The following is a 55,882-nucleotide window of genomic DNA, read 5'->3' on the forward strand; positions in this document are numbered from 1 at the left end:
CGTGGAAGCCATCATTCCAGGCGCCCGGCAGGTCAGCCACCGCCAAGTCTCCCGAGAGCAGGGCTTGTTCGAGGCGAAAGCGCAGCAACACATGCGCGGGGTAGGTCAGCTCGTCGGCCTCGACCCGGATGAAACTGCGCGACACATGGCGCAGGCGGCGCTTCAACGCGGCTGCGGTGATCGGCTTGTTGAAGGCTTTTGCTAAAACGGTTGCGAGATGCGCGAGAAATTCATCGGCGCGCACGGCCTGCATCTCGATGATGAGCGACTGGCTCTCATGCGTGGCCATGCCCGCCGCCTGCCCCACCGGCTGGCGGCGCCAGGCGGTGGGGAGATGCTGTTCATACAGCGCGTGCCCCGTTTCATGCAGCACGCCGGTTATGGCGGAGAGCGGGTCGGCTTCGTCATAGCGGGTGGTGATGCGAATATCAGTTTGGGTGCCGCCGCAGAAGGGGTGGGCGGAACGATCCAGCCGGGCGGAGGCGAAATTCAGCCCGGCGGCGGCGCTGAGCTGTTTGCACAGCGCCTCCTGGATTTCGGTGGCGTAGGGGCCGGGGGGCAGTGTTTCATGAGACTGGCGGTTCTGGATTTCCTCAGCCTGTGGCAGGGCTTTTTGCAGGAAAATTTCATAGCCGGCGAAAATCGGCGCGGCATCGGCGGCGTGGATGCCGCGTTGATACTGCGTCATCAGCGCATCATAGGGCGAGAGGCCGAGCGCCGCGCCGAGGATTTGCGCCGATTGGCGGGTGAGGTTGAACACCTCCGCCAGCGCGGGGCGGACGGCGGCGAAATCCGACGCCTTGCGGGCGGTGCGCCAGATGGTCTCGCAGGCGCTGCTGGCGCGCGAGCTGGCCTCCACCAGGTCTCGCGGGAGGGCGGTGGCGCGGGTGTGGGCTTCGCGCATCAGGGTGAGGTTCTGGGCCGCCCAGGGGTCAGCAGGCGGGGTGGCGGCGGCGAGGTCTTCGGCCAGCGCCGGGGCGGTGAGCAGCTCGTGCGAGAGCCCGGCCAAAACAGCCATCTGCTCGCCGCGCGCCTGGGCGCCGCCGGGGGGCATCATGGCCGCGGCGTCCCACCCCAGCATGGCGGCGGCTTCGTTCAGCGTGGCGATGCGGGCGAAATTCTGTTGCAGGCGCTTCAAAGAGGTCATGGGTCCAGCAGCCTTTTCCGGGCGAAGAAGAAGAACTCGAACAGCAGCACGCCTGCGAAGCCGAACCAGGTGAGCGCGTATTCGTAATGGTTGTTGGGCGGCGTGGGCAAATGCTGGGCGGGTTGCGGCGCGGCGCTGCCGGGGGGCGGCAGCGGGCCCATGGCGATAAGGATATAGGGCGCGACGTTTTGCAGGCCCATTCCGGCGGCGATTTTCACGGGGTTGAGCGTGTAATAAAGCCCCTGCCCCGGGCTGTCAGGTGCCGCGAACCAGCCAGGCTCGATGGCGCCGTGCAGATAGCCCGCGACCTGTGTTGGCCCGGCGGGCTCGGGGTATGGCGCGGGGGTTTGCTGCGGCACCCAGCCTAGGTCAACCAGCACGATCTGCCCGTTCGGCCGCGCGAAGGGCATGAGGATTTCACCGCCCGCGATGGGGCCGGTTGGGCTGTCATGCACCTCGTCGCCATAGAGCGCGGCCTTGCCGGGAACCCAGGTGCCGGTGATGGAGACTTTCTCAAACGGCGTGGGGTGTTCAGGCAGCGGGATCGGCGCGGAGATTTCGGCGGTGTGGATGGCTTTGAGAATCCCCTCCTTCCACTTGAGCCGGTGCAGCTGCCACACGCCCAGCGCGATGAGCAGCCAGAACGTGATGAAAGCGGCGATGCCGGGGGCAATCAGCCGCTTCCATTTATTGGGTGTCATGCGATGCCGGCTTTCACCGGCATGGCGCTGAAGGGCGGGTTAGCCGGCGACAATCGCGCTGCGGCCCAGGAAGTAGATGCAGACGAAGAGGAAGAGCCACACCACGTCAACGAAGTGCCAGTACCAGGCGGCGGCCTCGAAGCCGAAATGGCGCTGCGGGGTGAACTGGCCCTTCATCGCGCGGAACAGGCAGACGGTGAGGAACACGGTGCCGATGATGACATGCACACCATGGAAGCCGGTGGCGATGAAGAAGGAGGAGGAGAAGATGCCGCCGTGGTAGAAGGGGAACGGCGAATGGGTATATTCCCACGCCTGGCCGCAGAGGAACATCACGCCGAGCAGCACGGTGACGGCGAGGCCGCGCACGGTGTTTTTATTGTCGCCTTCCAAAAGGCTGTGGTGCGCCCAGGTGATGGTGGTGCCCGAGAGCAGCAGCACCATGGTGTTGAACAGCGGGATGGCGAAAGGGTCAATCGTGGTGACGCCCTGGGGCGGCCACACCGGCGCGAAGGCGGTGCCCATTTTTTCCGGGTAGAAGAAATAGTTGAAATAGTTCCAGAAGAAGGAGACGAAGAACATCACCTCCGAGGTGATGAACAGCGCCATGCCATAGCGCAGGCCGACCTGGGTGATGACCTTGTGCAGGCCGGGGGTGCGGGCCTCGGCCACCACATCGCGCCACCAGAGAAACATGGTGCTGACCACGAAGAGCAGGCCAATGGCCAGCACGATGAAGCTGTGGAAATGCGCGGCGAGGATGATACCGGCAAACGTGGTCATGGCGGCGATGCCGCCGCAGAGCGGCAGGATGCTCGGATTGACCAGATGGTAAGGATGCGGGACGGTGCCTTTGATCTGGTCTGTCGCCGAATGCGCTGGGCTGCTCATGTGTCTACACTCTCTTCGCCAAAAAATTGATCCTGGAAACTGCTTTCCAACCTATGCCGGTTTTCACCACATTTGCCCGTATTCGTGAAGTTTCACGATGGCGATGGCGTAAACCAGCACACTGAAACCCGCCAGCGCGGCCAGCAGCAACAGGTTGCGGCCACGGCGGCGGCGGTTGAATTCGGCCCGCTCCTCTGGGGTCCAGCTGGACTCCCGCAACTCGGTCCGGGGCATTTTTTCGGGCATGTTAAATAAACCGGTCAACGGCGCAGGCGCCGAACAGAATGAAAAGATAGAGGATGGAGTATTTGAAGGCGGCGCGCGCCGGGGCGTTGTTGGTCAGGCTGTGGCCCTGGGGGTCCTGCTGGTCGGTGAGGACGCGCCAGCAATAATAGCAGAACACCACGCTGAGCACGAGCGCCGTGGCGCCGTAGAAGAGACCGCACAGGCCAAACAGATAGGGCGAAAGCGCGATGGGCAGCAGCAGCACCGAATAGACCATGACGTTGAGGCGCGTATGGCGCGGGCCTTTGATCACGGGGAGCATCGGCACGCCGGCGCGCTCGTAATCGCCCGAGGCGAAGAGGGAAAGCGACCAGAAATGCGGCGGGGTCCAGAAAAACACGATGGTGAACAGCAGCACCGGCAGCAGCGAAACATGCCCGGTGGCGGCCGCCCAGCCGATGACCGGGGGGAACGCGCCAGCGGCGCCGCCGATGACGATGTTTTGCGGCGTGCTGCGCTTGAGCCACATGGTATAGATGAAGACGTAATAAAAAATGGAGAGCGCCAGCAACGCCGCGGCGAGCAGGTTGGTGGCCATGGCCATCAGCAGCACCGAGATGGCGGAGAGCACGATGCCGTAGCCCAGCGCGTCGTTGGCGGTGATGCGCCCGGCGGGGATGGGGCGCGAGGCGGTGCGGTGCATCACCGCGTCGATATCGGCGTCATACCACATGTTGATGGCGCCCGAGGCGCCGGCGGCGAGCGCGATGCAGAGGATGGCGGTGAAGGCGAGCACCGGGTTGATATGCGTGGGCGCGACGATGAGGCCGATCGCCCCGGTGAAGACGACCAGCGACATCACACGGGGCTTGAGCAGGGAGAACCAGTCAGCGGCGGTGCTGACGCCAAGGCCGCCGGAGAGGGTGGAGTCACTCATGCGTCATGGACCGGGATGCCGGCTTGCGCCGGCATGACGATGAGGGACGATCGGACATTAACGAATGACCGGAACGTCTTCAAAGGTGTGATGCGGCGCCGGGGAGGGCACGGCCCATTCCAGCGTGGTGGCACCCTCGCCCCAGTAGTTATCGGCCAGTTGCTCTTTGGAGGTGAACACCGCGTAGAGCACGTAGAAGAACACCAGGGTGGAGACGCCGGAGATAATCGAGCCGATGGAGGAGACGTAGTTCCAGCCCGCGAAGGCGTCGGCATAATCCGGGTAGCGGCGCGGCATGCCGGCCAGGCCCAGGAAGTGCATCGGGAAGAAGGTGAGGTTCACGCCGATGAAGAAGGTCCAGAAATGCACCTTGCCCCAGAATTCAGGGTAGGGGTGGCCGGTCATCTTGCCGATCCAGTAGTAGAACCCGGCGAACACCGCGAAGGCGGCGCCCATCGAGAGCACATAATGGAAATGCGCGATGAGGAAGTAGTCGTTATGGAGTTCCTGGTCGAGACCGGCATTGGCCAGCACAACGCCGGTGGCGCCGCCGATGACGAAGAGGAAGATGAAGCCGATGGCCCAGAGCATCGGGGTTTTGAACTCGATGGAGCCGCCCCACATGGTGGCGATCCAGGAGAAGATTTTAATGCCGGTGGGCACCGCGATGACCAGCGTGGCGACCTCGAAATAGACCTTGCTGTCAGTGCTGATGGCCGAGACGAACATGTGGTGCGCCCAGACGATGAAGCCGACGAAGCCGATGACGACCATCGCGTAGGCCATGCCGAGGTAGCCGAAGATCGGCTTGCGCGAGAAGGTGGAGACCACATGGCTGATGATGCCGAAGGCCGGCAGGATCATGATGTAGACTTCCGGATGGCCGAAGAACCAGAACAGATGCTGGAACAGCACCGGATCGCCGCCGCCGGAGGGCTCGAAGAAGGAGGTGCCGAAGTTACGGTCCATGATGAGCATGGTGACAGCGCCCGCCAGCACGGGGATGGCAAGCAGCAGCAGGAAGGCGGTGACCAGGATGGCCCAGCAGAACAGCGGCATCTTGTGCATGGTCATGCCCGGCGCGCGCATGTTCAGGATGGTGGCGATGAAGTTGATGGCGCCCAGCAGCGAGGAGACACCGGCCAGATGCAGCGAGAAGAGCGAGAAATCAGTCGCGACGCCGGGGGAGTACTGCGCGTTGTCCAGCGGGGGGTAGATGGTCCAGCCGGCGCCGGTGCCGTTGCCGAGCAACAGGCCGATCATGACGAAAATAAAGCCCGCGGCGAGGAACCAGAAGCTCATATTGTTCAGACGGGGGAAGGCCATGTCGGGCGCGCCGATCATCATCGGCACGAACCAGTTGCCAAAGCCGCCGATCAGGGCGGGCATGACGAACCAGAAAATCATGATCAGCCCGTGCGCGGTGATGATGGCGTTCCACGCCGCGCCGGAGGTGATGATGTCGTTATGCGGATACATGAGCTGCTGGCGCATGATGACCGAGAGAACGCCGCCGACGCAGGCGCCGATCACCGCCATGGTGATGTAGAGGGTGCCGATGTCCTTGTGGTTGGTGCTCATCAGCCAGCGCTCGATGAAGCCCTTCTGGTGGTGGGCCTCATGGGCGTCATGCGGATGGGCATCATGCGAATGGTCGTGGGTGGTGGCGGTCATGTCTGGCTCCTGTCCGGGGCTTAATTCGAGGAAGCGTCGGCCAGCTCATTGACTGGCAGGGGGGATGATAGCGGAGAACGCGGCACGGTGTTCATCGAATAATTCGTCTGCGCGTATTTCACCCAGTTGAGGTAATCGGCGAGCGGAATGGCCTTGATCTCGATGGGCATGGCGTCATGGTTGACGCCGCAGATCTGGTTGCACTGGCCGTAATAGGTGCCGACCTTGGGAATGATGGTCCATTGCGTGAGGTTGGTGCCCGGGATGGCGTAGCGCTGCATGCCGAGCGAGGGCAGGTAGAAGGCGTGCAGCACATCGGCGCTGGTGATGACGAATTTGATCTTCTCGCCGGCGGGCACGACCATCGGGTGGTCAACCGAGAGGCGGCGGATTTCGCCGGGCTGGATCTGGTTGTCGGGGATCATGTAGCTGGTGTAGTCCAGCCCGCCCTGCACGCCGGCGTAGTTATATTCCCAGTACCACTGGTGGCCGGTGACATTGATGGTCAGGTAGGGGTTGGAGTCATCGGCCTCGTAATAGATCAGGTTGATCGAGGGGATGACGATGACCGCCAGCAGCAGGGTGGGCACGACGATCCAGATCACCTCGATGAGGGTGTTGTGGGTGACGGTGCTGGGCACCTTGTTGCGCCCGGCGCGGAAGCGGATGAAGACATAGACCATCAGCACGCCGACGAAGCCGACCACCCCGGTCATGATCCAGAGCACGAATTTCATCAGCCAGTCGATCTGCGCCTGCATCGGGCTGCCGGGGGTGGGGAACCACATCTGCCAGTTATGCGGCGCGTTCACATAGGCGTTCGCCGCCGCCGTGGGGTCGGTGGCGGTGGCTTGCGCCAGCGCCGCGTGGCCGAACAGGGCCAGCAAACCAGCCACGCCCAATGCCGAAGTGATACACCGCTTCATTCTCGTTATCCCGCTTAAGTGCGCAGACCGTAGAGCCGGTCCGCCCTGAATTCCATCCTGATATAAGCCAGCCCCCATAAGATCAAGTTTCCAGGGCGGAGGAATTTGGCCCGGCGCCGCCCTCGCGCGGCGGCGGCGCGGAGCTGGCGGGGCCGCGCCCTGGCGGGATGGCGGCCAGCCGGGCGGGGCAGCCGCGAAAGCTTCAGGTTTTATCTGGGTTCGTTGGTCAGCTCAACCAGGCTGAACAGGCTGATGGGCGGCATTTTGGTGATGCGGGCGGCGGCCAGATCGGCGGCATCAAAAATATGGCCGAGTTTGAAATCAGGGTGCCAGCCGATCAGCGAGGAGGCGGGGGCGAGGGCGCGCTCCACCCACCAGATGGGGCCGCGCGCGCGGGCGAAATGGTTGACCAGCAAAATAGTGCCGCCGGGTTTGACCACGCGTTTCAGCTCGGCGAGCAGAAGGCGCGGCTTGGGCACCACGGAGGCGACGAACATGGCGACCGCGATATCGAACGAGGCGTCGGCGAAGGTGGTCGCCTGGGCGTCCATCTCCTGCAGGGCCTCGATGTTGCGCAGGCCGAGCGCCGCCGCGCGGGCGCGGGCCTTGACCAGCATTTCGGCGGAAAGGTCGATGCCGGTGACGCGCTTGGCCGGGCTGTAGAGCGGCAGGGCGAGGCCGGTGCCGACGCCGACTTCCAGCACCTGCTCGCCCGGCGCCTGATTGACGGCCGTGACAGCTGCCTGGCGGCTGTGCTTCGAGATGAGGCCAAACCAGGTGTCATAGCTGTTCGCCTGGCGCTTATAGGCCGCGCGTACCGCGTCGGTATCCATGGGCGCGCGGGGGCCTTTGAGTGCCGTGCCGAAAGCATCAGCCATGTGGTGTCCTTAACCTGTCATCCGATTGCCATGGACCTTGGCGCATAACTGGTGGTCAAGGCAATGGTTGAAATTTGCGCCGGGGGTTAGAAGCCGAATTTAACCCGCCGGTCGTTGGCGGCGAGCAGGCTCCGGTAGCGGCTGAGCGCCAGCAGCGGGAAGAAGCGCGGGTAGCCGTGGTATTTGAGGTAGAACACCCGCGGGAAGCCGACGGCGTTGTAGGCGCGCTCGGTCCAGCTGCCTTGCGCGTCCTGCGCACCCTGGAGGTAGGCGGCCCCTTTTTTCACCGCGTCATGGTCCGCGAGGCCCGCAGCCATGAGGCCGAGCATCGCCCAGGCGGTCTGGCTGGGCAGGCTTTGTTCGGCTTCGCCGTGGAATTCGCCGGGGGGCGCGCCCGCATAAGTCTCGCAATCCTCGCCCCAGCCGCCGTCGGCGCGCTGCTTGGCGATGAGCCAGGTGGCGGCGCGGGTGATGGCCGGGTCGTCATGCGCCACACCGGCGGCGTTGAGGGCGCAGAGCACCGACCAGGTGCCGTAGATGTAATTGGTGCCCCAGCGGCCGAACCAGGAGCCATCAGGGCATTGGGTCTCGCGCAGATATTGCACGCCGCGCGCGATGGCGGGCTGGTCCTCGGGGTGGCCAAGCTGGGCGAGGAAGGAGATGCAGCGCGCGGTGACATCCTCGGTCGGCGGGTCGAGCAGCGCGCCGTGGTCCGCGAAGGGGATGTGATTGAGGTATTGGCGGTCGTTGTTGATGTCGAAGGCGCCCCAGGCGCCGTTGGTGGACTGCATGCCGATGATCCATTCGCGCGCGCGGGCGATGGCCCCGGCGTATTGCGGCGCGCCGGTGCGGTGCATCAGCATGGCGACCACGGCGGTGTCGTCAACATCAGGGTAGTGGGCGTTGTTGTATTGAAAGGCCCAGCCGCCGGGGCGGGTGCCGGGGGTGTTGTCGGCCCAGTCGCCAACGACATCGAGGATTTGCCGCGGCGCCAGCCAGTCACACGCGGCGGCGGCGGGGCCGGGGGCGCCGGCTTCCAGCAGGGCGTGGCCGGCCAGCCCCGTGTCCCACACCGGGGAGAGGCAGGGCTGGCAATAGGCTTCGTCATCCTTGATGACGAGGAGCTTTTGCACCGAGCCGAAGGCGATATCGAAATGTTCCCGGTCGCCGTAATAGTCGAACATCATCGCGGCGTTGGCCATGGCGGGGTAGATGGCGCCCAGCCCGTCCTCGCCGTTGAGGCGCTCAATGGTCCAGGCGATGGCCTTGGCAATGGCGCGCTCGCGGTATTTTTTAGGGAACCAGGGTTCGGCGGCGCGCAACACGGTGTCGAGATGTTTGAAGAAGGGGCCCCAGGCGGATTTATAGGGGCCGCGGATCCAGTCGCGCACCTGCGCCGGGGGCGTGTGGAACAGCTCGTCGATGCGGATGTTGCGCGGGTTGCGGGCGAGGGGTTTTTTGGCGGCGAGGACCATCAGCGGCGTCATCACCGTGCGCGACCAGTAGGAGACCTTGCGCATGTTGATGGGGAACCAGCCGGGCATCAGCATCAGCTCGATGGGCACGACGGGGCTGGCATCCCACGGGACGGCGCCGAAGAGGGCCATCTGGATGCGGGTGAACACGTTGGTGCGCGCGGCGCCGCCATGCGCGAGGATGGCGTTTCTGGCGCGGATCATGTGCGGGGCCTCGGGGGAGTCACCGATGGCCTTCAGCGCGAAATAGGCTTTCACGCTGGCTGAAAGGTCAAGCTTGCCGCCGTGAAACAGGGGCCAGCCGCCGGGGTTGGTGGTGTGATCGCCCTGGATGCGGCGCAGGTAGACGCCGATTTTATCCTGCAGATCAGGGGTGATGCGGTCGAGGTAATGCTCCAGCAGCACATATTCGGCCGGGATGGTGGCATCGGCCTCCAGCTCGTAGAGAAAATGCCCGTCCGGGCGCTGCTCGCCGCGCAGGGAGGCGCTGGCAAGCTCAATGGCGGTGTCGAGTTTGGCGTTCATGTTACGCCGTTTGGCAAAATTCGGCGCGGTTTGCCAGGGGTGGGCTCAAGGCCCGGCGAGCAGCACGCCAGGCGCGGCGGCGGTGACGTAGCAGACATGGTAGCGCGCGATGATGTGGCGGCCGAGCTGGCGGGTGAGGGTGGCGGGCGGGGTTATGCAGTCAGGCGGCTGGTAGCGGGTGATGAACAGGCCGGTTTTGTTTTGCAGATTGGCCGGGGGGAAGGCGAAATAGGCCCAGCGGTAATCGTCAAACCCGGCGACGGGGATGTTTTTGGGGCCGTAATAGGCCAGGGCGGCGGCGGTGGCGTAGTCGTCGGAGGCGAGGAAGGCCGGGGGCGGGTTGAGCGCGGCGGCGGCGCGGCCGAGGCCCGGCCAGCCGGACATTTGCAGGGCCGAGGGGTCGGCGCGCGGCGGCAGCGGCAGGAAATGCGTGAGCGCCTGGGCGTAGATGACGGCGGTGAGGAAAAACCCCAGCGCCAAAGCGGGGTTGAGCCAGCGGCGCAGGGTGGGTGCGGGCAGCGCGGCGGCGGCGAGGCAGGCGGAGGGGTAGAGGATGGCGAGCCAGTTGGCCTGCACGCGGTCTTTGAGGACATGTTCGAGAAACACCGCGCCGGGCAGCAGGGTGAGCCAGAGCAGCAGCCGCGCGGGCGGCGTGGGGGAGCGGCGCAGAGCCCACAGGCCGCTGAGCGCCAGCACAAAGATGACCGGCGTGAACAGGCCGAACTGGCCGCCCCAGAACTCGCCAAAAAACTGCACCGGGCGAGGCAGGCTGAAGCCATGCGGCCCGGCGGGCGGGGCGAAATTGAGCGCGGGCTGGGGGTGGGGCGGGGTGAGGAAGCCGGTGGTGTCGGCATGGAGCAGCGGTTGGAAATATTCACGGCCGCCCTGTTTGAGGAAGCTCACCCAGTCATGCGCGGCGTTCCAGGCGATATCGGGTGCGAAGACCAGGAAGGCCAGCGCCACCGCCGCCCAGGGCCAGGGGGTGCGCAGCGCGGCGCGGCCCGGCGGCGCGGTGAGCAGCCAGAGGAACACCGGGGCGATGAAGAGCAGGGCGGTGTATTTGGAGAGCAGGGCCAGCCCGGCGGCGAGGCCCACGGCCAGCCACCAGCGCGGGTTGCCGCTCGCGAGCAGCCGCGCCAGGGCGGCGATGCCGGCGGTCCAGAAAAACAGCAGCGGGGTGTCGGGCGTCATCAATATGGCGCCGGTGCCAAACATCAGCGTGGCGTTGAGCAGCGCCGCCGCCGCGAGCCCGGCCTGGCGGCGGGGAAAGAGCCGCTCCCCGGCATCCCAGAGCAGGAGGGAGCCGAGTGCCGCGGAAAGCGGGCCGAGCAGGCGGATGCCCAAGGGCGAAGGGCCAAGCAGGGTTGTGCCGGCGCGGATCCACAGCGCGACCATGGGCGGGTGGTCAAAATAGCCGGGCTGGAGATGGCGCGACCAGAGGAAGTAATAGGCTTCATCAGGCGCCAGCGGCACATTGGCCGCCACCACCAGCCGCAGCAGCGTGAGCGCGGCCAGCGCCAGGAGGGCGGCCGGGAGGGCGCGGCGCACGGCTAGCGCACGCGCCAGACCAGCGTGGCGGAGACCGCGTAGTTCCAGACCACGCCGATGGCCGCGCCGGCGGCGCCGGAGAACAGGCTGGAGCCGTTCTCGGCATACAGGGCGCGCGCGATGCCGACATTGGCGATGGCGCCCAGGCTGCACACGGCCAAAAACAGCACCAGGCCGCGCCAGGCGCGCGGACCCTTGAGCCGCTGGGCGCGGTAGGTGAGCTGGTTGTTGAGCTGGAAATTGGCGATCATCGCGACGATGGTGCCGATGGTCTGGGAGGTTGCGAAATCCAGCCCCGTGGAGCGCGCGAGCTGGAGCACCAGCAGGTTGACCAGCACGCCGAAGCCGCCGACCAGCGCGAAGGAGATGAAGCGCAGCGGCACCGCGCCGCCGAGCAGTTTGTCAATCAGCAATCCGGCGAACTGGGCCAGAACCAGCACGTCCAGCTTGCTCTCGCCCGCGGTGCGGGGGCGGAATTTATAGGGGATTTCGGCAATGTTGAGGCGCGATGGCGCGGCGAGGATGAGATCCAGCAAAATTTTGAAGCCCTGGCCGGTGAGCCGCGAGGCCAGTTGCTCGAACAAAGCGCGCCGCAGCAGGAAAAAACCGCTCATCGGATCGGTGATGCTGGTTCTGGTGACCAGCTGCGCCACGCGGATGCCGGTCTCGGAGAGTTTGACCCGCAGGGGGGATGAGAGGCCCGCGGAATCCCCGCCCTCGACATGGCGCGAGCCGACCGCCATGTCCGCCCCGTTCGCGACGGCCTGGAGCATCAGGGGCAGGCGGGTTTCATCATGCTGCAAATCACCGTCGATCACCGCGATATAGTCCGCCGAGGAGGACAGCGCCCCCTCGATCACCGCCGAGGACAACCCGCGCCGCCCGATCCGGCGGATGCAGCGCACCCGCGGGTCATGCCGCGCGATCTCGCGCGCCGCCGCCGCTGTGCCGTCGGGGCTGTCATCATCGACAAACACGACCTCCCACGCGAGACCCGCCAACGCCGCATCCAACGCCGCAACCATCGGCGCCACATTGGCCCGTTCATTGAAACACGGCACGACAACGGTGAGGGTGATGCTCAAGCGTTTGGTCCTTGGTTAAGGAAGGCCAAGGGGGCTTCGCCCCCCTGGACCCCCCAGCAAAGGCTCGCCTTTGCAATCCATTAATAAGGGTTTTGGGTGGGAGGGGTAATTCGCCCGGTTGGGCCTGTGGTTATTTGCATCGGTCTGGGCAGGCGAGTTACCCCTCCCACCCAAAACCCTTAACTAGAGGGTTCCAAGGGCTAGCCCTTAGCGGGATTCCAAGGGGCGGAGCCCCCTTGGCCTCACTTACACCAGGTTCAGAGCGCCTCGAGCACGGCCTCGGCGCGGCTGATGTCGAAGCCGCCGGGTTCTTCGATGGCGAGGTGGGTTACGATGCCGTCCTGCGCGATGAGGGCGAAGCGCTGGCTGCGGATGCCGAGGCCGCGGGCCGAGAGGTCAAGCTCGAGGCCGAGGGCCTTGGTGAAGGCTCCCGAGCCGTCGGCCAGGAAGGTGATGGCATCGCAGGCTTTATGTTCCTTGGCCCAGGCGCCGAGAACGAAGGCGTCGTTGACGGCCATGCAGATGATGCGCTCGACACCCTTGGCTTTGAATTCGGCGGCGTGTTCGACGAAGCCGGGGAGGTGTTTGGCCGAGCAGGTGGGGGTGAAGGCGCCGGGGACGGCGAACATCACGACCTTTCCGGGGCCGAAGAGGGTCGCGGTGTCGGCCTCGCGCGGGCCTTCGGGTGTGGCGGCCATGAGTTTCATGGCTGGAATTTTGTCACCGGTTTTGATCATGCACTTGGCCCTTGTTTCCAAATAGATGTGCCTACCTATACGAAGTGTTACGGGCCGTGAAGGTGGGGCTGGCGGGGGCGGGGCTGCGATTATATGGTTGGGGTTATGACGAAGCGAGAAACTGAAGGTTTGGGCGAGCCGGACTGGCTGACGGGGCAATTGCTGATCGCGATGCCCTCGATGCAGGATCCGCGTTTTGTGCAGAGCGTGATTTTTGTTTGCGCGCACACGGCCGAGGGGGCGATGGGCGTGATGTTGAACCGGCCGGTGAAGGCGCCGGGGTTTGCCGCGTTGCTGGCGCAGCTGGGCGTGGAGCCGGTGCCGCCGAAACGCGAGATCCGGGTGGGCTCGGGCGGGCCGGTGGAGGATTCACGCGGGTTTGTGCTGCATTCGCCCGATTGGGTGACCGAGGGGAGCATGGCGGTGGATGGGGATTATGTGCTGACGGCGAATCTGGAGGTGTTGCAGGCGCTGGCGGAGGGCGGCGGGCCGAGCCAGGCGCGGTTGCTGCTGGGGTATGCGGGCTGGGACGAGGGGCAGCTTGACGAGGAGATCAGGCAGAATTCATGGCTGAGCGTGCCGGCTGATGAGGCGCTGGTGTATGACACGGCGTATCTGACCAAATGGCAGCGGGCGCTGGCGAAGCTGCGGATTGATCCGGGGATGCTCTCGCATGAGGCGGGGCGGGCGTGAGCGCGCGCGGGCCGGAACAGGTTTTGATCGCCACGCATAACGCGGGGAAGCTGAAGGAGTTTGCAGCACTGCTGGCGCCGCTGGGGATTGCGGCGGTGGGCGCCGGGGCGATGGGCCTGGCCGAGCCGGACGAGACGGCGGATGATTTTGCCGGGAATGCGCAATTGAAGGCACGGGCGGCAGCGCGCGCGGCGGGGATTGCGGCGCTGGCCGATGATTCCGGGCTGTGCGTGGCGGCGCTGGGGGGCGAGCCGGGGGTGTTCTCGGCACGGTATGCGGCGGGGGATTACGGGGCGGCGTTCGCGCGGATCATCGCGGCATGCGCGGCGGCGGGGGAGTGGCGGGCGCGGTTTGTGTGCGCGCTGTGCCTGGCGCAGCCTGATGGCACGACCGCGACGTTCATCGGCGAGGCGGACGGGGTGATTGCGCCCTCGCCGCGCGGCGAGGGCGGGTTTGGCTATGATGCGGTGTTTGTGCCCGATGGGTATGAGCAGACTTATGCCGAGCTGGGAGGCGCGGCGAAGGATGCGATCAGCCACCGGGCGCAGGCGTTCGCGCAGGTGGCGGCGCGGTTATTGCCCCCGGGGCGTTGATTTAGAGTATCGTTTGAGGTTCGCTCATCTGAGCGAGCCGAAAGCGTGAATCGCGCTCATCAATGGCTAGCCATTTATAAGCGGCACCACCAGGTCGGCGATTTTATTCGAGGTCGTCTGCACCACGGCGCTGGCGAATTGTTTAATCGATGAAGGCGACACCCGGTCGTTCTGGGCAAGCGCGAAAAACGGCGACAATATGACTATGGCCCAAAGAATTCGACGCATTAGAAAGACCCTCCTTCTATCCACCCTGTTCTTATAGTCCCGCACTGTTGCATGCTTGTTTCCGTAAGGTAAATACTCCTTAACGGCAGGCTGGCTGGCGGGGGCGCCTATGCGGGCTCGGGGTGCGGCGCGGCGGAGGAGGATTGCAGGACCACGGTGCGCGGCGTGCGGATAAACAGCAGCAGCGGCAGGGCGGCGATCGAGAAGATCAGCATCAGTTTGAAGTCGTTGTTGTAGGCGATGATGGTGGCCTGCTGGTCGATGGCGGCGTTGAGCAGGGCGGCGCCCTGGCTGGTGGCGGGGTTGAGGAACTGATGCGCGGCGCCGGTTTGCAGCGTGCGGTCAAACGGGGTGATGCGGGCGGCGAGGATGGCGTGGTTGATCTGCGCGTTGGTGACCAGCAGCGCGCCGGTGACCGAGATGCCGATGGAGCTGCCGAGGTTGCGCATGAGGGCGAAGATGCCTGCGGCCTCGGTGCGCAGCTCGGCCGGCAGGGTGGCGAAGGTGGTGGTGGCGAGCGGCACATAGATGAAGCCGAAGCTGAAGCCCTGGATGATGCCGGCGATGACGAGGCTGCGCGGGGCGGTGCTTGGGGTCCAGTGCATCATCATATCCAGCGCGTAGGCGCCGCAGATCAGGCCGGTGGCGATGAGCAGGCGCACGCTGACATTGCGCGCCAGCAGCCGGCCGCAGAGGATGAGGCCCACGATGGTGCCGATGCCGCGCGGGGCGAGGTAGATGCCGGCCGTGATGACGGGGTAGTTCATCATATCCTGCAGGTAGGGCGCCAGCAGGGCCAGGGTGGCGAACATGATGCTGCCCATGGTGAAGATGAAGACCAGGCCGATGAGGAAATTACGGTCGGTGAACAGCGCCAGGGTGAGGAAGGGTTTGGGCGAGAGCGCTGACTGCACCGAGAAGATGTAGAGGCCAAGCCCGGCGAGGCAGGCTTCGGTCATGATCTCGTAGGAGTTGAACCAGTTGAGCATTTCGCCGCGGTCAAGCAGGGCCTGGAAGGCGCCGATGGCGAGGCTGAGGGCGGCGAAGCCGGTCCAGTCGAGCTTGGTCTGTTTGTCGAATTTGGTTTCGCGCAAAAAAAGCAACAGACCGAGGCCGGCGAAGAGGCCGACCGGGACGTTGATATAGAACACCCAGCGCCAGGAGAAATTTTGCGTCAGCCAGCCGCCGAGCATGGGGCCGATGACGGGGCCGAGCGTGCTGCCCATGCTCCAGAGCGCCATGGCGGGGCCGCGGCGCTCGATGGGGTAGATATCAAACAGCACAGCCTGCGAGAGCGGCACCAGGGCGGCGCCGAACATGCCCTGCAGGAGCCGGAAGATGACGATTTCGGCCAGGCTCTGCGACATGCCGCACAGCGCGGAGGCCACGGTAAATCCGGCGATGGCGACGACGAAAAAACGGGTGCGCCCGAAGCGGGCGGCGAGGAAGCCGGTGGGGGCGGTCATGATCGCGGCGGCGACGATATAGCTGGTGAGAACCCAGTTGATCTCCTCCTGGCTCGCTGACATCGCGCCCTGCATGTAGGGCAGGGCGACATTGGCGATGGTGGCGTCCAGCGCCTGCAGCGATGTGGCCAGGACCACGCAAACCGTGATGAGGGTGCGGCGGGTCTCGGTCATGGCGGGCGGGGTGGGATGCGTCTCCGTGATTGCCGTGAACCTTGCTGATGATTTCTGGTTGGTACGCTAGTAACCTAATTTCCCGGAAAGCCCAAGCGCGGATTGCACGGCGTCCGGCCGGAGGATTTGCGGGAGGATGAGCGGGGTGGCCGCGCCGGGAGCGTAATAAAGGTAGAGGGGCACGCCGTCGCGGTGGTTGGCGGCGAGCAGGGCTGTGACGGCGGGGTTTTTATTGGTCCAGTCGCCGATGAGCAGGGCGGTGCGGGTGGCGGCGAAGGCGGCTTTCACGCTGGGGTTTTTGAGGGTTGTGGCCTCGTTGACCAGGCAGGTGACGCACCAGGCGGCGGTGAGGTCTATGAAGACCGGGGTTTTTGCGGCGCGCAGCTGGGCGAGGCGGGCGGCGGTGTAGGGCATTGCGCCGGGCAGGGTGAGCGCCGGGGCGGCGGCCTGGGTGCGCAGCAGGGGCAGCAGCAGGAGCAGCGCCAGGGCCAGCGGGCGCAGCGGCTTGCGGATGAGCGCCAGGGCGAGGATGGCGGCGCCAAGCAGCAGCAGGAGAAAGCCTTGCATGCCGGTCTGGTGGAACAGCACCCAGGCGAGCCAGGCGAAGGTGGCGGCCATGGGGATGGCGAGGGCGCGTTGCAGGTAGAGCATCCAGGGGCCGGGGCGCGGGATGAGGCGCGCCAGGCGGGGGATGCTGGCGAGCATCAGGAAGGGTGCGGCGAGGCCGAGGCCGAGGCTGAGGAAGATGCCGAGCGCGGTTAACGGCGGTGCGGCGAGGGCGGCGGCGACGGCGGTGCCCATGAACGGCGCGCTGCACGGCGTGGCGACGATGACGGCCAGCGCCCCGGTGGAGATGCTGTGCTGGACCGGGAGCCGGCCCAAAGCGGCGGGGGCGGAGAGCACGAACAGCCCGGCGAGGTTGAGGGTGAGCGCGAAGATGACCCAGGCGATGAGGGCGACGAAGATGGGCGACTGGAACTGGAAGCCCCAGCCGGCGGCGGCGCCTAGCGCGCGCAGGGCGAGCAGGGTGGCGCCCATGGCGAGCATGGTGGCGAGGACGCCGAATGTGTAGCCGAATGCCTCGTGGCGGATTTTGGTGTCCACGCCGCCCAGGCGCGACATGAGCACGGCCTTCATCGCCAGGATGGGAAAGACGCAGGGCATGAAATTAAGGATCAGCCCGCCGAGGAAGGCCAGCAGCAGATAGGGCGGGTGTATGGGCGCAGGGCCGGGGGCGGGCGCCAGGGTGAGGGACTGGGTGGCGCCCGAGGGGTCGGTGAGTTCGAGCAGGCCGGTGATTGGCGGATGGCCGGGCAGCAGGGTGAGGCCGAGGGTGAGGCCGGTGGCGGTGAAGGCGAGCGGCTGCGGCGCGCCGTTTTCCAGCATGCCCGGCGCGGCGGGGAAGAAATGGGCAGCGGCGACCTGGGCGGCGGTGGGGCCGGTGAGGGTGAGGGTGCCATCCGGCGCGATAGTGGCCGGGAAGGGCGAGGCGATGGTTTTGGGGCCGGTGAAGAGCGCGGCCTCGGGCGCGGGGCCGCCGGTGAGCGGCAGGGTGAAGGTGGCGTGCTCGGGGATGCAGATATTGGCGCAGACCAGCCAGGCGGCGCTGGCGGTGATGGCTGGCCCCGCGTTATGGGCCATGAACGGCAGCAGCACATTGCCCGGGAGCACATAGGCGGTGACCGGGCCTTGGTGGAATAATTCCGGCGGCGGGAAGCCGAGCGGGCCGAAGCTGGCGGGGGCGGCGGCGGTGATGCCGGGGGGGAAACCGGCGTCACCCGGGTTGGACCAGTAGATATGCCAGCCGGGGGCGAGCTGGAATTGCAGCGCGAGCTGCACATCAGGGCCGGTGTTGCTGGCGGAGATGAGGCGGACGGAGTCTCGCGGGGTGGTGAAAACATTGCTGGCGGCCCCGAAGGCAAGGCCGGGGAGGAGCAGGAACAACAGGAGCAGGGCGCGCATGGGGAGAATATCGCACGGTTGGGCTTGTGGTGGTATCCGGGGGCGATGACCGAAGATTTACCCGTGAATGATGTGCTCCCGGCGCTGCTGGATTGTCTGCTGACGCAAGGGCGCAATGCCGTGCTGGTGGCGCCGCCGGGCGCGGGCAAGACCACGCTGGTGCCGCTGGCGCTGATGCAAGCGGGGGTGGAGGGCAAAATTCTGCTGCTGGAGCCGCGCAGGCTGGCGGCGCGGGCAGCGGCGCAGCGCATGGCGGGGATTTTGGGCGAGGCCGTGGGGCAGCGGGTGGGGTTTCGCACCCGGCTGGAGAGCGCGGTTTCAGGCGAGACGGTGGTGGAGGTGATCACCGAGGGGCTGCTGACGAGCCGCCTGCTGGCCGACCCGGGGTTGAGCGGGGTGGCGCTGGTGATATTCGACGAGGTGCATGAGCGCAGCCTGGATGCGGACCTCGGCCTGGCGCTGGTGCTGGATTTGCAGCGCACATTGCGCCCGGAGCTGCGGATATTGGCGATGTCGGCCACGGCGGAGGCGGAGAAGATCGCAGGGCTGCTGGAGGCCACGGTGATCGAGAGCGACGGGCGGATGCATGAGGTGGCGGTGAGCCACAGCAAACGCGATATTCCCACCGCGCGCGAGCTGCCGGAGGCCGCGGCGAAGGCGGTGCGCGAGGCGCTGGTGGCGCATAAGGGCGATGTGCTGGTGTTTCTGCCGGGCATGGCGGAGATAAGGCGCACGCAGGCGGCGTTGCAGGGTGCCCCGGCGCTGGTGTTGCCGCTGCATGGGGATTTATCGCCGGCGGCGCAGGATCTGGCGTTGCGCGAGCATGAGCAGCGCCGGGTGGTGCTGGCGACCTCGATTGCTGAGACATCGCTGACGGTTCCGGGCGTGCGGATTGTGATCGACGGCGGGTTCCGCCGCGCGCCCAAACTGGATGTGGCGAGCGGGCTGACGCGGCTGGCGACCTTGCGGATAAGCCGCGCGGCGGCGGTGCAGCGGGCGGGGCGCGCGGGGCGGCAAGGGCCGGGGGTGGCGATACGGCTATGGTCCGAGGCGCTGCACCGGGGGTTGCCGGGGTTTGAGACGCCGGAGATTTTGGAGGCGGAGCTCTCGGCGCTGGAGCTGGCCTGCGCGGCCTGGGGCGAGAAGAGCGAGAGCCTGCCGTTTGTGGACGCGCCGCCGCCGGGGGCGGCGAAGGTGGCGCGCGCGCTGCTGGAGGAGCTGGGGGCGCTGGAGGCAGGCGGGCGGATTACGCCGCTGGGGCGCGAGATGGCGCGGCTGCGTGCCGCCCCGCGGCTGGCGGCGATGATGCTGGCGGGGGAGAGCAAGGCCGAGCGCGCGCTGGCGGCGGATATTGCGGCGATATTGGAGGAGCGGGATGTGTTGGGGCGTGATGCCTCGGCGGATATCGCGCTCCGGCTGGAGGCGCTGGCGGGGAAAATCGAGGGCGACAGGGCGGGGCTGGCACGGGTGCGCCAGGGAGCAAAAATTTATCGCAACCGGCTGGGCGTGGGGGCGATGCCGGGGGTTGGCGATGCCGGGGCGCTGTTGGCGGCGGCGTTTCCAGACCGCATCGGCCAGGCGCGGGGGGAGCCGGGGTCTTATAGGTTATCAGGCGGGGGCAGCGGCGCGCTGGGGGCGACCGACCCGTTGCGGCGGGCGCGGCTGCTGGTGGTGGCCTCGCTGGAGGCCAAGGGGGCCAAAATACGCCTGGCGGCGGGGCTGGATGCGGAGGATCTGCCGCCGGTGCTGCGGGCGCGGTGCAGGCGGGTGCGGGAGTCAGGGTTTGATCCGGCCAGCGGCGGTATTCTGGTCCGCGAGCGGGTGCGGTTGGGCGCGCTGATACTCACGGATAAATATCTGCCGCCGGAGCCCGACGAGGTGCAGGCGGCGCTGGCGAAGGCGGTGTCCTCCCGGCTGGAGGCGCTGGATTGGAGCGAGGCGGCGGAAAACCTGTGCGCCCGGGTGGCGGTGATGCGCGGGGTGGACCCGAACTATCCTGATTTGTCGCGCGCGGCGCTGGCGCAGGGCGTTGAGGCGTGGCTGGCGCCTTATCTGGCGGGGATGAGCCATCTGCGCGAGGTGAAAACCGTCGATTTGGCCGCGGTGCTGCGCGGCATGATGACGCGCGAGCAGGCGCAGCGGCTGGATAAGGAGCTGCCCGTGGCGCTCAAACTGCCGCATGGCGAGGTGCGGGTGGATTACACCGGGCCGGTGCCGGTCGCCGCCGCGCGGGCAAAGGCGTTCTACGGGCTGGATGCGACGCCAAAGCTGGCGGGGGGCAAGGTGGCGCTGCAGATCGCGCTGCTCTCGCCGGCCGGGCGGCCGATTGCGATCACGGCGGATCTGGCTGGGTTCTGGCGCGGCGGCTGGGCGGATGCGCGGCGGGATATGCGCGGGCGGTATCCGCGGCATGACTGGCCGGAGGAGCCTTGGCGGTAGGGGATGGGGGTGGAGATGCCAGCTTTCGCTGGCATGACGATGGGGGGTGACGAGAGAGGGGTGACGCGAGGGTGTGGCTGTGGGGCGCGCAAGATGCTTGATCCGGGCGGGGGCAAAGATTAGCGTGCAAACCATGCCCAGTCTCTCCATGCACTCGCCGGTCGGCGATCTCACCCTGTTCGCGGAGGACGAAAAAATCGTCGCCCTGGAATGGGGGTGGGGAAGCGTGCAGGAGCCTTCCCCGGTGCTGGTGCGCGCCAAGGCGGCGCTGGAGGCGTATTTTGATGGTGAGGGCCTGCCCGATAATCTGCCGCTGAACCCGGCGGGCAGCGCGTATCGCCAGAAGGTGTGGGCGGCGCTGCGGCGGATTCCGGCGGGGGAGACGCGCAGCTACGGCGATATCGCCGCCGCGGCCGGGGGCTCGGCGCGCTCCGCCGGGGGGGCGAACGCGGCCAACCCGATCCCGATATTGATCCCCTGCCACCGCGTGGTTGGCACATCTGGCCTGGGGGGCTACTCCGGCGGCGAAGGGCTGGTCACCAAGCGCGCATTGCTGGAACTGGAAAAACTGGCCGGAGCCAAAAGCCGATGAGCAAAGCGATTAGAATTCATGCCGTCGGCGGCCCGGAGGTGATGAAGTGGGAGCAGGTGCCCACGCCGCAGCCGGGGCCGGCCGAGGCGTTGATCCGCCATGAGGCGGTGGGGCTGAACTATATCGACGTGTATTTCCGCACCGGTCTTTATAAGACGCAGCTGCCGGCGACCCTGGGAATGGAGGGCGCGGGCGTTGTGCTCGCGGTGGGCGAGGAGGTGCAGGATTTGCGCCCAGGCGAGCGCGTGGCCTATGCCGGCGGGCCGCTCGGCGCGTATGCCACCGAGCGCGTGATCGGCGCCGACCGGCTGGTGAAGCTGCCCGAAAGTATCGACTGCAAAACCGCCGCCGCGATGATGCTCGCGGGGATGACCGCGCAATATCTGCTGCACCGCACTTTTAAGGTGCAGGCGGGGCAGAATATTCTGGTGCATGCCGCGGCCGGTGGGGTCGGGCTGATCATCTGCCAATGGGCCAGCCATATCGGCGCGAATGTCATCGGGGTGGTCTCGACCCCCGAGAAGGCCGCGCTGGCCGCCGCGAACGGGGCGAAGCACACGATTGTCGGCTATAGCGGGCTGGCGGCCGAGGTGAAACGGATTACCGGCGGGGCGATGGTGGCCGCGGTGTATGACAGCGTGGGCCGCGATACCTTCAACGCCAGCCTGGACTGCCTGGCGCCGCTGGGCATGATGGTGAGTTACGGCAATGCCTCCGGCCCCGTGCCGCCGTTCGATATTGGCCTGCTCGCGGCCAAGGGCAGCCTGTTCCTCACCCGGCCGAACTTCGCCACCTATACCGCGACCGCCGCCGACCTGCGCGCCGCCAGCGCCAGCCTGTTCAACGCCGTGACCTCGGGGATCGTGAAGATACAGGTGAACCAGACCTTCCCGCTGGAACATGCCGCCGCCGCGCATGAGGCGCTGGAAGCCCGCAAAACCACCGGCAGCACGGTGTTGTTGCCCTGAAAACAGACGTGCTGGGCCGGGAGGGGCTGTTTGCCCTGTTCCTGGCCGCCGCCACTGTGCTTGCCGTGGTTTTTCTGGACCGCCCGGTGGCGTTGTATTGCGCGGGGTTGGCGCGGTGGCGGTGGGTGTTTCAGGGGTTGGCGATGCCTTCGCTGCTGGCCTTGCCGGGGGCTGGGGTGGTTTTGCTGGTTGCGGCGTTGCGCCGGTGGGGCGGGCTGGGGCCGGTGGGGCGGGTTTGGTTGTTGATGAGTCTGGCGGCTGTGGTGGCTTGCGCGGCGAAGGATGAGTTGAAGTGGGTTTTTGGCCGGTCCTGGCCCTGGGCGTGGCTGAAGGCGGGGGTTTACGGGTTCCGGCCGTTTACGGATGCGATTTATTATGGCGGGTTTCCCTCCGGGCATACGGCTTATGTTTCAGCGCCTTTATGTGTGTTGTGGGTGTTGGCGCCGCGCGGGCGGGTGGTTTGGGCCGGGGTGATATTGCTGGTGATGATCGGGCTGGTGGGGGCCAATTATCATTATGTGGGCGATGTGCTGGCGGGGTTGCTGGTGGGCATGCTCTCCGCCTGGGGCACGCTGGTGCTGATGCGGCGCGATGCTTAGGGAGCTGATGCGCGCGCGGCGGTTCGCGCCGTTGTTCTGGACGCAGGCGCTGGGCGCGATGAACGACAATATGTTCAAGAACGCGCTGGTGGTGCTGGCGCTGTTCCGCCTGACGCATCTGGGGCCGGTGGTGGTGGCGCTCTCGGGCGGGGTGTTTTTGTTGCCCTATGCGGTGTTTTCGGCCACCGCCGGGCAGATCGCCGATGCCAATGAGAAATCCCGGGTGATCCGCTGGGTGAAATTTTGGGAGCTGGGGCTGATGGCGCTGGCGAGCTGGGGGTTTTTGAGCGGGAATTTTGGGGTGCTGCTGGCGGTGCTGTTCGGGCTCGGGGTGCAGGCGGCGTTTTTCTCGCCGCTGAAATACGGGATTTTGCCGGATCATCTGGCCGGCGAGGAGCTGGTGGCGGGCAACGGGCTGGTGGAGGCGGGGACGTTTACGGGGATATTGCTCGGCACCGTGCTGGGGGGCGTGCTCTTGTTGCTGCCCGATGGCGCGCTGGCGGCCTCGGGCGCGTGCCTGGGCGTGGCGGCGCTGGGGATTTTGGCGGCGTACCGGATTCCGCTGGCGCCGAGCGCGCAGCCGCAACTGCGGCCGGGGTGGAATTTTGCCGCCGAGACCTGGGCGCTGGTGCGCCTGGCGCGGGAGAATGCGCCGGTGTGGTTCGCGATTTATGGGATAAGCTGGTTCTGGGCGGTGGGGGCGACGCTGCTGGCGGCGTTTCCCACGCTGGCGCGCCAGGTTCTGCATGCCGATGGGCATGTGGTGACGCTGATGCTGGGCGTGTTCGCGGTGGGGGTGGGGATCGGCTCGCTCGCGGTGGCGCGGTTCGTGGAGGATGCGTCGCTGGTGGATTATGTGGCGGCGGCGGGGGTGGGGGTTTCAGTCTTCACGGCTGACTTTGCACTCACGGCGCTGCGGGCGGGGGAGCTGGGCACGGTGGCGGCGGTGCTGGGCGGTTTTGCGGGGTGGCATATGCTGGTGGATTTGCTGCTGCTGGCGGTGTGCGGGGGGGCGTTCTCGGTGCCGCTGTATGTGCTGTTGCAGGAGCGCTCGGCGGCTTCGCACCGGGCGCGGATGGTGGGGGCGAATAACGTGATGAACGCGCTGGCGAGCGTGCTGGCGGCGGGGATTACGGCGCTGCTCTACGCCAGGGGGGTTGGCGCGCCGGCTGTGTTGCTGGGGGTGGCGGCGGGGAATGCGCTGGTGGCGTGGTGGATTTTCAGGGTCGTGCGTAGCGGGGTTCACCAGGGCAGTTCGGCGCCGTTATAGGCCAGGAATTTGCCTGAATCGGCGGGGGTGAGGCGGGAGATGACACTGAGCATTCCGGCCGCGGCCTCCTCGGGCGGGCGCACGTTCAGCCCGGTTTTGGCGAAGGGAGCGGAAAGCGGCGTGCTGACCGTGCCGGGGTGCATGGCGAGGCAGATCGCATCAGGGCGCTTGTGGCGCAGCTCGATGGCGGCGGTGTGGATGATCTGGTTAAGGGCGGCCTTGGCGGCGCGGTAGCTGTACCAGCCGCCGGACTGGTTATCACCGATGCTGCCGACCTTGGCCGAGAGGCTGACAAACACAGCACGCTCGCCGCGCGGCAGCAGGGGCAGGAAATGTTTGAGCAGCAGCGCCGGGCCGATGGCGTTGATGGCGAAGGAGCGCGCCATGTGTTCCGGGCTGAGGGCGGCGAAGGTTTTCTCCGGCATGAAGCCGCCGCCATGCAGAAAGCCGGTGGCATCGATGATGAGGGTGGGCGGGCGGCCGAGGCTGGCGGCGGCGGCGGCGGCGATGGAGGCTTCGTCCTCAAGGTTCAGCGGCGGGGTGCTGGTGCGCGAGAAACCAATCGCCGTGGGGCCGAGCGCCTGGAGAAAAGCCGCGCCGAGACCGCCGGAGGCGCCGATGACGATCTGGCTCATGCAGTCGCGGGTATAAGCGGCGGATGGGGCATATGGGTCCTTGGCCTGGGGGGTGGAGCCCATGCTATTTCATTTCCAGGGTGGCGCAAGGCCGCTGAATTGATTTGACAGGTCACACGCCGCGGGGGGCAGATTGGGGCATGCGGTTTTTGCTCCTGCTCGTGGTTTTTTGCGGCCTCGCCGGGCCGGGGCGGGCACGGGATTATTATTTCAACGCCTCGGACGGCACGCGGCTGCATTATAGCGAGGTGGGGCCGAAGGGGGCGCCGGTTATCGTGTTTGTGCCGGGGTGGACCATGCCGGGGTGGATTTTCGCGCCGCAGGCCAGGTATTTCAGCAAACAATATCAGGTGGTGACGTTTGACCCGCGCGGGCAGGGGCGCTCGCAGGTGAGCGATGGCGGGTATGATCCGGTGCGGCGCGGGGAGGATATCGGCGAGTTGCTGGACCGGCTGCCGGGGCGGGTGGTGGTGGCGGGCTGGTCGCTCGGGGTGCTGGATACGCTGGCCTATATCCACCAGGACGGCGATGCGAAGCTGGCCGGGCTGGTGCTGATCGATAATTCAGTGGGCGAGAACCCGCCGCCGGTATGGGGGCCGTATCATCCGGGGCCGGTGCTGAGCCGTGATGCGAAGATGTATCAGTTTGTGTGCGGGATGTTCGAGACCAGGCAGTCCCCCGCGTATCTGGACCGGCTGACGCAGACCTGTTTGCGGCTGCCGGAGGCCGATGCGCAGGCGCTGCTGCGCTATCCGGTGCCGCGTGAGCAATGGAAGGCGGATTTGCTCTCGAGCGATGTGCCGGTGTTGTATGTGGTGCGCCCGCATCTGGAGGCGCAGGCAGAGAATTTGCAGCGCGACCGGCCGCACACACATATTGCGGTGTTCCCCAAAGCAGGCCATGCGCTTTTTGTGGATGAGGCGCCCCGCTTCAACGCGTTGATGGGTCATTTTTTGAAAAATTCTGTCTGGTGATAAAGTATCTGCCGCTGTTCCTCGTCTCCGCCGCCGCAGTGGGGATGGAGACCGCGCTGACGCGCTATTTTGCCGTCGCGAGCTGGTCTGATTACGGGTATTGGGTGATTTCCATCGTGATGGTGGGGTTCGCCTTCTCCGGCGTGTTTCTGGCGCTGGCGCGTGAATTTTTGGTGAAGCGCGCGGCGGGGCTGTTCGCGATTTTGCCCGCGGTTTTGGTGGCAAGCGGGGCGTTGGGATATTTCGCGGCGATCATCAATCCGTTCAACCCGTTGCAGTTGCAGAACCCGGCGACCTATTTGCCGCAGCTTGCGAATATCGGGCTGTATTATGTGGCGCTGCTGCCGTTTTTCTTCGGCGCGGGGCTGTTTATCTCATTGAGCTTCGTCACCAACGCGCAGTCCATCGGCCGGGTATACGCGGCGGATCTGACCGGGGCGGGGGTGGGCGCGGTGCTGGTGCTGGGGCTGATGTTTCTGGTGCCGCCCTTTGAGCTGGTGCCGGTGCTGCTGCCCGCCCTGGCGCTGGCGGCGTGGTTCGTCGGGAAATACCGGGTGCGCGCGGGGGTGGCGGCGCTGGTGGTGCTGGCGGGGGCGGAGCTGTTGCTGGCGTTGGGGCCGCAGGCGGCGGTGAGCCCGTATAAGCCGGTGTATCCGCCGCTGCATACGCCGGGGGCGAAGGTGCTGGCGCAGGTGGAGCGGCCGCAGGGGGAATATCTGCTGCTCGATGATTTCACCGAGCGGGTGAATGACGATATTTCCAACGATGCGGCGATGCTGGGCTATGCCGATCCGCCGCGCAGCTATGGGCTGTACCGCGATGGCATTCGCATCGCCAGCCTGCCCAGGCCAGGGGGGGTGGCGAGCGGCTATGCGCCCGGCGCGCTGGATGCGCTGCCCTATGCGCTGGTGGCCAGGCCGGATGTGCTGCTGGTGGGGGCCTCGGGCGGGTTTCGCATCGCGGAGGTGCTGGCGCTGGGGGCGGCGCATGTGACCGCGCTGGAGCCGGAGCCGGTGTTGTATCGGGCGCTGAAGCATGGCCTTGGCGGCTCGCCGGCCTATCCGGCGGATGCGCAAGTGAGCATTGAGGACATGCCGCCGCGCGCGGCGGTGGCGGGTGCGGCGGAGGCGGGCGCACGGAAATTTGATGTGATCGATATTTCCGCCGATTTCATGGATGCGGCGCCAGCGAATGTTTATGCGGTGTCGGCCGAGGGGTTCGCGGCTGATCTGGGGGCGCTGAGGCCGGGCGGCGTGCTCTCGGTGCCGGTGTCGATCGAGGATTTCCCCGCTTATGCGCTACGGATGCTGGCGAGCGTGAAGGCGGCGCTGGCGCTGCGCGGGGTTGCTGACCCGCAGGCGCATGTGGTGGTTTACCGCTCGGCGTGGAACGCGCGGATATTGGTGAGCAATACGCCGTTCAACGCCGGTGAGATCAGCGCTTTATTAAAATGGTGTAATGACCGCTCGTTCGATGTCTCGTATTACCAGGGCATCGACGTGACCGCCGCGCGGGATAATTTGTATAATGACCTGCCTGCGGTGTCGTTCAATGACGATACGGTGACATCTTTCGGCGCCGATGATTCGATCGCCGACGAGGCGGGTGACGTGTTGGCGGGGCAGCCGAGCGTATCGGCGCGGGCGTTTGACCTGCGGCCGGTGACTGATGACCGCCCGGCGTTTTACGCGATTTTACGGCTGGGCAAACTCTCGCTGCTGCTGGCGCGGGTGCAGATATTGCCGCAGGCGGAGATCGGCGCGCTGGTGAACCTGGCGGTGCTGGCGCAGGCGGGGGTGATCGCGCTGCTGGTGCTGCTGGTGCCGCTGGCGGCGCCACGGCAGGCGGGCGGGGCGAGGGTCGCGCTGGCGCGGTCTGTTATTTATTTTCCTGCATTGGCGCTGGGGTTTTTGTTTCTGGAGATTTTCGGCATCGAGCGGGCGAGCGCGTTTTTGGATGACCGGGCGGCGGGGTTCTCGCTGGTGTTGAGCGCGATGCTGATATTCTCCGGGCTGGGGAGTTTCATCTCCGGCAGGTTCAGCGCGCGCCCCGCTCGCGCGGTGTTGGGCACGGCGCTGGTGGTGCTGGTTTGGGCGGGGGCGGCGATGATGCTCAGCCCCGGCGCGCTGGCGGGGAGCGATCTGGCGTTTGGGCTGAAGGCGGTGCTGGTGGTGGGGGCGATGGCGCCGGTGAGTTTGGCCATGGGGCTGCCGTTTCCGCTCGGGCTGGAACAGGAGGAGCAGAAATTTTATCTGGCCTGGGCCTGGGGGCTGAACGGCGCGTTTTCGGTTGTGGCGACGCCGCTCGCCAACCTGATGTTGCGCAATATCGGCTTGCATGCGGTTTTAGGCGGCGCGATTGTGATGTATGGGATCGCCGCATTGAGTTTCCCCGCGTGCGAGAGAGAGAGAAAGTTTGGTTCAGTTTAACGAAAAGATCAGCCGCCGTGGTTTAATCGCGGGTGCGGCCTCGCTGGCCGCGATGCCCGCGCTGGCCAGCAATGCCGCCCCGGCCGCCACAACCCAGGCGCCCCCGCCCGCCGCGGCGGCAGCGCCCGGAGCGCCCGTTGCCACCACGCTGAGCGTGCCGATGACGCCCAACGGCAAGCCCTGGGACAGGGCGGCGTTCGAGGCGGCGATGGCGGCTTCCGGGCGGAAGGTGAGCGTCACCGATGAGCAGTTCAGCGCCATCCAGGCGCGCAAACCGGCGGCGATGGCGGCGATCGAGGCTTATTTGAAGCTGCGGCTGGGCAGCGCCGACCCGCTGGTGCTGGCGGCCTTCCAGGCGCTGCCGCGCGAGTATTATCATTATAACTACGAGGAACACCGCTCCACCTGCGGCGATGCCTATGACCAGCCGGCCAAGCCATGGGCGCTGGGGTATGGCTCGGCGCTCTCGGATTATCTGGGGCAGGCGTATATGACGCAGGTGATCGCGCCCAAGCCTGGCGAGATTTCGCTGGAGATCGGCACCGGCTCGGGCTTCCAGAGCTCGCTGCTCTCGCGGATTGTGGATCATGCGTATTCCATCGAGATCATCGAGCCGCTCGGCAATGCGGTGAAGCAAATTTTTGGGCCCCTGGGCTATGACAATGTAACCACCAAGGTCGGCGATGGTTATTATGGATGGCCCGAGCAGAAGGACGGGTTTGATATCATCATCGTGACCTGCGCCGCCCAATATGCGCCGCCGGCATTGTTCGCGCAGCTCAAGCCGGGCGGGCGGATGATTATTCCGATCGGGCAGCCGTTCAAGCAGGGGCAGGTTTTTTATGTCTACCATAAAGATGCCACGGGGAAGATCCATTCCCGCCGCGATATGGGATGCTTCTTTATCCCGATGACGGGGGCGATGATGAAGGTGCCGGCGGCGCAGGCGAGCGCCACGCCGGCGTAAGCGCGGTTGATTGGAATGAAACAAGGTTTGAAAGTTAAGGGAGAGGTTTCTTGATAAAACCACTGCGTAAGGCCGTATTGCCGGTGGCGGGTCTGGGCACCCGCTTTTTGCCGGCGACCAAGGCGATGCCGAAGGAAATGCTGACGGTCGTGGACATGCCGCTGATCCAGTACGCGGTGGATGAGGCGCGCGCGGCGGGGATTGAGCAGTTTTGCATGGTGACGGGGCGGGGCAAGACCGCGCTGATCGACCATTTCGATATTGCCTTCGAGCTGGAAGCCACGCTGGCGGAGCGCAACAAGGGCGAGGCGTTGCAGCTGTTGCGCTCAGAGGCGATGCCGCCTGGCTCCATCTCCACCGTGCGCCAGCAGGTGCCGCTGGGGCTGGGCCATGCGATCTGGTGCGCGCGCACCTTCATCGGCGATGATCCGTTCGCGATTTTGCTGCCCGATGATTTGGTGTTGAGCAAGACCCCCTGCATGAAGCAGCTGGCCGATGTGTATCATGAGACCGGCGGCAATGTGGTGGCGGTGACGCAGGTGCCGCGCGAGCAGACCAACCGCTATGGTATCCTGAAAATCGGCGAGACCCACGGCAACCGCGTGGAAGTGACCGGGCTGGTGGAAAAACCGGCGCCGGCGGATGCGCCGTCTGACCTCTCGATCATCGGCCGCTATGTGCTGCTGCCGGAGGTTATCACCTATCTCTCGCAGATGGAGCGCGGGGCGGGCAATGAGGTGCAGCTCACCGATGCGATGGCCAAGATGATCGGGCATGCGCCCTTCCATGGGCTGAAGTTCGAGGGCAAGCGTTTTGATTGCGGTGATAAGATCGGCTTCCTGGAGGCGCAGATCGCCTTCGCGCTGGCGCGGCCGGAGATGGCCGACGCGGTGCGTGGGTTCCTGAAAAATTATGTGAACGCGTGAGGCTGCAATGAGTTTTTCCCATAAATTCCACACCAGCTCGCTGCGCGAGTACGATATCCGCGGCATTGTCGGCGAGACGCTGCATGAGGCGGATGCGTTTGCCATCGGGCGGGTGTTCGGCTCCATCGTCGCCGAGGCGGGGGGGCGCAAGATCGCCGTGGGGCGCGATGGGCGGCTCTCGTCGCCGTCGCTGGAGGCGGCCCTGATAAAAGGGCTGATGGCCAGCGGGGCGGAGGTGATCTCCATCGGCCAGGGGCCGACGCCGATGCTCTATTACGCCGCCTTCACCGAGCCAACGGATGGCGCCGTGATGGTGACGGGGAGCCATAACCCGTCCAACTACAACGGGTTCAAGATGATGCTGGGCAAGAAGCCGTTCTTCGGCCAGGATATTTTGAACCTGGGCAAGCGGGCGGCGGCGGGCGAGGTTGTGGCCGCGGCGGAAGGAAGCGTGACGCAAAAGGATGTGTCGGCGGCTTATATCGCGCGGATCATGCAGGATTGGGACGGCGAGAAGAAGCTGAACGTGGTCTGGGATAACGGCAATGGCGCGGCGGGCGATGTGCTGGCCGAGCTGGTGAAAAAACTCCCCGGCAGGCACAAGGTTTTGAACGGCAAGATCGACGGGACCTTCCCGGCGCATCACCCGGACCCGACCGTGCCGAAGAATCTGGAACAGCTGATCGACGCGGTGCGCAAGGAAGGTGCGGATGTGGGCGTGGCCTTTGATGGCGATGCGGACCGGATCGGCCTGGTGGACAATGAGGGGAATATCCTCTTCGGCGACCAGTTTTTGATTTTGATGGCGCGCGATGTTTTGCGCGAGCACCCGGGCGGGACGATCATCGCCGATGTGAAGGCGAGCCAGGTGTTGTTTGACGAGGTGGCGAAAGCCGGCGGCAAGCCGCTGATGTGGAAGACCGGGCACTCGCTCATCAAATCCAAGATGGCCGAGCTCGGCTCGCCGCTGGCGGGGGAAATGTCGGGGCATATTTTTTATAACGACAAATGGTATGGGTTTGATGACGCGCTGTATGCCGCCGTGCGCGTGCTGGGGGTGATCGCGCGGTCGCATGAGAGCGTGGCGCAGTTCCGCGCCAGCCTGCCGCATGTGGTGAACACGCCGGAGCTGCGGTTCGATTGCGCGGAAGACCGGAAATTCGAGGTGGTGAAGGAAGTTGCCGCGCGGCTGAAGGCCAGCGGGGAAACGGTCTCCGACACCGATGGCGTGCGCGTGAACACCGAGGACGGCTGGTGGCTGCTGCGCGCCTCCAATACCCAGGCGGTGCTGGTGGCGCGGGCGGAAAGCACCTCGGAGGCGGGGTTGTCGCGGCTCAAATCGGAGCTGGCGGGCCAGCTCGCGGCCTCCGGCCTGGCGCCTGATTTCTCCGGCGCCAACGCGGGGCATTAGATCAATATTGGTTTAACTTGAATCACCCGATTCAAGCTAAACCAATGAAATTGATCGTAAAACACCTAGTGCGATCGTTTGAGGTTCGCTCAACCGAGCGAGCCGAAAGCGTGAATCGCCCTCAGAAAAATGGCCAGAGCCGAATGACTTTAAGGTTGGTCCGCCAAGCGGGCCAACCTTAAACCGCGCGCCGGGGCGGGGTTTATGCCGGTAGTTCGATGACGACGCGCAGGCCGCCGCCGGGGCGGTCAAAAAGGAAGATGTCGCCGCCGTGCGCGCCGACGATATCGCGGGCGATGGCGAGGCCGAGGCCGGTGCCGCCGGGGGAGGCGGCCTCAAACGGGCGGAACACGGTTTCACGCTGGCTGGTGGGGATGCCTGGTCCGTCATCCTCGATGCTGACCCGCAGGGTGCGGCCGTGTATGGCGGCGCTGAGCCAGACATGCGCGGCGTGGCGGCGGGCGTTGTCGATGAGGTTGGTCAACACCCGGCGCATGGCTTCGGGGCGCAGCGTCGCGGTCAGCCCTTCCGGCGCGCCGATCTCTATCGTGGCGCCAGCCCGGCGCGCGGCGGCGGCCACATCCTCCAGCAACATCGCCACATCGGTTGGCACAGCCTGCTCGCTGCCTTCGCCGCGCGCGAAGCTGAGATAGGTGGCGATCAACTGTTCCATTTCCGCGATGTCGCCGGTCATCTCCGCCATCTCGCCGGGTTCAACCTCGGGCAGCATCGCCAGCGAGAGCCGCAGGCGGGTGAGCGGCGTGCGCAGATCGTGCGACACGCCGGCCAGCATGATGGTGCGTTGCGCCAGAAAGCGGCGCAAGCGCTCCTGCATGCGGTTAAAGGCGGTGGCGGCGCGGCGAACCTCGATGGCGCCCTCGGGTTTGATCGGCCCAGGGTCGCGGCCCATGCCAAAGGCTTCGGCCGCCGTGGCGAGGCGCGTGATGCCGCGCACCTGGGTTCGCAAAAACAGCGCGGAGATACCAAACAACAGCCCCGCCGTGCCGATGAGCCAGATGAGGAAGAGGTAGAATGTGCCGATGTAGAGGCGCTTGCGCGGCACATCGATGCTCAGCACACCATCGACCATCTGCACGTTGATCCGGATGAAATCCGGCGCGGTGTTCCACGCGACATTAAAGGGCCGGTGCATTTCCTGCCCCAGCGCGCGGGCGAGGTCGTCATCCACCGGGCCGGGCGCATCGGGCGGGGGCAGATGGCGCAGCACCTGGTTGGGCAGAAAAACGGTGGTGAACTGGAAATATCTGTCGGTTTCCTGGATGATCAGACTGCGCATGTCCGGCGCGCGGTCAATTTCATCGATCATGAAACCGGCCTCTCCGGCCACCCCTCCGGCCAGCCGGCGGGAAAGCTCGTTCAGGTGGTTGCCATAAAATAACAGCAGCGCAACACCCTGCAGCAGCACCAGGGGCACCAGCACGATCAACAGCGAGCGGCCGAGCAGGCTGCGGGGCAGGAATTTGCGCAACACCCGGTCAGCCGAAAACCCGCCTGGCCTTAGTTTCATGATCCCGGCTTCAGGGTATAGCCCTTGCCGCGCACGGTGTGCAGAAAACGCGGCTCGCGCGGGTCTGGCTCTATTTTGCGGCGCAGCCTTGTCACCTGCACGTCGATGGCGCGCTCGTTCACATCGTCCAGCCCCAGAGCCACGGCCAGCGCCTCGCGCGAGAGAATTTCGTGCGGCCGGGCGGCCAGCGCCAGCAACAGGGAAAGCTCGGCCCCGGTCAGCCGCACCCGGCTGTTGGGCCCCACCAGCTCGGCGCGCGAGGCGTCAAACATCTTGTCGCCGAGTTGCAGCGGGCCGGCGGGTTGCGGCGGCGGCTGGGCGCGGCGGAGCATGGCGCGGATGCGCGCCAGCAGCACCCGCGGGTCAAAGGGCTTGCCTAGATAATCATCCGCCCCGGCCTCGAACCCGGCGATGATATCCTCCGGCGCATCGCGCGCGGTGAGCAGCAAAATCGGCATGTCGGGCGCCCGCTCGCCGCGCAGATCGCCGGTCAGCTCCAGCCCGCTTTCGCCGGGCATCATCACATCCAGCACCATCAGGTCAAAATCCATGAAGCGCAGCTTGTCACGCGCCTGCGCCGCGGAGTCCGCCATGGTCACGCGGAAACCCTGCTCGATGAGATAGCGGCTCAGCAGGCCGCGCAGCCTGGGCTCGTCATCAACGACGAGAATATGCGCCCCTTCGCTGCTCATGCCGCCGGCCTTAACGCGGTCCCCGGCTGCGGTGGGCGTCCAGACTGTCAATATAGTCGCGCCCCTGCTTCAGGGTCAGCCCGCGCAGCACCCGGCGGAACCCCTCCACCGCCGGCCCGCCGGCCTCGCGGTAGGCGGAGAGAAAACGGTCCCGCTGGCAATCAAACAACCGCCGCTCCAGCGCCTGGCCTTTTTCGGTCAATGTGAGGAGGCGCTGCCGCCGGTCATGCGCCCCCGCCGTTTGCGCCACATATCCATCGCGGATCAAGGGCCCCAGCACCCGTGTCAGGCTCTGCTTGGTGATGCCGAGAAATGACAGCAGCTCCCCCACAGTCAGCCCCGGCTTGCGGCCGATCCAATGCAGTGTGCGATGATGCGCCCGGCCAAAGCCAAGTTCGGACAATATCGCCATGGGTGCCGAGGTGATGTCGCGCATCGCGAAGAACATCATATCCTGAGCAACCCGCAGCTCTTCCTCGCGTAAAAACAGCAGACCCGCGCCTGGTTGCGCATGCGTTGAACCGGACGGCAGATCGCGCTTTAAGGAATTGAGAGATTGAACTGGTGTGTCTTGCATGGCAGATTCGCAATCTTACTAGGTTTCTTGCGTCTATTATGACAGTATTGCTTACTTATCTACAAGGGGTTTCTGTCATAATATCATGGCGTATAACTGTTTTAAGATGATGCGGAACCGCGTCAACTGAAAAATTGTACGCTACTTTATTGATTTGCCCCTGATGACCCGCCAACCGGCCCGCCACTAGCCTTACCGGAGTTTTTTTGACCATGACGCTTATCCCTTTTGACGATCGCGACGGATTTATCTGGTGGGACGGCAAGCTGATTCCCTGGCGGGATGCGAAAATTCATGTCCTGAGCCACGGGCTGCACTATGCCTCCGCCGTGTTCGAGGGTGAGCGCGCCTATGGCGGCAATATCTTCAAACTCCAGGCGCATACCGAGCGGCTGATCAACTCCGGCAAAATTTTGGGCTTTGATATCCCCTTCACCGCCGACGAGATCAACAAGGCCAGCTACGAGGTCATGGCCGCCAATAACCTTACCGATGCCTATGTCCGCCCTATCGCCTGGCGCGGCACGGAACAACTCGCGGTCTCCGCCCAGCATACCAAAATCCACCTCGCCATCGCCTCCTGGAACTGGCCCAACTTCTTTGGCGCCGACCGCCTCAAAGGCGTCACCCTGCAAATCGCCGAATGGCGCCGCCCGCACCCGCTCACCGCGCCGACCGCCTCCAAAGCCGCCGGATTATACATGATCGGCACCCTCTCCAAACACGCCGCCGAAGCCAATGGCTTCACCGACGCGCTCATGCTCACCTGGAACGGCTACCTCGGTGAATCCACCGGCGCCAACATGTTCCTCGTTATCGACGGTAAACTCCACACCCCCATCCCCGACTGTTTCCTCGACGGCATCACACGCCGCACCGTCATGGCACTGGCCAAAACCCGCGGCATCGAAGTCATCGAACGCCACATCCCCCCCGAAGACCTCGCCCTGGCACAGGAAGTCTTCCTCGCCGGAACCGCCGCCGAAGTCACCCCCGTGCGCCAAATCAACCACCACCACTTCACCCCAGGCAAAATCACCGAAACCCTCCTCCACGACTACGAAGCCCTGGTGCTCATGACCCCCGAAGACGTCGCCAAACGCGCGGCTTGAAGTAGGTTAAGGCCAAGGGGGCTTTGCCCCCCTGGACCCCCCAGCAAAGGCCGGGCCTTTGCAATCCGCTAATTAGGGTTTTCGGTGGCTGGGGTAACGCGCCACGAGGACCTATGAATATATCCAATGGCCGCAGCGGGCGCGTTACCCCAGCCACCGAAAACCCTGACTAATGCCGATCGAAGGGCGCGGCCCTTCGCGGGGATCCAAGGGGTAGAGCCCCTTGGCCTTACCTGCCTTCATTCCACGGGTTTGTCATGTTTCGCGTGCCATGTGTCCATGAGTTTCAGCACTGTGGCGGCGGTTTCCTCGATGGAGCGGCGGGTTACGTCGATGGTTGGCCAGCCTCGTGTATTACAGAGGCGTTTGGCCCAGAGGAGTTCTTTTTCCACGGCTTCGAAGTCGACGTATTCACCGTTGTCTTTTTGGATAAAGCCGGGTTGTGCGCCGGCGCCGATGAGGCGCAGGCGGTGGCGGCGGATATCGATGAGTGATTTTGGGTCGATGGTGAGTCCGATGACAGGGCAGTTTGGGTCTTTGAGCAATTCTGGGGGTTCGATACCGGGGACCAGCGGGATATTGGCGGCTTTGATGCCGCGGTTGGCCAGGTAGAAGCAGGTTGGTGTTTTGGATGAGCGGGAGACGCCGACGAGGACGACATCGGCTTCGGCCATGCCGCGGTGTGCCTGGCCGTCGTCGTGCGAGATGACGTAGTGCATGGCGTCTATGCGGCGGAAGTAGTCGGCGTCCAGCACATATTGCCGGCCGGGTTTATGTTTGGCGGGTGCGCCGAACTGGCCTTGGAGGAGTTCCAGCAGCGGGTCGAGCACGTGCAGCAGGGGCACGCCGAGGCGGGCGCAGGCGGCGTCCAGCTCTTCGCGCAGGGCGTTATCGAGCAGGGAGCACAGCACCAGCCCGGGTTCGGCGTGGATGCCTTCGAGCACGCGGTGCAGCTGTAATCGTGAACGAATCAACGACCAGCGATGGTAATTAACCTGGCTTTCATCAAACTGCGCTACTGCTGCTCTGGCAAGCGCACTTAATGTATCTCCGGTTGCGTCGGATATCAGGTGTATATTGTGTTTATAACTTTCCATGCCGCTGTTGATAGCGTGGATTGTTTTCCCGCGCGCGGGGAATTTTCCGGCGAGCGGGGATAAAGTTACGAAACGGTAAACTGGGGATGCTTCCCAGGGGGTCCCCTACTCACTTGTGGGAAAACTGCTCTGTTACGTTAGAATCAACAGGTTAAAGCTAGTATCTTGCTGTGGATAACCTTGTGGACTTTATCCCTGATTGCCTTAACCCCCGCTATCCACAGGGTACCACTGCCCCCTCCCTAAAGTTAACTTAAAAGAGATAAAAGGGGTGGTTGGCGGCCTGCTTCGCTGTATCCTGATTTTTTGCGCCCACGGGTTTAAGAACGAAGCATCTTGCTCTAAGCGGGGGGTATGAAATTACTTCGTGTGTTGAACGGCGAGGCCATCTCGCCGCCGCCGGTGTGGCTGATGCGCCAGGCGGGGCGGTATCTGCCGGAATACCGCCAGGTGCGCGGCCAGGCGGGAGATTTCATCTCACTGTGCCTGAATCCTGAACTCGCCGCCGAAGTCACCTTGCAGCCTATCCGCCGTTATGGGTTTGATGCCGCGATCCTCTTTTCGGATATTCTTATCCTCCCCATGGCTCTAGGGCAGGGACTTCGCTTCTCCGAAGGCGAGGGACCACTCCTGCCGCCCCTGCATGACATCAGCGCGCTGAACATCGCCCAGGCCCCAGGCATCTATGCGCCGGTGCTGGAGACGGTGCGGCGCGTGCGTGCGGCCCTGCCGCCCGAGACCGCGCTGATCGGCTTTGCCGGCGGCCCCGCGACCGTGGCGTGCTATATGCTCGATGGTAAGGGCGGCGGCGAGTTTCCGCGCACTCGCAGTCTGGCGTATGAAAATCCCGCTTTGGTGAAATCGGTGCTGGATATCCTGGTTGAGTCCACCATCACCTACCTGCAGGGCCAGATCACCGCCGGGGCTGATTGCGTCATGCTGTTTGAGAGCTGGGCCGGTATTTTCCCGGCGCCGCAATTCCGTGAATTTGTCATCGAGCCGAACAGGCGCATCGTGGCGGCGCTCAAATCCGCCAATCCGGGCGTTAAAATCATCGGCTTCCCCCGGCTGTGCGGCCTGCTGCTTGGCGAATATGTGCGTGAAACAGGGGTAGATGCCGTCGGCCTGGACACGGTGACAGACCCCGCCGCCGCTATTGCCGCCTGCCCGCCGGGCACGGTGTTTCAGGGCAATCTGGACCCGTTGCTGCTTAAAGCCGGCGGCGCGGCGATGGAGGCCGAGGTTGCCCGCGTGCTGCGGGCGTTCCGTGGCCGCCCCCATATTTTTAATCTGGGTCATGGAATTACCCCCGATGTGCCACCGGAAAATGTCGCGCGGTTGATGGCGTTGATCCACGGCGCCCCGGTTTCACCATGAAAACAGCCATTGTTCTGTTCAACCTTGGTGGACCTGACGGCCCGGACTCCATTAAAAAATTCCGCGTCAATTTATTTTCCGACAAGGCGATCATCCGCGCGCCGATTTTCATCCGCTTCTGGCTAGCCCGCCTCATCGCGCGATCGTCAGCCAAGGCGGCGGAGAAAAATTATGCGCTGATGGGTGGAAAATCCCCGTTGCTGGCCGCCACGCAGGCGCAGGCGGATGCGCTGCAAACTGCGCTGGGGGAGGATACCAAAACCTTCATCGCCATGCGCTACTGGCACCCTTTCGCGCTTGAGACCGCACGCGCGGTGAAGGCCTATGACCCTGATCGTATTCTCCTGCTGCCGCTCTATCCGCAGTTTTCCACCACCACCACCGGCTCTTCGCTGAACAATTGGCACGAGGCGGCGGCGCAGGCCGGGTTGATAAAACCAACCACCACGCTTTGCTGCTATTTTGATGATCCGGCGTATGCCGATGCCATCGCCGCGCTGGTTGATGACGCCAGCGCGCGGGCCAAAGCCACCTTGCCGCCCGGCGCCCGGCTGCGCCTGTTGTTTTCGGCGCATGGCTTGCCGGAATCCATCATCGCGCGCGGTGATCCGTATCAATCCCAGATCGAAGCTTCTGTTGCCGCCGTCATGTCCCGGCTTAAGGACCGGGAGGTTGAGCATCTGATCTGCTACCAATCGCGCGCGACACCGCAGAAATGGATTTCGCCGAGCACGGTAGAAGCCATCGAACAGGCCGGGGCTGATAAAACCGCCGTGCTGGTCATCCCGATCGCCTTTGTCTCCGACCATATTGAAACCCTGGTCGAGCTTGATATTGAAAATCGCGAACTTGCCGCTCATTGCGGTGTTCCCGGCTATTTCCGCGCGCCTGTGCCCAATAGCGACCCTGCGTTTATCACCGCGCTGGCCGGGCTCGCCCGGCGCGCGCTGGAGCATGGCAACGGGCTTTGCTCCCATCAGGGCGGCCGCGCTTGTGCCGCCACGCATAAAAACTGCCCCTGGACCAAATATGCGGCCTGAATTGATTATTTTTGACTGCGACGGCGTGATTATTGACAGCGAAGGCATCGCCTCCACGATCTGCGCGCGCGACATCTCAGAACGCGGCTGGGAAATGACCGCGCAGCAGGCGCAGGATTATTTTCTTGGCATGTCGATCACCGATATGCAGCCGATGATCGAGACGCGAATTGGCCGGGCTCTTCCCGCCGCCTGGCGTGCTGAGCTTGCGCAAAAACTCGTGGCGGCGCTTGGCACGGATTCAAAACTCATCCCCGGCGCGCGGGAAATGCTGGAGCGCGTGAACACGCTCGGCATTCCCTGGTGCATCGCCTCTAATTCATCGGATGAAGAACTGGCCGTCAAATTCTCCCGCACCGGCATATCGCACCTCACAGATGGCCGCGCCTATTCGGCTGCCAGTGTCATCGCCAAAGGCGGGCGGGCCAAACCGGCACCTGATCTTTTTCTGGCGGCGGCCGCCGGTTCACAGATCCATCCGCAAAACTGCCTGGTGGTGGAGGACAGCGCCCTTGGCATTACCGGGGCGGTTGCCGCGGGCATGCCATGCTACGGCTTTGCGCCGGATGGCAACGCCGCACCCCTGCTCGCCGCCGGGGCGCGCGCCGTTTGGCAAAACCTGAGTGATCTGTTTGGAGTTCTCGCATGACGATCGCGGCGCTCACGCCTTATTTCCATGTCATCCTGGCCTTCCATGTCATCTCCTTCACCGCCTGGATGGCCGGGATGTTCTACCTGCCCCGGCTCTATGTGTATCACTGCCAGCTTGCGCCCGGCTCGGCTGAATCCGCGCGCTTCAAGGTCATGGAACGGCGGTTGCTGCGCCAGATCACCAACCCGGCCATGCTCTCCACCTTCTTCTTCGGCATCCTGCTCATTCTCACCCCTGGCGCGGTGGATTGGCATGCCGCGTGGTGGTGGACCAAACTCACGGCGATTTTTCTGATGAGCGGATTTCATGGAAATCTCTCGAAATGGCGCCGTGATTTTTTAAACGACGCCAATACGAAATCTGAAAAATTCTATCGAATCGCCAATGAAATTCCGACCATCCTGTTTGTCGTCATCGTCTTTTGCGTTGTTGCTTAATCGTTATCGTCGATCACATAGGCGCTGGTCAGCCCGCCATCCACGACATAGGCTGATCCCGTAATGAAACTGGCTTCATCCGAGGCCAGAAACGCCACCAGATTTGCAATCTCCTCGGGTTGCCCCAGCCGGCCCATCGGTAAATGTTGCCGGCGCAGCTTCCAGGCTTCATCATCGGCCAAAAACGCCTTCACCAGCGGCGTCGCGGTTGGCCCGGGGCAGATCGCCACCGCGCGCAGGCCCTTGCGCGCATACATCACGGCGATTTCGCGGGTCATCGCGAGCACGCCGCCCTTTGCGGCGGTATAGGCGATTTGCGGAAACGCCGAGCCGATCAGGGCCACAATCGAGGCGTTGTTGATGACCACGCCGTTGCCGGTCTTCAACAAATGCGGAATCCCCGCCTTGCAGCATAAAAAAACCGAGGTCAGGTTAATCGCGATGGTGCGGTTCCAGACACTCAGGTCGGTTTCCACCGGCCCGTCATCGCCGCTCAGGCAAACCCCGGCGTTGTTGAATATCACATCGATCCCGCCAAACGCGGCGGCGCCCTCGGCGAAGGCGGCGTTGCAGGCCGCTTCATCGGTCAGATCCGCGATGACCGCCATCGCATTGCCGCCCGCGCGCATGATCTGGCGCACACTCTCTCCGGCGGCCTCCGCGTTGATATCGCAGACAATCACCATGGCCCCCTCGGCGGCGCATTTCAGCGCGCTGGCGCGGCCGATGCCCCCACCCGCCCCGGTGATCAAAACCCGTTTGTCCTTCAGACGCATGCCGGCTGCTCCTTTCGTTGAGAGCGCATGAACCGCTTTTCCACGCCATGATGCAACACCGCCGCCGCCATGATCGCCATGAGGATCGCCATTGGCAGAAATAACACCGTGAACAGTGCCGCGTTCCCCTGCGCCAGCGGGGCGATCATCATTGCCAGGCCGCGCTGCACCGGCTCGTTCACCAGATAAAGCGGGTATGAAATCGCGCCCAGATATTGCGGCGCGCGTGTCTCAAATATTGCGCCGGATTTTTGCGCATGCGCCAGCACCACGGCCGCCCAGGCGAGCGGCACCAGCGCCTTACCCGTGCCCCCGGTCAAAAATTCCAGCCCGCAAACCAATGCCAGGCACAGCCCAAAAACCCGCCAGCCGCCGCCGCGCAGCCCCACCGCGCTTGCAATCCCCAACGCGAAATAAGGCGCCGCAGCGGGCAGAAAGGCCCGGCTGAACTGCCACCAGGGCGGCAACGCCAAAGCGTGATACGCCACCCCCAGCGCCAGCAGCCCCAGCGCGAACCACCCCAGCCGCTTTGGCGCCACCAGCCCGATCAACACATAAAACTGCCATTCGGTGGAAAGGCTCCATGCCGGCCCCAGCAACGTGACATAAGCATAGGGCAGCGCGCCTTGCGGTATGATCCCCTGCACCAGCGCGATATGCGCCGCCACATGCCATCCCAGCGCGCGCGGCAACCCGGCCTGCATCATCTGGTGCCCGGCCAGCCCCACCCAGGGCATTGCTTGCAGCGGATTGCCCCCGGAGACCAATAAAATGCTCAAGGCCAGCACGGCAAAATAAACCGGCAATAACCGCCGCCCGCGCGCCACCATGAACGGCGCGAATGCCCCGCCAAACCGTTCCAGCGAATTTGCAATCACCAGCCCGCTGAGCGCGAAAAACAAATCCACCCCGGCCTCGCCGTGCGAAAACAGCGCCAGCACCCAGCCCGGCAGATCAGTGAACGGCAGCGCATGACCCAGCATCACATAAACCGCGAGCACCCCGCGCAGCCCATCCATCTGGGTTAATCGTTGCATGTATGCAACCTAGGCGCGAAACGCGCGCGCCGTCAAAAACCGGGAATTATTCCCCGACCAGCGCGCGGGCAAACTCCTCGGGGTCAAACGCGCGCAGGTCATCAATCTGCTCGCCGGTGCCCACCGCATGAATGGGCAGGCCGAATTTCTCCGCCAGCGCGACCACGATGCCGCCGCGCGCCGAGCCGTCCAGCTTGGTCACGATCAAACCGGTCAGATCCACCATATCCTTGAAAATTCCCACCTGCGTCACCGCGTTCTGCCCCGTGGTGGCGTCGAGCGTGAGCAAAACCGCGTGCGGCGCGCTCTCGTCGAGCTTGCGGATCACCCGGATGATTTTCCGCAGTTCCTCCATAAGCGCTGTTTTGTTGTGCAGCCGCCCGGCGGTGTCGATCAGCAATACATCCGCCCCCGCCTTTTGCGCCCGTGCCAGCGCGTCATGCGCCAGTGAGGCGGCATCGGAGTTCGCGGGCGCGGTGACGACCTCAGCCCCGGCGCGCGCGCCCCAGACCTGCAATTGCTCCACCGCGGCGGCGCGGAAGGTATCGCCCGCCGCCATCATCACCATCAGCCCGGCCTGGCGGTAGCGCGCCGCGAGCTTGCCGATGGTCGTTGTTTTGCCAGCCCCGTTCACCCCGGCCATGAGGATCACGAACGGTTTTTTCGCGGTATCCACCTCCAGCGGTTTTGCCACGGGAGCCAGAATCCGGCCGATTTCGGCGGCCAGCGTCTCGCGCACCTCCTGCGGGCTCACCTCCTTGCCAAACCGGGTACTGCGGAAATTTTTGATGATCCGCGCCGCCACCGTGGGGCCGAGGTCCGCCGCGATCAGCTGTTCCTCCAGCTCCTCCAGCGCCGCATCATCGAGCTTGCGCTTGGTGAACACCTCGGCGATGCCGCCCGTCAGCTTGGCGGCGCTGCGCGAGAGCCCCGCCTTCAGCCGCCCAAAAAACCCTGACGCCATTATAAAATCTCCGGCAGCACGCCCGTAAACGCTGTTTCCGCCGGTCCGCGCATCATCACATGCGCATCGCCGCCGGCCCAGCTTATCAACAACTCGCCGCCATCCATCACCACGCTCACCGGCCCATGCGTCAGCCCGCGCCGTTGCGCGTTCACCACCGCCGCGCATGCGCCCGAGCCGCAGGCCAGCGTCAGCCCCGCGCCGCGCTCCCAAACCTTCAGCCGTATCCGCTGCGGGCTTTCCACCTTGGCAAAGCCGATGTTCGCCCGCTCGGGGAACATTTTATGCTTCTCAAGCTGCGGCCCGATGTTCTCGATGGGCAGCAAAAAATCCTCGACAAAAAATGTCGCATGCGGGTTGCCCATGGAACACGCCGCCGGATCGGAGACCGGGCCCAGCCCCAGATTCAGATGCAGCGTGTCGGCTGGTCCGCTCAGCGGTATCTCGCCCCACTCCAGCCGAGGCGGCCCCATGTCCACCTCAACCAGCCCTGGCCCCAAAATCTCCGCCCCCAGCAGGCCGGAAATGGTGCGGATGCTCACCTGCCGCTCGCCGCTCTCCTCCGCCAGCAACGCCGCCACGCAGCGCGTCGCATTGCCGCAGGCCCCGGATTCCGAGCCATCGGCATTGAGAATGCGCATGAACACATCCGCACCCTCGGCATCCGGCTCTAAAATCACCAGCTGGTCACACCCAACCCCCAAACGGCGGTCAGCGATGTGGCGCACCACGGCGGCGGACAAATTCAACGGTGCCGCGCGGCCATCCAGCACGACAAAATCGTTACCAGCCCCGTGCATCTTTATAAACGGTATCGACATGCCGCTAACCTACCCGCCCCGGGGGCTGGCAAGCAAGGCCGGAGCCTAATCGCGGGCCAGAGCCGCCGCGGCGCCATCCATTTTCAATACTTCCCCCGCCAGATACAGGCTGCCGCAGATCAACACCCGCGTGGGCGCCGTAATCTGCGCCAGCGCCCCGGCCACGTCCGGCCCCACCAGCGCCCGCCCGCCCGAGGCCTCGACGATCGCCTCCACCGGCAACGCCAGATGCTGCCCCGGCTCCGCCACCGCGAAAATCTGTGCCGCGTGAGGGAGCAAAATCCGCATCACCTCGCCCACATCCTTCGCCTGTTTCATGCCCAGCACGAGGGTGACCGGCCCGGCCCAGCTCTGCAACTGCGCCGCCAATGCCTCCGCCCCGCCCGGATTATGCGCGCCATCCAGCCATAGCTCAGACCCTTGGGGCAGCAAGGCCAGCAACGCCCCATGCAGAAGCTGCAACCGCGCCGGCCATTCCACCGCGCGCAACCCGGCCGCCAGCACCTCCGGCGAAAAATCAAACCCCGCCGCGCGCAGCGTCATCATCGCAATGGCCGCATTTTCCGCCTGATGCACGCCCGCCAGCGCCGGGGGCGGCAAATCCATGCCCTGAAACCGCAGCCCGCCCGGCGCCGCCGCAACCTCCCAGTCGCGCCCGCGCAGCAGCAACGGGGCCGCAGCCGCCTGCGCCGCGTCCATAATCGCGGCCAGGGCCTCGGGCGCCTGCCCGCCCACCACCACCGGCACGCCGGGTTTGATGATCCCCGCCTTCTCCGCCGCGATCACGCCCAGCGTGTCGCCCAGAAAATCCTGATGATCCATCGAGATGGAGGTAATCGCGCAGGCTGCCGGGCGCACCACATTGGTCGCATCAAACCTGCCGCCCAGCCCGACCTCGACCACGCATAAATCCGCCGGCACCCGCGCAAACAACAAAAACGCCGCCGCCGTGATCGCCTCGAACACGGTGATCTGGTTGCCCTCGTTCACCGCCTCTATCTCATCGAGCGCGCCCGCCAGCGCCTCATCGCTCACCAGCGCGCCCGCCAGCCGGATGCGCTCGTTGAATTTCACCAGATGCGGCGAGGTATAAACATGCACGCGCAGCCCGGCCGCCTCGGCCATGGCGCGCGCAAACGCGCATACGCTGCCCTTGCCGTTGGTGCCCGCGACATGGATCACCGGCGGCAGCCGCAATTGCGGATCGCCCAGCGCGCCCAGCAGGCGCACCAGCCGGTCCAGCTTCAGGTCTATGAGTTTTGGATAAAGCCGGTGCAGCCTCTCCAAACTGGCGTCAAAACGCCCGCGCGCGGCACTCACGCGGCGGCGGGGCGCTTATTGCCGGTCATCAGCCCGATCAGCCGCGCCAGCGTCGCGGTCAGCTCATCGCGCTTCACCACCATGTCGATAATCCCATGCGCCAGCAGATACTCCGCCCGCTGGAACCCCTCGGGCAGTTTTTCGCGCACCGTCTGCTCAATCACCCGCGCGCCTGCGAAGCCGATCAGCGTATTCGGCTCGGCGATCTGCACATCCCCCAGCATCGCGAAGGAGGCGGTCACGCCCCCCGTGGTCGGGTCGGTCAACACCACGATAAAGGGCAGCCCGGCTTCCTTCACCATCTGCGAGGCGATCACCGATCGCGGCATCTGCATCAGGCTCACGGCCCCTTCCTGCATCCGCGCCCCGCCCGAAGCGGTGTAGACAATCAGCGGCGCCGCCTGCAAAACCGCGAGCCGCGCGGCCGCCACAAGCCCATCGCCCACCGCGCCGCCCATCGAGCCGCCCATGAACTCAAACGACATCGCCGCCACCACGGCCCGGTTGCCGCCCACGGTGCCATGCGCCACCAACAGGGCATCATCCTGTTTGGTGCTCTCGCGCGCATCCTTCAGCCGGTCGGCATAGCGCTTCTGGTCACGGAACTTCAGCGGGTCCACCACGGCCTTCGGCAGGTCGATCCGGGTATAAACCCCGTCATCAAAGGTCCAGGCCAGACGGTCAGCCGCGCTGGCGCGCATGTGGTGCCCGCAATGCGGACAAACCTTCAGCGCCGCCTCCAGCTCACGATGAAAAATCATCTGCTGGCATTTCGGGCATTGCTGCCACAAATTATCCGGCGCCTCCTTGCGGCCCAGGAGGGTACGGATTTTTGGTCGGACAAATTCTGTAAGCCAGCTCATGGAAAAGGATTTACCCTCATTATAAACCTAAGGAAAGACCAGCCGCGCCGCCGCCCAGGCCCCCGCCTCGGCCACCACCGCGTCAGCGTCTCCCGCCAGCGCGCGCGCCACCTCCAGCAACCCAACATCCCCGCTGTTGCCAATCGCAATCGCCACATTGCGCACAAACCTGTTGCGCCCCACCCGCTTCACCGGGGAGCCCGCGAACATCGCCCGGAACCCGGCATCATCCAGCCCCGCCAGCGCCGCCAGCCGGGGGGCCGCCAGCTCCTCCCGATGCGCGAATTTCGCCTCCTGCCCGGCCTTGGCAAACTTGTTCCATGGGCAAACCGCCAAACAATCATCGCAGCCGTAAATCCGGTTGCCCATTCCCGCGCGCAAATTCTCAGGGATCGGCCCGTCATGCTCGATCGTCAGGTAGGAGACACACCGGCGCGCATCGAGCTGGTAGGGTGCGGGGAACGCCGCCGTCGGGCAGGCTTCCAAACATGCCTGGCAGCTCCCGCATCTATCCGCATGGGCGGCATCCGGCGCGATTTCCAGCGTGGTGAACACCTCGCCCAGAAACAGCCACGAGCCATGCGTGCGCGACACCAGGTTCGTGTGTTTCCCCTGCCACCCCAGCCCCGCCAGCGCCGCCAGCGGCTTCTCCATCACCGGTGCTGTATCAACAAACACCTTCACCCCCGCCCCGCGCGCGGCGATAAACTGCGCCAGGTGCTTCAACTTTCCCTTCACCACATCATGATAATCGCGCCCGCGCGCATAGACCGAGATATTGCCCACCCCGGGCGCGCCCACGCTGGCCAGCGCGTCGCCCTCCGGCGCGTAGGAAATCCCGAGCGAGACCACGCTCATCGCCTGCGGCCACAAAACCCGCGGGTCCGCCCGCTCATCGGCGCGCGCCGCCATCCAGCCCATGCCGCCATGGCGCCCGGCGGCCAAAAATTCCCTTAACCCCGCCTGGCGCTCTGGCGGCATAACCGCGCGGGCAAACCCCACCGCCTCAAACCCCAGCGCTGCCGCGCGCGCGCGTATCGCTGCCTTTTCCTGGCGCGCGAGATCACCCCCGGCCACGATACCCCGGCACACCCTGCTCGGGGATCCACGCCCCCTCCGGCGGCGCCCCGCTCTGCCAGAACACATCAATCGGGATTCCCCCGCGCGGATACCAGTAGGCCCCGATCCGCAACCATTTCGGGCGCAGCAGCTCCACCAGCCGGTCAGCGATCATCATGGTGCACGCTTCATGAAACGCGCCATGATTCCTGAAACTATAGAAAAACAGTTTCAGCGACTTGCTCTCAACCAGCCATTCGCCCGGAATATAATCGATCACGATATGCGCGAAATCCGGCTGCCCCGTCAGCGGGCAGAGTGAGGTGAACTCGGGCGTGGTGAAGCGCACCACCACATCCTTTCCCCCGGTCTGCGCCGCTACCCGCTCCAGCACCGCGCTCTCGGGCGAGGTGGGCGCCTGCGTGGCGCTGCCAAGCTGCTGCAAGCCGGCATAGCGTTCCTCAACCATGTTTCGCCTCCTCCCATCCGGCGCGCGTGGCTTGGCAATATTCATCGTAATTGCCTGCCAGAATCGCCACCCGCCCATCCTGCATCAGGCGTTGATAATAGGTGAGATTATGCATGGTCAGCAGCATCGGCCCCAAAATCTCCTGCGCGCGGAACAGATGATGCAGATACGCCCGCGTATGGCGCGTGCAGCACAAACAGCCGCAATTCTCATCCAGCGGCGTGCCATCATCAATAAACCGCGCATTGCGCAGGTTGAACACCCCGTGCGAGGTGAAGCCCCGCGCCGTCCGCCCCGCGCGGGTCGGCATCACGCAGTCGAACATATCAACGCCGCGCGCCACCGAGCCCAACAGGTCATCAGGCGTGCCAACACCCATCAGATACCGCGGCTTGCCGGTGGGCAGCAAAGGTGCCGTGATATCGAGCATTGCATACATCATCTCCTGGCCCTCACCCACCGCCAGCCCGCCGATGGCATAGCCCTCGAAGTTCAGCTCCCGCAGCGCCGCGGCTGATTCCTCGCGCAGATCCTTATAGACATTCCCCTGCACGATGCCGAACTGCCCATAGCCGTCGCGCGCCACAAAAGCGTCCCTTGAGCGCTTCGCCCAGCGGGTGGAAAGCCGCATCGATTTTGCCGCCTCCTCATGCGTCGCCGGAAATTTTGTGCATTCATCGAGCACCATCGTAATCGTGGCATCCAGAAGATACTGAATCTCCATCGAGCGCTCCGGCGTCAGATGATGCGCCGAGCCATCTATATGTGAGCGGAATGTCACGCCCGTCTCATCCATCTTGCGCAGCTTGGCGAGTGACATCACCTGGAACCCGCCGGAGTCGGTCAGGATCGGCCCTGGCCAGTCCATCATTTTATGCAATCCGCCGAGCCGCGCCACCCGCTCCGCGCCTGGGCGCAACATCAAATGATAAGTGTTGCCGAGCACGATCTTCGCGCCCGTCGCGCGCACGGCATCAGCGGTCATCGCCTTCACGGTTCCCGCTGTTCCCACCGCCATGAACGTCGGCGTCGGCACATCGCCATGCGCCGTATGCAGCATACCCGCCCGCGCCGCGCCATCCTGGCCCAGCAGATCAAATGAAAAACTCATGCTTTCTCCAGCAGGCAGGCATCGCCATAAGAATAAAACCGGTAGCCCGCCGCAATCGCATGCGCATAGGCCGCGCGAATGCGCTCCACCCCGGCAAAGGCCGAGACCAGCATCAGCAATGTGGAATGCGGCAGATGAAAATTCGTGAACAACAAATCCGCGACCTTGAACCTATAGCCCGGCAGAATGAAAATATCCGTCTCGCCGTCAAAGGGTTGCACCAGACCATCATCCCCCGCGGCTGACTCGATCACCCGCAGCGCCGTTGTTCCCACCGGCACAATCCGCCCGCCCGCTGCCCGCACCGCGTTAATCTTCGCCGCTGCCTCGGGGGAAACAAACCCCCGCTCCGCATGCATCCGATGCTCCGCGAGTTCCTCAACCCGCACCGGCAGAAACGTCCCCGCGCCCACATGCAGGGTCACGCGCACAATCTCCACCCCTGCCGCCGCCAAAGCCTCAGCCAGCGCCTCGGTAAAATGCAGCCCCGCCGTGGGCGCGGCCACCGCGCCCTCATTCGCCGCGAACATGGTCTGATAATCCGCCTTGTCCTGCGCGGTAATGCCCTCCGGCCGCGCGATATAGGGCGGCAGCGCCAGCGCCCCGCTGCGCGCCAGTGCGGCGTAAAAATCATCCGCCACAAAGCGCAGAAACGCCGCGCCGCCTTCCAGAACCTCCAGCACCTCGGCGGAGAATTGCGGATCAATCACCAGCACATCCCCGGCCTTCACCCGCCGCGCGTTGCGCAGTAAAACCCGCCAGCTGCCATCATCGCGCCGGCGGTCCAGCGTAATGCCGATCCGCGCCGCGCCGCGATAGGCGCTCAGCTGCGCCGGGATCACCCTGGTATCATTGACCACCAGCAGATCGCCACGCCGCAGCAGCCCCGGCAGATCGCGCACCCGCCAGTCGCGCAGCTCGCCTGCCACATGCAGCAGCCGCGCGGAATCACGCGGGCGCGCGGGCTGCGCCGCGATGCGCTCCGGCGGCAATTCATATCCAAAATCGGATAGTTTCATGGGTTGGCACCCATGAATTCAATCCCCCATATACGAGGCTAACTCGATCAAATTCCCATCCGGGTCGCGGCAATAAACCGAGGTTATATCCCCCAGCGCGCCGATGCGCGACACCGGCCCGCGTTCAACCGCCACGCCGCAGGCATGCAACTGCGCCACCGCGTCTTCCGGCCGCACCGCGATCACGAAACACAAATCCAGCGTCCCCGGCCGGGCCTCGCGCGCATGGGGCAACACCTCGTTGCCCACCTCGTGCAGATTTATCTTCTGCGCCCCAAAGCGCAGCGCCGTGCGGTTGCTCCCGCCGTATTCCTCCCGCTCCATGCCCAGAACACGCTGATACCAGGCCGCCGTCTCGGTCAGATCGTTACAGGTCATCACCACATGGTCGATGCGGTCGACGGTGAATTTCATCAGGCAAGCTCACTGAAAAAATCATTGCCCTTGTCGTCCACCACGATGAACGCCGGGAAATCCTTCACCTCTATTTTCCAGACCGCCTCCATCCCCAGCTCGGGATATTCCAGAACCTCGACCTTGGTGATGTTATTCTGCGCCAGAACCGCCGCCGGCCCGCCGATGGAGCCCAGATAGAACCCGCCATGCGCCTTGCACGCATCGCGCACGGCGCGCGAGCGGTTGCCCTTGGCCAGCATGATGAGCGACCCGCCCGCCGCCTGGAACTCTTCGACATAGCTATCCATCCGCCCGGCGGTGGTCGGGCCGAAGCTGCCTGTCACCATCCCCTCCGGCGTTTTCGCCGGCCCGGCGTAATACACTGGATGGTTCTTCATATAATCGGGCATACCCTCGCCGCGGTCGAGCCGTTCCTTCAGCTTGGCATGGGCGATATCGCGCGCCACCACAATCGTGCCGCTCAGCGCCACCCGGGTCTTGATCGGATACTGCGACAGCGTGGCCAGAATTTCGGCCATCGGCTTGTTCAGATCAATCGCCACCACCTCGCCGCCCAGATGCGCCTCGGTCACCTCCGGCAGATATTTCGCGGGGTCGGTCTCAAGCTGCTCCAGAAACACGCCGTCCTTGGTGATTTTTGCCTTGATCTGCCGGTCGGCCGAACACGACACGCCAATGCCGATTGGCAGGCTCGCGCCATGGCGCGGCAGGCGGATCACCCGCACATCGTGGCAGAAATATTTGCCGCCAAACTGCGCGCCGATGCCGATGCGCTGGGTCATCTCCAGCACGCGCGCTTCCATCTCCACATCGCGGAAGGCGTGGCCCAGCCTGCTGCCCTGCGTGGGCAGTTCGTCGAGATATTTCGTGGACCCCAGCTTCACCGTCTTCAGGTTCATCTCGGCCGAGGTGCCGCCGATGACGATGGAGAGATGATACGGCGGGCAGGCCGAAGTCCCCAGCGTCTTGGTCTTCGCCTCGATAAACGCCAGCAGCTTCTCAGGCGTCAGCACCGCCCGTGTCTCCTGGTAGAGATATGTCTTATTGGCCGATCCGCCGCCCTTGGCGATGAACATCAGATGAAACTCATCGGCATGATGCTCGCCGGGTGCTGCCATGATATCAAACTGCACCGGCAGGTTATTGCCGGTGTTCACCTCGTCATACATACTCAGCGGCGCCATCTGTGAATAACGCAAATTCGTCTCAGTATAGGTGCGGTGCACCCCCCAGCTCAGCGCCTCTTCCTCATTGCCTTCCACCCACACACGCTGGCCTTTTTTGCCGAACACCAGCGCCGTGCCGGTATCCTGGCACATCGGCAACACGCCGCCGGCGGCAATCGAGGCGTTCTTCAGAAACTCCATCGCCACATAGCGGTCGTTCTCAGACGCCTCCGGGTCCTGCAAAATTTTTGCCAGTTGCGCCAGATGCGCCGGACGCAGCAGATGCGAGACATCGTGAAACGCCGCGAAGGCCAGCGCGCTCAGCGCATCGGCGCTCACCTTCAGCACCGTTTTGCCGTCCACCTGCAGGGTGGAGACACCCTCAATATCCAGTTTACGATACGGGGTCGTATCCTCCCCCAGCGGGAGCATCGGCGAATAGGCAAACCCTGGTTTCAGCTGCGTCGTCACGTTCATCTCTCAGGAATCTTTCTGCTTTTTCCGGAAGGCGTCCAAACTCACCACATCGGCCGGCCCATCGCTCGGGCGCGAGGGCACATCATCGCCCTCCGGCGCCGGCATATCCGCGACCTTGATCGGCTCGGGCACTTCCACCTCAAAATGCAGGCCAAAGCGCACTTCCGGGTCGGCAAAGCTGGTAATGGCCGCCACTGGAATGGTCAGAATGCTCGGCACCCCGCCAAAGGCCAGGCCGACATTCATCTCTGTCCCCGCCGCGTCCACGCTCAGGCTGTGGAACTGGTGCTGCAGCACAATGGTCATCTCGTCGGGATATTGCACGCGCAGCCGGTCGGGGATTTTCACCCCCGGATAGGCGGTCTTGAAGGTAATGTAGAAATGATGCCCGCCGGGCAGCCCTTCCGCCGCCGCATGGCGCAGCGCGCTCACCACCACATGGCGCAGCGCATCCTGCGTCCACTCATCATAGGGCAGCAGCGAGTCCGGCACATTCAAATCATCGTCAGCCATTAACCAATCCCCCAAGCCACCTGGTCACCCCAGGCCTCAACGCGCATCGCGCTCGTAATGCCGGTAATATTTATCCGTCACCAGATCCGTCTGCACCACCACAGCGATGTCAGTGGTGTTGAACTGGTGGTCGATCACCGCCCCATCCCCCACAAACCCGCCCAGCCGCAGATAGCCTTTTACCAGCGGCGGCAGGCGCAGCAATGCCTGGCGCGCGTCCACCGCCCCGGGGGCGCAGCGGTGCATGTCGATATAGCGCTCCGCCAGGGCGCGCGGGCGTATCGCCTCCGGCGCCAGATGATGCATGCTCAGATACGTCAGCTCCAGCGCCAGCGCGTCCGGGTCGGTCCCGCTCAGCGAGGCGCAGCCGAACATTATATCTATGCCATGATGGAAGACATAGGCCGCAATCCCCCGCCAGAGCAGCTGCAACACCGCGCGGGAGCGATAAGCCGCATCCGTGCAGCTGCGCCCCAGCTCCAGCTTGCGCCCGGGGAACCTCTCCAGGGCTGAAATATCGTATTCGGCCTGGGTATAGAACCGGCCGATTTTCGCCGCCGCCTCCTCGCGGATCAGCCGGTAGGTGCCCACCACCCCGGCGGCGCCTTCGCCCCGGTCATGGTCGATGACCAGCAGATGGTCCGCCAGCGCGTCGAACTCATCGCAATCGCGCCGGGTGGCCACCGCCGCAGCATCCGCCTGCGCGCCCATTTCCTCGTAAAACACGCGATAACGCAGCGCCAGCGCGGCATCGAGCTCGCCCGGCGTGGCGGCAAGCCGCACCCCCAGGTTCCCCGCGCGCAATTCGGCAAACCCTGGCGCCGCGACGCCAATGGCAACGCGCGGCGATTCCGGCCTGAGACTTTCATTCATTTTTTTATCCGCCGGCCAAATAACTCGATTTTTATGATATCGACCTCAAACCCCTGCATCCGGGCCACGTCGCGCAGCAGCGCCTCGGCCTGCGGCGAGGCAAACTCCACCACCGTGCCAACTTCCTGGTCAACCAGATGAAAATGCGTCCGCTCCTGGCTTGGTTCATAGCGCGCGCGTTTCCCACCCAGGTCCCGCCGCGCCAGAATGCCCTTGGCTTCCAGCAGACGCACGGTCCGGTACACGGTCGCCAAAGAAATCCGCGCGTCAACCCTGTTCGCCCGGCGGTGCAGTTCATCCACATCCGGGTGGTCAGTCGCCTCGGAAAGCACGCGCGCGATCACCCGGCGCGGGCCTGTCATCTTCAGCCCGTTCTCTATGCACAGGCGCTCGATGCTTATATCCATCACCTGCCTTGTGGCCTAAGTTTTTTCTCCGGTCCAGCCTTGCGAGAGACAGAATAATGACATCACCCCTCCCGGTGCACCATAAAGCCATCGATATCACCGCCGAAACCTGCCCCATGACCTTCGTGCGCACCCGCCTTGCGCTGGATACGATCCAAACCGGGGAGATCCTGCTGGTCCGCCTCAAGGGCGCCGACCCGCTGGCCAATGTGCCCCGCGCCGCGGCTGACCAGGGGCACGACCCGCTGGAACTGCTCGAACAGCCTGACGGCAGCTGGCTCCTGGTCATCCAGAAAGGCTGACCCCCCCCGCTGCTGGCGAATTGCGCCGCCAGGGCCTATATGCCGCGCGTGTCACCGTGCCCAACAGGAGCCTGAGCTTGTCCAAATCGAGCGCCACCATCGCCGCCGGCCAAACCAACCGCGTTCTTATTTCCGCCTGGCTCTACACCGTCTGTTTCATGATCTGGGTCATGGTTGGCATCGGCGGCTTCACACGCGAGACCGGCTCGGGCCTCTCCATCATGAACTGGGACCCCATCGTCGGCGCGCTCCCGCCCATGACCGCCGATGCCTGGAACAAGCTCTTCGCGCTCTACCAGACCATCCCGCAGGCGCAGATCCTGCACAAGGGCATGGACCTCGCGGGCTTCCAACAGCTCTTCTGGCCCGAATACATCCACCGCCTCTGGGGACGGCTCATCGGCGTGGTCTTCTTCCTCCCCCTGCTCGGCTTCATCCTCGCCCGGCGCATCGAAGCCCGGCTGATCCCCTGGCTGCTCCTGCTTTTCCTCATGGGCGGGCTGCAAGGCGCCATCGGCTGGTTCATGGTCTCCTCGGGCTTCTTCGCGGGCAGCACGGCGGTCGAGCCCTGGCGCCTCTCGCTGCATTTCTCCGCCGCCATGTTCCTTTATGTCTCAGTGCTCTGGACCGCGCTCACCGTCCGCCACCCCACCCCCACCGACCCCTTTGAGCAACGCGGCCTGCAACGCCTGACCACGCTGGCCATATTGCTGCTGTTCTGCACCATGTTCGCGGGCACCTTTGTTTCGGGCACCCACGCCATCTCGGTGTTCGACCCCGCGAAAGCCATCGGCGTCGGCATGCCCCCCCCGGGCTACCCCGACACCAGCTTCTTCACCGACCAGGCGACCATTCTCTTCAACCACCAGGCCCTGGCCACGCTCACCACGCTGGTGTTGCTCATCACCGCCACCAAGGCCCTGCGCAGCAACGCCGGCGCCCCGATCCGCGACGCGGGGCTCGCCATCGCAGGCTTCGTGCTGCTGCAATTCACCCTGGGGGTCAGCGCCCTGGTCTCCAAAATGCTGGACCTCGGCGTCGCCCACCAGATGAACGCCGTGCTGCTCCTCACCGCCTGCATCCTGCTGCTGCACCGCCTGCGCGGCGCCACCGCATGACCCCCGCGCGCCCAAATAAGCTCCTGGGCAACTGGCTCATCCTGCTCGCCTGCATGATCTTCGGCATGGTCATCGGCGGCGGCCACGCGCGCACCATCAACGCGGGTTTCAGCATTCAGGTCTGGCGGCCGATCACCGGCTTCATCCCGCCGATGACCGCGGCCGACTGGTCCTACCTCTTCGGCCTCTACCAAAAAACCGCGCTCTTCCAGTCCCACCCCATCAGCCTTGCCGCCTACAAGGCGCTGTTCTGGCCGATGTTCCTTGACCGTTGCTGGGGCCGGCTGATCGCGCTCACCTTCATCATCCCCTTCGTTTATTTCTGGTACACCGGTCAGCTCTCGCGGCGCCTCAAACTCTGGCTCGGCGCCGTCTTCCTGGCAGGCGCGGGCCAGGCCACCTATGGCTGGTATATGGTGCAGACCGGCATGCAGCCCGGTGTGCTCTCGCCGCCGCCCGCCTGGGCCGGGCCGCATCTGGTCACCGCCATGATGGTGCTCTTCGCCCTGCTCTGGACCGGGCTGAGCATCCGCACCCCAACCCCCGCGCATCTGCCCGGCGCCCAAACCCTGCGCCGCCTCACCAGCGCCAGCCTCGCGCTCATTCTCCTCACCATGTTTTATGGCGCGCTGGTCGCCACCACCAACGCCATCACCGTGTTCAACACCTTCCCCACCATGGACGGCCAGTGGATTCCCAAGGGCTTCCTCACCTTCCAGCCGCTCTGGTGGAACTTCATCGCCAACCAGGCCACCGTGCAGTTCTGCCACCGGCTGTTGGCCACCATCACCGCGCTCACCGTGCTCGCCACCGCCACCCTCGGCCTGCGCGCCCCGCTGCCCCCGGCGCTGCGTGACAATTTTCTCATCGTTGCCGCCCTGGTGGCGTTGCAATACCTGCTCGGGATGACCACCCTTATCCTGGCCGCGCCCGAGCTGGGCTATGTCCACGAACTTAACGCCGTGCTGCTGTTCGGGGCCACCACCCTGGCCCGCCACGGCCTGCGCGGCGCCACCGCCGGGCGCCGTCTCAGCCCATCCCTCGCTGTTGGAGCAGAATAAATTGTCCGAAGCCCTCGCCACCGCCGCCACCCTCTTCCACGGCACCAACGGGCTGGACCCGCACACCGCCGCCCGCCACATCGCCACCGCGACCGATGGCGCCGATGATGGCGAGCTGTTCCTCGAATACCGGGAGTCTGAATCCATCAGCCTCGATGACGGCCGCATCCGTTCCGCCAGCTTTGACACGCGCCGGGGCTTTGGCCTGCGCGCGGTGCTGGGCGAGGCCAGCTACTACGCCCATGCCGGTGAGATCACCGATGAAGCCCTGGCCCGCGCCGCCGCCACCATCAAGGCCGCCAAATCGCTGGAACATTCCGCCACCGCCGCAGGCCCCGCCGCCGCGCCCGCCCCGCTTTATGCCGGGCTGAACCCGCTGGCCGAAATGCCGTTTTCCACCCGCGCGGAGCTGCTGCAGGAGATTGACGCTTTCGCCCGCGCCGCCGACCCGCGGGTCATCCAGGTCATGGCTTCCATCGCGGGTGAATGGCAGGCCATCGAGATCATCCGCGCCGACTCAAC

At 64.9% G+C, this 55,882-nt stretch carries 56 protein-coding genes (2 of these 56 cut by a window edge); 21 read left to right on the top strand and 35 right to left on the bottom strand.

From position 1 onward, the window contains the following. The 12 genes from QQJ84_RS11695 to QQJ84_RS11750 all read right to left on the bottom strand — a co-directional run. A protein-coding gene (locus QQJ84_RS11695; protein ID WP_284258377.1) for a carboxypeptidase M32 crosses the window boundary here: on the bottom strand, window positions 1-1,147 show its 5' portion. 329 nt of this gene lie to the left of the window's left edge; the window shows 1,147 of its 1,476 coding nt (coding positions 1-1,147); it begins with the start codon at window positions 1,145-1,147; the stop codon falls past the left edge of the window. Continuing rightward, entirely contained in the window at window positions 1,144-1,848 is a 705-nt protein-coding gene (locus tag QQJ84_RS11700) for an SURF1 family protein (protein WP_284258378.1), read from the bottom strand. Before QQJ84_RS11700 ends, QQJ84_RS11695 begins: the two co-directional genes overlap by 4 nt. Window positions 1,849-1,887: 39 nt before the next feature. After that, on the bottom strand, window positions 1,888-2,739 hold the full coding sequence (locus QQJ84_RS11705; RefSeq protein WP_284258379.1) for a cytochrome c oxidase subunit 3: 852 nt from the start codon (window positions 2,737-2,739) through the stop codon (window positions 1,888-1,890). Window positions 2,740-2,802: 63 nt separating this feature from the next. Beyond that, window positions 2,803-2,985: a hypothetical protein gene (locus tag QQJ84_RS11710; RefSeq protein WP_284258380.1), complete on the bottom strand. Its 183-nt coding sequence runs from the start codon at window positions 2,983-2,985 to the stop codon at window positions 2,803-2,805. Between the two features lies 1 nt (window position 2,986). Further along, window positions 2,987-3,901, bottom strand: a complete 915-nt coding sequence (locus QQJ84_RS11715; RefSeq protein WP_284258381.1) for a heme o synthase — start codon at window positions 3,899-3,901, stop codon at window positions 2,987-2,989. Window positions 3,902-3,958: 57 nt separating this feature from the next. Then, on the bottom strand, window positions 3,959-5,575 hold the full coding sequence (gene ctaD, locus QQJ84_RS11720) for a cytochrome c oxidase subunit I (protein WP_284258382.1): 1,617 nt from the start codon (window positions 5,573-5,575) through the stop codon (window positions 3,959-3,961). A 20-nt stretch (window positions 5,576-5,595) separates the two neighbouring features. Further along, window positions 5,596-6,501, bottom strand: coding sequence for a cytochrome c oxidase subunit II (gene coxB, locus QQJ84_RS11725; RefSeq protein ID WP_284258384.1), 906 nt, complete (start codon window positions 6,499-6,501; stop codon window positions 5,596-5,598). A 209-nt stretch (window positions 6,502-6,710) separates the two neighbouring features. Further along, a complete protein-coding gene (locus QQJ84_RS11730; RefSeq protein WP_284258385.1) occupies window positions 6,711-7,379 on the bottom strand; it encodes a class I SAM-dependent methyltransferase in 669 nt (222 codons plus the stop codon). 86 nt (window positions 7,380-7,465) lie between these two features. After that, window positions 7,466-9,379, bottom strand: coding sequence for a squalene--hopene cyclase (gene shc / locus QQJ84_RS11735; protein WP_284258386.1), 1,914 nt, complete (start codon window positions 9,377-9,379; stop codon window positions 7,466-7,468). A gap of 45 nt (window positions 9,380-9,424) precedes the next feature. Continuing rightward, window positions 9,425-10,927 (bottom strand): glycosyltransferase family 39 protein, encoded by a 1,503-nt coding sequence (locus QQJ84_RS11740; protein WP_284258388.1) that lies wholly within the window; start codon window positions 10,925-10,927, stop codon window positions 9,425-9,427. Window positions 10,928-10,929: 2 nt separating this feature from the next. Next, complete coding sequence (locus QQJ84_RS11745; RefSeq protein WP_284258389.1) at window positions 10,930-12,012, bottom strand: glycosyltransferase; 1,083 nt, start codon at window positions 12,010-12,012, stop codon at window positions 10,930-10,932. Window positions 12,013-12,269: 257 nt separating this feature from the next. Beyond that, entirely contained in the window at window positions 12,270-12,749 is a 480-nt protein-coding gene (locus tag QQJ84_RS11750; RefSeq protein ID WP_284258391.1) for a peroxiredoxin, read from the bottom strand. Window positions 12,750-12,854: 105 nt separating this feature from the next. On the opposite strand from QQJ84_RS11750, the gene QQJ84_RS11755 reads away from it, so the two are divergent. Beyond that, the gene (locus tag QQJ84_RS11755) at window positions 12,855-13,442 is read left to right on the top strand and encodes a YqgE/AlgH family protein (protein WP_284258393.1); all 588 of its coding nucleotides are present in this window, start codon (window positions 12,855-12,857) and stop codon (window positions 13,440-13,442) included. Further along, a complete protein-coding gene (gene rdgB, locus QQJ84_RS11760) occupies window positions 13,439-14,035 on the top strand; it encodes an RdgB/HAM1 family non-canonical purine NTP pyrophosphatase (protein WP_284258394.1) in 597 nt (198 codons plus the stop codon). Before QQJ84_RS11755 ends, rdgB begins: the two co-directional genes overlap by 4 nt. Before the next feature lie 66 nt (window positions 14,036-14,101). On the opposite strand, the gene QQJ84_RS11765 is transcribed toward rdgB, so the two are convergent. From QQJ84_RS11765 to QQJ84_RS11775, 3 genes are all read right to left on the bottom strand, one after another. Next, the gene (locus QQJ84_RS11765) at window positions 14,102-14,263 is read right to left on the bottom strand and encodes a hypothetical protein (RefSeq protein WP_284258396.1); all 162 of its coding nucleotides are present in this window, start codon (window positions 14,261-14,263) and stop codon (window positions 14,102-14,104) included. Window positions 14,264-14,370: 107 nt separating this feature from the next. Next, on the bottom strand, window positions 14,371-15,903 hold the full coding sequence (locus QQJ84_RS11770; protein ID WP_284258397.1) for an MDR family MFS transporter: 1,533 nt from the start codon (window positions 15,901-15,903) through the stop codon (window positions 14,371-14,373). A 66-nt stretch (window positions 15,904-15,969) separates the two neighbouring features. Continuing rightward, on the bottom strand, window positions 15,970-17,865 hold the full coding sequence (locus tag QQJ84_RS11775; RefSeq protein ID WP_284258398.1) for a protein-disulfide reductase DsbD family protein: 1,896 nt from the start codon (window positions 17,863-17,865) through the stop codon (window positions 15,970-15,972). Window positions 17,866-17,910: 45 nt separating this feature from the next. Here QQJ84_RS11775 and hrpB point away from each other — a divergent pair, with 45 nt between their 5' ends. The 5 genes from hrpB to QQJ84_RS11800 all read left to right on the top strand — a co-directional run bounded on the left by hrpB (window position 17,911) and on the right by QQJ84_RS11800 (window position 23,733). Continuing rightward, window positions 17,911-20,304 carry an ATP-dependent helicase HrpB gene (gene hrpB / locus QQJ84_RS11780; protein ID WP_284258399.1) on the top strand — a complete coding sequence of 798 codons (2,394 nt, stop codon included), beginning with the start codon at window positions 17,911-17,913 and terminating at the stop codon, window positions 20,302-20,304. A gap of 133 nt (window positions 20,305-20,437) precedes the next feature. Continuing rightward, entirely contained in the window at window positions 20,438-20,896 is a 459-nt protein-coding gene (locus tag QQJ84_RS11785) for a methylated-DNA--[protein]-cysteine S-methyltransferase (protein ID WP_284258603.1), read from the top strand. Then, window positions 20,893-21,864: a quinone oxidoreductase family protein gene (locus tag QQJ84_RS11790; RefSeq protein ID WP_284258400.1), complete on the top strand. Its 972-nt coding sequence runs from the start codon at window positions 20,893-20,895 to the stop codon at window positions 21,862-21,864. Before QQJ84_RS11785 ends, QQJ84_RS11790 begins: the two co-directional genes overlap by 4 nt. Window positions 21,865-21,872: 8 nt before the next feature. Further along, window positions 21,873-22,463, top strand: a complete 591-nt coding sequence (locus tag QQJ84_RS11795) for a phosphatase PAP2 family protein (RefSeq protein WP_284258401.1) — start codon at window positions 21,873-21,875, stop codon at window positions 22,461-22,463. Between the two features lie 7 nt (window positions 22,464-22,470). Further along, window positions 22,471-23,733 (top strand): MFS transporter, encoded by a 1,263-nt coding sequence (locus QQJ84_RS11800; RefSeq protein WP_284258402.1) that lies wholly within the window; start codon window positions 22,471-22,473, stop codon window positions 23,731-23,733. Here QQJ84_RS11800 and QQJ84_RS11805 read toward each other — a convergent pair. Then, entirely contained in the window at window positions 23,706-24,431 is a 726-nt protein-coding gene (locus QQJ84_RS11805) for an SDR family oxidoreductase (RefSeq protein WP_284258403.1), read from the bottom strand. The two genes, QQJ84_RS11800 and QQJ84_RS11805, sit on opposite strands and share 28 nt — an antisense overlap. A 77-nt stretch (window positions 24,432-24,508) precedes the next feature. Between QQJ84_RS11805 and QQJ84_RS11810 the strand changes: the two genes are divergently transcribed. From QQJ84_RS11810 to pgmG, 5 genes are read left to right on the top strand one after another with little or no spacing between them, the layout of a single operon-like run. Next, on the top strand, window positions 24,509-25,342 hold the full coding sequence (locus QQJ84_RS11810) for an alpha/beta fold hydrolase (protein WP_284258404.1): 834 nt from the start codon (window positions 24,509-24,511) through the stop codon (window positions 25,340-25,342). Further along, window positions 25,339-27,771 carry a spermidine synthase family protein gene (locus tag QQJ84_RS11815; protein ID WP_284258405.1) on the top strand — a complete coding sequence of 811 codons (2,433 nt, stop codon included), beginning with the start codon at window positions 25,339-25,341 and terminating at the stop codon, window positions 27,769-27,771. The genes QQJ84_RS11810 and QQJ84_RS11815 overlap by 4 nt, the downstream gene beginning before the upstream one ends. Then, complete coding sequence (locus tag QQJ84_RS11820) at window positions 27,758-28,738, top strand: protein-L-isoaspartate O-methyltransferase family protein (RefSeq protein ID WP_284258406.1); 981 nt, start codon at window positions 27,758-27,760, stop codon at window positions 28,736-28,738. The genes QQJ84_RS11815 and QQJ84_RS11820 overlap by 14 nt, the downstream gene beginning before the upstream one ends. A gap of 50 nt (window positions 28,739-28,788) precedes the next feature. Then, window positions 28,789-29,664, top strand: coding sequence for a UTP--glucose-1-phosphate uridylyltransferase GalU (gene galU / locus QQJ84_RS11825; protein ID WP_284258407.1), 876 nt, complete (start codon window positions 28,789-28,791; stop codon window positions 29,662-29,664). Between the two features lie 7 nt (window positions 29,665-29,671). Next, complete coding sequence (gene pgmG / locus QQJ84_RS11830; protein WP_284258408.1) at window positions 29,672-31,075, top strand: phosphoglucomutase/phosphomannomutase PgmG; 1,404 nt, start codon at window positions 29,672-29,674, stop codon at window positions 31,073-31,075. Window positions 31,076-31,277: 202 nt separating this feature from the next. On the opposite strand, the gene QQJ84_RS11835 is transcribed toward pgmG, so the two are convergent. Genes QQJ84_RS11835 through QQJ84_RS11845 form a run of 3 tightly spaced genes read right to left on the bottom strand, consistent with a single transcriptional unit; the run spans window position 31,278 to window position 33,872 of the window. Beyond that, complete coding sequence (locus QQJ84_RS11835) at window positions 31,278-32,603, bottom strand: ATP-binding protein (protein WP_284258409.1); 1,326 nt, start codon at window positions 32,601-32,603, stop codon at window positions 31,278-31,280. Next, a complete protein-coding gene (locus QQJ84_RS11840) occupies window positions 32,600-33,295 on the bottom strand; it encodes a response regulator transcription factor (protein ID WP_284258410.1) in 696 nt (231 codons plus the stop codon). Before QQJ84_RS11840 ends, QQJ84_RS11835 begins: the two co-directional genes overlap by 4 nt. 10 nt (window positions 33,296-33,305) lie before the next feature. Further along, window positions 33,306-33,872, bottom strand: a complete 567-nt coding sequence (locus QQJ84_RS11845) for a MarR family winged helix-turn-helix transcriptional regulator (protein WP_284258411.1) — start codon at window positions 33,870-33,872, stop codon at window positions 33,306-33,308. A gap of 212 nt (window positions 33,873-34,084) precedes the next feature. On the opposite strand from QQJ84_RS11845, the gene QQJ84_RS11850 reads away from it, so the two are divergent. Then, window positions 34,085-34,984 (top strand): branched-chain amino acid aminotransferase, encoded by a 900-nt coding sequence (locus QQJ84_RS11850; RefSeq protein ID WP_284258412.1) that lies wholly within the window; start codon window positions 34,085-34,087, stop codon window positions 34,982-34,984. 239 nt (window positions 34,985-35,223) lie between these two features. On the opposite strand, the gene QQJ84_RS11855 is transcribed toward QQJ84_RS11850, so the two are convergent. Beyond that, window positions 35,224-36,081 carry a pyruvate, water dikinase regulatory protein gene (locus QQJ84_RS11855; protein WP_284258413.1) on the bottom strand — a complete coding sequence of 286 codons (858 nt, stop codon included), beginning with the start codon at window positions 36,079-36,081 and terminating at the stop codon, window positions 35,224-35,226. Window positions 36,082-36,435: 354 nt separating this feature from the next. Here QQJ84_RS11855 and hemE point away from each other — a divergent pair, with 354 nt between their 5' ends. Genes hemE through hemJ form a run of 4 tightly spaced genes read left to right on the top strand, consistent with a single transcriptional unit; the run spans window position 36,436 to window position 39,587 of the window. Then, window positions 36,436-37,458 (top strand): uroporphyrinogen decarboxylase, encoded by a 1,023-nt coding sequence (gene hemE, locus QQJ84_RS11860; protein WP_284258414.1) that lies wholly within the window; start codon window positions 36,436-36,438, stop codon window positions 37,456-37,458. Beyond that, a complete protein-coding gene (gene hemH, locus QQJ84_RS11865) occupies window positions 37,455-38,498 on the top strand; it encodes a ferrochelatase (RefSeq protein WP_284258415.1) in 1,044 nt (347 codons plus the stop codon). Before hemE ends, hemH begins: the two co-directional genes overlap by 4 nt. Further along, entirely contained in the window at window positions 38,488-39,147 is a 660-nt protein-coding gene (locus QQJ84_RS11870; RefSeq protein WP_284258416.1) for an HAD family hydrolase, read from the top strand. The genes hemH and QQJ84_RS11870 overlap by 11 nt, the downstream gene beginning before the upstream one ends. Beyond that, entirely contained in the window at window positions 39,144-39,587 is a 444-nt protein-coding gene (hemJ, locus tag QQJ84_RS11875; RefSeq protein ID WP_284258417.1) for a protoporphyrinogen oxidase HemJ, read from the top strand. Before QQJ84_RS11870 ends, hemJ begins: the two co-directional genes overlap by 4 nt. On the opposite strand, the gene QQJ84_RS11880 is transcribed toward hemJ, so the two are convergent. From QQJ84_RS11880 to QQJ84_RS11950, 15 genes are read right to left on the bottom strand one after another with little or no spacing between them, the layout of a single operon-like run. Continuing rightward, on the bottom strand, window positions 39,584-40,363 hold the full coding sequence (locus tag QQJ84_RS11880; protein WP_284258418.1) for an SDR family oxidoreductase: 780 nt from the start codon (window positions 40,361-40,363) through the stop codon (window positions 39,584-39,586). The genes hemJ and QQJ84_RS11880 overlap by 4 nt on opposite strands. Beyond that, window positions 40,354-41,400, bottom strand: a complete 1,047-nt coding sequence (locus QQJ84_RS11885; RefSeq protein WP_284258419.1) for an acyltransferase family protein — start codon at window positions 41,398-41,400, stop codon at window positions 40,354-40,356. Before QQJ84_RS11885 ends, QQJ84_RS11880 begins: the two co-directional genes overlap by 10 nt. Before the next feature lie 46 nt (window positions 41,401-41,446). Beyond that, window positions 41,447-42,364 (bottom strand): signal recognition particle-docking protein FtsY, encoded by a 918-nt coding sequence (ftsY, locus tag QQJ84_RS11890; protein WP_284258420.1) that lies wholly within the window; start codon window positions 42,362-42,364, stop codon window positions 41,447-41,449. Next, window positions 42,364-43,185, bottom strand: coding sequence for a diaminopimelate epimerase (gene dapF / locus QQJ84_RS11895; protein WP_284258421.1), 822 nt, complete (start codon window positions 43,183-43,185; stop codon window positions 42,364-42,366). Before dapF ends, ftsY begins: the two co-directional genes overlap by 1 nt. 45 nt (window positions 43,186-43,230) lie before the next feature. Further along, entirely contained in the window at window positions 43,231-44,505 is a 1,275-nt protein-coding gene (locus QQJ84_RS11900; protein ID WP_284258422.1) for a bifunctional folylpolyglutamate synthase/dihydrofolate synthase, read from the bottom strand. Then, the gene (accD, locus tag QQJ84_RS11905) at window positions 44,502-45,368 is read right to left on the bottom strand and encodes an acetyl-CoA carboxylase, carboxyltransferase subunit beta (RefSeq protein WP_284258423.1); all 867 of its coding nucleotides are present in this window, start codon (window positions 45,366-45,368) and stop codon (window positions 44,502-44,504) included. Before accD ends, QQJ84_RS11900 begins: the two co-directional genes overlap by 4 nt. A 27-nt stretch (window positions 45,369-45,395) precedes the next feature. Next, window positions 45,396-46,445 (bottom strand): tRNA epoxyqueuosine(34) reductase QueG, encoded by a 1,050-nt coding sequence (gene queG / locus QQJ84_RS11910; RefSeq protein ID WP_284258424.1) that lies wholly within the window; start codon window positions 46,443-46,445, stop codon window positions 45,396-45,398. Further along, complete coding sequence (queF, locus tag QQJ84_RS11915; RefSeq protein WP_284258425.1) at window positions 46,432-46,896, bottom strand: preQ(1) synthase; 465 nt, start codon at window positions 46,894-46,896, stop codon at window positions 46,432-46,434. The genes queG and queF overlap by 14 nt, the downstream gene beginning before the upstream one ends. Then, window positions 46,889-48,007: a tRNA guanosine(34) transglycosylase Tgt gene (gene tgt / locus QQJ84_RS11920; protein WP_284258427.1), complete on the bottom strand. Its 1,119-nt coding sequence runs from the start codon at window positions 48,005-48,007 to the stop codon at window positions 46,889-46,891. The genes queF and tgt overlap by 8 nt, the downstream gene beginning before the upstream one ends. Then, a complete protein-coding gene (gene queA, locus QQJ84_RS11925; protein ID WP_284258428.1) occupies window positions 48,004-49,026 on the bottom strand; it encodes a tRNA preQ1(34) S-adenosylmethionine ribosyltransferase-isomerase QueA in 1,023 nt (340 codons plus the stop codon). The genes tgt and queA overlap by 4 nt, the downstream gene beginning before the upstream one ends. Before the next feature lie 18 nt (window positions 49,027-49,044). After that, on the bottom strand, window positions 49,045-49,440 hold the full coding sequence (locus QQJ84_RS11930; RefSeq protein WP_284258429.1) for a VOC family protein: 396 nt from the start codon (window positions 49,438-49,440) through the stop codon (window positions 49,045-49,047). Beyond that, window positions 49,440-51,086, bottom strand: a complete 1,647-nt coding sequence (locus QQJ84_RS11935; RefSeq protein WP_284258431.1) for a fumarate hydratase — start codon at window positions 51,084-51,086, stop codon at window positions 49,440-49,442. The genes QQJ84_RS11930 and QQJ84_RS11935 overlap by 1 nt, the downstream gene beginning before the upstream one ends. Window positions 51,087-51,089: 3 nt before the next feature. Next, window positions 51,090-51,599, bottom strand: coding sequence for an SspB family protein (locus QQJ84_RS11940; RefSeq protein ID WP_284258432.1), 510 nt, complete (start codon window positions 51,597-51,599; stop codon window positions 51,090-51,092). A gap of 36 nt (window positions 51,600-51,635) precedes the next feature. Continuing rightward, window positions 51,636-52,472, bottom strand: coding sequence for a GNAT family N-acetyltransferase (locus QQJ84_RS11945; protein ID WP_284258433.1), 837 nt, complete (start codon window positions 52,470-52,472; stop codon window positions 51,636-51,638). After that, a complete protein-coding gene (locus tag QQJ84_RS11950) occupies window positions 52,469-52,879 on the bottom strand; it encodes a Fur family transcriptional regulator (protein WP_284258434.1) in 411 nt (136 codons plus the stop codon). Before QQJ84_RS11950 ends, QQJ84_RS11945 begins: the two co-directional genes overlap by 4 nt. A 56-nt stretch (window positions 52,880-52,935) precedes the next feature. On the opposite strand from QQJ84_RS11950, the gene QQJ84_RS11955 reads away from it, so the two are divergent. From QQJ84_RS11955 to tldD, 4 genes are all read left to right on the top strand, one after another. Beyond that, window positions 52,936-53,181, top strand: a complete 246-nt coding sequence (locus QQJ84_RS11955) for a sulfurtransferase TusA family protein (RefSeq protein WP_284258435.1) — start codon at window positions 52,936-52,938, stop codon at window positions 53,179-53,181. Window positions 53,182-53,258: 77 nt separating this feature from the next. After that, complete coding sequence (locus QQJ84_RS11960) at window positions 53,259-54,299, top strand: COX15/CtaA family protein (protein ID WP_284258437.1); 1,041 nt, start codon at window positions 53,259-53,261, stop codon at window positions 54,297-54,299. After that, on the top strand, window positions 54,296-55,360 hold the full coding sequence (locus tag QQJ84_RS11965) for a COX15/CtaA family protein (RefSeq protein WP_284258438.1): 1,065 nt from the start codon (window positions 54,296-54,298) through the stop codon (window positions 55,358-55,360). Before QQJ84_RS11960 ends, QQJ84_RS11965 begins: the two co-directional genes overlap by 4 nt. Continuing rightward, window positions 55,347-55,882, top strand: the 5' portion of a protein-coding gene (gene tldD, locus QQJ84_RS11970) for a metalloprotease TldD (RefSeq protein ID WP_408862071.1). Its footprint extends 916 nt past the window's final position; 536 of the gene's 1,452 nt are visible here — the first part of the coding sequence; the start codon lies at window positions 55,347-55,349; its stop codon lies beyond the right edge, outside the window. Before QQJ84_RS11965 ends, tldD begins: the two co-directional genes overlap by 14 nt.

This window comes from Acidocella aquatica, from assembly GCF_030160635.1.
Lineage (GTDB): Bacteria > Pseudomonadota > Alphaproteobacteria > Acetobacterales > Acetobacteraceae > Acidocella > Acidocella aquatica.

What these genes read in the sequence shown, in the direction of transcription:
- QQJ84_RS11700 (WP_284258378.1), bottom strand. Translation starts at nt 1,848, where the DNA reads ATGACACCCAATAAATGGAAGCGGCTGATTGCCCCCGGCATCGCCGCT.
- QQJ84_RS11705 (WP_284258379.1), bottom strand. Translation starts at nt 2,739, where the DNA reads ATGAGCAGCCCAGCGCATTCGGCGACAGACCAGATCAAAGGCACCGTC.
- QQJ84_RS11710 (WP_284258380.1), bottom strand. Translation starts at nt 2,985, where the DNA reads ATGCCCGAAAAAATGCCCCGGACCGAGTTGCGGGAGTCCAGCTGGACC.
- QQJ84_RS11715 (WP_284258381.1), bottom strand. Translation starts at nt 3,901, where the DNA reads ATGAGTGACTCCACCCTCTCCGGCGGCCTTGGCGTCAGCACCGCCGCT.
- ctaD (WP_284258382.1), bottom strand. Translation starts at nt 5,575, where the DNA reads ATGACCGCCACCACCCACGACCATTCGCATGATGCCCATCCGCATGAC.
- coxB (WP_284258384.1), bottom strand. Translation starts at nt 6,501, where the DNA reads ATGAAGCGGTGTATCACTTCGGCATTGGGCGTGGCTGGTTTGCTGGCC.
- QQJ84_RS11730 (WP_284258385.1), bottom strand. Translation starts at nt 7,379, where the DNA reads ATGGCTGATGCTTTCGGCACGGCACTCAAAGGCCCCCGCGCGCCCATG.
- shc (WP_284258386.1), bottom strand. Translation starts at nt 9,379, where the DNA reads ATGAACGCCAAACTCGACACCGCCATTGAGCTTGCCAGCGCCTCCCTG.
- QQJ84_RS11750 (WP_284258391.1), bottom strand. Translation starts at nt 12,749, where the DNA reads ATGATCAAAACCGGTGACAAAATTCCAGCCATGAAACTCATGGCCGCC.
- QQJ84_RS11755 (WP_284258393.1), top strand. Translation starts at nt 12,855, where the DNA reads ATGACGAAGCGAGAAACTGAAGGTTTGGGCGAGCCGGACTGGCTGACG.
- QQJ84_RS11765 (WP_284258396.1), bottom strand. Translation starts at nt 14,263, where the DNA reads ATGCGTCGAATTCTTTGGGCCATAGTCATATTGTCGCCGTTTTTCGCG.
- QQJ84_RS11770 (WP_284258397.1), bottom strand. Translation starts at nt 15,903, where the DNA reads ATGACCGAGACCCGCCGCACCCTCATCACGGTTTGCGTGGTCCTGGCC.
- QQJ84_RS11775 (WP_284258398.1), bottom strand. Translation starts at nt 17,865, where the DNA reads ATGCGCGCCCTGCTCCTGTTGTTCCTGCTCCTCCCCGGCCTTGCCTTC.
- hrpB (WP_284258399.1), top strand. Translation starts at nt 17,911, where the DNA reads ATGACCGAAGATTTACCCGTGAATGATGTGCTCCCGGCGCTGCTGGAT.
- QQJ84_RS11785 (WP_284258603.1), top strand. Translation starts at nt 20,438, where the DNA reads ATGCCCAGTCTCTCCATGCACTCGCCGGTCGGCGATCTCACCCTGTTC.
- QQJ84_RS11790 (WP_284258400.1), top strand. Translation starts at nt 20,893, where the DNA reads ATGAGCAAAGCGATTAGAATTCATGCCGTCGGCGGCCCGGAGGTGATG.
- QQJ84_RS11800 (WP_284258402.1), top strand. Translation starts at nt 22,471, where the DNA reads ATGCGCGCGCGGCGGTTCGCGCCGTTGTTCTGGACGCAGGCGCTGGGC.
- QQJ84_RS11805 (WP_284258403.1), bottom strand. Translation starts at nt 24,431, where the DNA reads ATGGGCTCCACCCCCCAGGCCAAGGACCCATATGCCCCATCCGCCGCT.
- QQJ84_RS11810 (WP_284258404.1), top strand. Translation starts at nt 24,509, where the DNA reads ATGCGGTTTTTGCTCCTGCTCGTGGTTTTTTGCGGCCTCGCCGGGCCG.
- pgmG (WP_284258408.1), top strand. Translation starts at nt 29,672, where the DNA reads ATGAGTTTTTCCCATAAATTCCACACCAGCTCGCTGCGCGAGTACGAT.
- QQJ84_RS11835 (WP_284258409.1), bottom strand. Translation starts at nt 32,603, where the DNA reads ATGAAACTAAGGCCAGGCGGGTTTTCGGCTGACCGGGTGTTGCGCAAA.
- QQJ84_RS11840 (WP_284258410.1), bottom strand. Translation starts at nt 33,295, where the DNA reads ATGAGCAGCGAAGGGGCGCATATTCTCGTCGTTGATGACGAGCCCAGG.
- QQJ84_RS11845 (WP_284258411.1), bottom strand. Translation starts at nt 33,872, where the DNA reads ATGCAAGACACACCAGTTCAATCTCTCAATTCCTTAAAGCGCGATCTG.
- QQJ84_RS11850 (WP_284258412.1), top strand. Translation starts at nt 34,085, where the DNA reads ATGACGCTTATCCCTTTTGACGATCGCGACGGATTTATCTGGTGGGAC.
- QQJ84_RS11855 (WP_284258413.1), bottom strand. Translation starts at nt 36,081, where the DNA reads ATGGAAAGTTATAAACACAATATACACCTGATATCCGACGCAACCGGA.
- hemE (WP_284258414.1), top strand. Translation starts at nt 36,436, where the DNA reads ATGAAATTACTTCGTGTGTTGAACGGCGAGGCCATCTCGCCGCCGCCG.
- hemH (WP_284258415.1), top strand. Translation starts at nt 37,455, where the DNA reads ATGAAAACAGCCATTGTTCTGTTCAACCTTGGTGGACCTGACGGCCCG.
- QQJ84_RS11870 (WP_284258416.1), top strand. Translation starts at nt 38,488, where the DNA reads ATGCGGCCTGAATTGATTATTTTTGACTGCGACGGCGTGATTATTGAC.
- hemJ (WP_284258417.1), top strand. Translation starts at nt 39,144, where the DNA reads ATGACGATCGCGGCGCTCACGCCTTATTTCCATGTCATCCTGGCCTTC.
- QQJ84_RS11880 (WP_284258418.1), bottom strand. Translation starts at nt 40,363, where the DNA reads ATGCGTCTGAAGGACAAACGGGTTTTGATCACCGGGGCGGGTGGGGGC.
- QQJ84_RS11885 (WP_284258419.1), bottom strand. Translation starts at nt 41,400, where the DNA reads ATGCAACGATTAACCCAGATGGATGGGCTGCGCGGGGTGCTCGCGGTT.
- ftsY (WP_284258420.1), bottom strand. Translation starts at nt 42,364, where the DNA reads ATGGCGTCAGGGTTTTTTGGGCGGCTGAAGGCGGGGCTCTCGCGCAGC.
- dapF (WP_284258421.1), bottom strand. Translation starts at nt 43,185, where the DNA reads ATGTCGATACCGTTTATAAAGATGCACGGGGCTGGTAACGATTTTGTC.
- accD (WP_284258423.1), bottom strand. Translation starts at nt 45,368, where the DNA reads ATGAGCTGGCTTACAGAATTTGTCCGACCAAAAATCCGTACCCTCCTG.
- queF (WP_284258425.1), bottom strand. Translation starts at nt 46,896, where the DNA reads ATGGTTGAGGAACGCTATGCCGGCTTGCAGCAGCTTGGCAGCGCCACG.
- tgt (WP_284258427.1), bottom strand. Translation starts at nt 48,007, where the DNA reads ATGAGTTTTTCATTTGATCTGCTGGGCCAGGATGGCGCGGCGCGGGCG.
- queA (WP_284258428.1), bottom strand. Translation starts at nt 49,026, where the DNA reads ATGAAACTATCCGATTTTGGATATGAATTGCCGCCGGAGCGCATCGCG.
- QQJ84_RS11930 (WP_284258429.1), bottom strand. Translation starts at nt 49,440, where the DNA reads ATGAAATTCACCGTCGACCGCATCGACCATGTGGTGATGACCTGTAAC.
- QQJ84_RS11935 (WP_284258431.1), bottom strand. Translation starts at nt 51,086, where the DNA reads ATGAACGTGACGACGCAGCTGAAACCAGGGTTTGCCTATTCGCCGATG.
- QQJ84_RS11940 (WP_284258432.1), bottom strand. Translation starts at nt 51,599, where the DNA reads ATGGCTGACGATGATTTGAATGTGCCGGACTCGCTGCTGCCCTATGAT.
- QQJ84_RS11945 (WP_284258433.1), bottom strand. Translation starts at nt 52,472, where the DNA reads ATGAATGAAAGTCTCAGGCCGGAATCGCCGCGCGTTGCCATTGGCGTC.
- QQJ84_RS11950 (WP_284258434.1), bottom strand. Translation starts at nt 52,879, where the DNA reads ATGGATATAAGCATCGAGCGCCTGTGCATAGAGAACGGGCTGAAGATG.
- QQJ84_RS11955 (WP_284258435.1), top strand. Translation starts at nt 52,936, where the DNA reads ATGACATCACCCCTCCCGGTGCACCATAAAGCCATCGATATCACCGCC.
- QQJ84_RS11965 (WP_284258438.1), top strand. Translation starts at nt 54,296, where the DNA reads ATGACCCCCGCGCGCCCAAATAAGCTCCTGGGCAACTGGCTCATCCTG.